The following is a 55,951-nucleotide window of genomic DNA, read 5'->3' as shown; positions in this document are numbered from 1 at the left end:
CTTTTCCTGATCAGACATTGCTCACTCCATTATTTTTGTTTAATGATTCCAGCGTGAAATTAAAAACCTGCTAACAATGGAGAAGAATGATACCTGGTTGGTGGTATACAAGTATTAATCCCGGTCAAAACAGGAGGTCATCCTGATAGGGTATTTGCGTGGCGGTGTTTGCCAGGTGAAGAGGTCATGTGCATAATTGTTTTACAACATAAAAACAGTTTTGTTACGGTCTGCGGGTTCCCGCAGGCTGATTTTCTTACCGCTAATCCGTTACTTATGGAACCTACCCATGCAGGATATTGATTCGTCCGTTATTCCGATGCCCGCGATTGAGACGGTCACGGTTCCCTACAAAGGGTTAAATTTTTTGCGCCCCGAAATTTTGCTCGATTTTATCAGCGTGACGGACGGCAAAGTCCTCGCCGTAACGCCGGTTGCCGTGCTCTATTCCACCATTGGGGTACTGAGATCCGCTGAGTTGCGCAAAATTCCGGTGCTGGTTTCCGGGCGCGTAGTGTATCCCATCAGTTCTCAGGCGCTGCCGTGCCTGCACTCGAAATTAACCATTAACACCACGTCGCAAAAGCTGCGTTTTCAGGGCGGGCTGGATGCGCTTTCTGACGATCATTCGCTGCGTGACGGCGTGCTGATTGGGCTTGCGCTGGAATTTATCGTGGAGAAGAAGGGCTAAACGACACCGCCTCTCAAGAGAGGCGGTAGCGCATTACTGTGCGTTATCGGTGCGGGTGTAGAGAATTTTAAAGGTGTCATTTGCGCAGTGTCCGACGACCTGTGCCCCTTGCTGATCGGCCTGATCGTTAGGCACGATATCAAGAGTAAAGGCGCTTTCAGCGACGCCGTTTTGCGTGATTTTCTGCTGAATGTCGCTCCTGACACGTTCACAGGAGTCAGGTACGGCGGCCAGCGCGGGCATCGCGCCTGCGAGCAGTAGTGCCAGTATCCAACGTGAAGACAGCATGATCGGCTCCTTTTCATAAGATTCGTGAAAAGTATAGCAGGGGGAGTGTAAGCGTTTGTCTTTGAATCTCATTTTCTGATGTTTCTTAGCAAGGGCGGTTAATTTTTGATTTCCGCCTGGCCAGACTATAAACAATTTTATATTGCTAATATAATTGAATAAATTCCCGAAACAGGATTGTGGCGTGAAGAAACTGATTTTACTGGCCTCGGCGCTTGCCGTGCTGAGTGGCTGCGATAACAAAAACGCGCCGGCCGCGTTCACCCCGGAAATGGCAAGTTTTTCTAACGAATTCGACTTCGACCCGCTGCGCGGTCCGGTGAAGGATTTCAGCCAGACGCTGCTTAACGAAAAAGGCGAGGTGGCAAAGCGGGTGAGCGCGCAACTGTCGCCGGAAGGCTGTTTCGACATGCTGGAGTTTCATGATATCGAGCAGGATTCTGGCGCACTGCTGGTATTGAACGCCAACTATTATCTTGACGGCGTTACCCACGAGAAACGCGTGCGGTTACAGGGAAAATGCCAGTTGGCTGAATTCCCTTCGGCGGGCGTGAAATGGGAAACCGACGACAACGGCTTTGTCGTCAAAGCGCTCGGTAAAGATAGCGAGGTGGATTACCGCTATGACAATGAAGGGTATCCGCTGGGCAAAGTGTCTACGTTAAAAGGGGTCACGCTGTCGGTTATCTCAACCCCATCGCAGGATTCGCGTAAAAAGCTCGACTACACCGCCGTGAGTATGCTCAATAAACAGCCTGCGGGTAACGTTACGCAAAGCTGTGATTACGATCGCCACGATAATCCGGTGAGCTGCGAGTTAGAGGTGGTGGACCAGAGCGTTAAGCCGTCGGTGACGCAGCGCTACACCATTAAAAACACCATTGAGTATTACTGATGTGAATAGATAAGTGGTAAAGAAAAGGGCGCTGAGAAGCGCCCTTTTTTGCTGTGATTAGCGAACAACGCGCCCGGTTGAGCGGTCAAGGCAGCGCAGGGTGTTGGGTTCCCAGTACGCGTTCACGTTGGTGCTTTTCAGGCAATTGTCGCGGGCATCAAAAGCAACGTCTGCTTTATCCCACTCTTTTTCAGCGCGTTTGTTCACTTTCTGGCGCAGCTGACGGGTGTCGTTCCATTGTTCTTTATCCATCGCCGCGTTCTGGCGACTCTGTGCGCTATCGCCAGATTCAATAACCAGTTTGTTGGTTTCAGCAGAAGCGGAGGCGGTGTACACAATGGCACCCAGCGTCAGCATAGCCGTCAGGCAAAGGCGTTTGCTAAGTGTAATTTTCATCGGTGAGTTCCTTTAACGTGGTGAATACGATGACTCCTGAAAGCAGTCTACTACAACTCTGGCGACGGGCATACCCGCGAAAATCCCGTGGTCGAATCCGGTTGATTTTTGCGTATCATAGGGAAATTCGTATTTTGATGAAGATAAACGATGTTAAAAACTTCGCTGCTCTTTTTTGCTACCGCGCTGTGTGAAATTATCGGCTGCTATTTACCGTGGTTATGGTTGAAGCGGGGGGCGACGCCGCTGTTGCTGTTGCCGGCAGGGTTAGCGCTGGCCCTGTTTGTCTGGCTGCTTACGCTGCATCCCGCTGCCAGCGGCCGCGTTTATGCCGCCTATGGTGGGGTGTATATCTTTACTGCTCTGCTATGGCTACGTGTCGTTGAAGGTGAAAAGCTGACGATGTATGACTGGCTCGGTGCAGCCGTTGCTCTTTGCGGTATGCTGATTATCGTCGCCGGTTGGGGACGCGCCTGACGTCTGGCCCGAAAGGGCCATACCCCTTCTTTTTTCTTCGTATTTCTCGTCTTTTGAACTGAGCTTGTCCCCTCATTTTTGTGATCTTATCCGGTAAATTTTGATCTTTATACTTGTATGGTAGTTTGGTCAGGCGTAATTTCGCCTCACTAACCGATGAGATGTAAAGCTAAGGATTGAAGATGAAAATTGTGGGCGCTGAGGTTTTTGTAACCTGTCCTGGACGTAACTTTGTCACGCTGAAAATTACCACCGATAGCGGCTTAGTCGGCTATGGTGACGCAACGTTAAATGGTCGCGAGCTCTCCGTTGCTTCTTACCTGAAGGATCATTTGTGCCCGCAACTGGTGGGGCGCGATGCGCACCGCATCGAAGATATCTGGCAGTTCTTCTATAAAGGCGCTTACTGGCGTCGCGGCCCGGTGACGATGTCCGCCATCTCTGCGGTTGATATGGCGCTGTGGGATATTAAAGCTAAAGCCGCCAATATGCCGCTGTACCAGTTGCTGGGCGGCGCGTCCCGTGAGGGCGTGATGGTGTACTGCCACACCACCGGCCATACCATTGATGAAGTGCTGGAAGATTACGCGCGTCATAAAGAGATGGGCTTTAAGGCCATTCGCGTTCAGTGCGGCGTGCCGGGCATGAAAACGACCTACGGTATGTCTAAAGGCAAAGGGCTGGCCTACGAACCGGCCACCAAAGGGCAGTGGCCAGATGAACAACTGTGGTCCACCGAGAAATACCTCGATTTCACCCCAAAACTGTTTGATGCGGTACGTAATCAGTTCGGCTTTGACGAACATCTGCTGCACGATATGCATCACCGCCTGACCCCAATTGAAGCGGCCCGCTTTGGTAAGAGCATTGAACAGTACCGCCTGTTCTGGATGGAAGATCCAACCCCTGCGGAGAACCAGGAGTGCTTCCGCCTGATTCGCCAGCATACCGTTACCCCGATTGCGGTTGGCGAAGTGTTCAATAGCATCTGGGATTGTAAACAGCTGATTGAAGAGCAGCTGATCGACTATATCCGTACCACCATTACCCACGCGGGCGGCATTACCGGCATGCGCCGAATTGCTGACTTTGCCTCTCTTTATCAGGTGCGTACCGGCTCTCACGGCCCGTCAGACCTCTCTCCGGTCTGCATGGCCGCCGCGCTGCACTTTGACCTGTGGGTACCAAACTTCGGCGTTCAGGAATACATGGGTTACTCCGAGCAGATGCTGGAAGTCTTCCCACATAACTGGACCTTCGATAATGGCTATATGCATCCAGGCGACAAACCGGGCTTAGGCATCGAGTTTGACGAAAAACTGGCGGCGAAATATCCGTACGACCCTGCCTATCTGCCGGTAGCTCGTCTGGAAGATGGCACGTTGTGGAACTGGTGATAAGGAACGCGAAATGAAAAGTATTGTGATTAAACAGCCTGAAGAACTGGTTATTGAAGAACGTCCATTGCCAGAACCTGGAGTGGGTGAAGTCCGCGTTAAAGTGAAAATAGCCGGTATCTGCGGCTCTGATAGCCATATTTATCGCGGCCATAACCCTTTTGCGCGCTATCCACGCGTTATCGGTCATGAGTTTTTTGGCGTGATTGATGCCGTTGGCGAAGGTGTCACCGATAAGCAGATGGGGGAGCGGGTTTGTGTTGATCCGGTGATCAGTTGCGGTCATTGCTACCCCTGTTCTGTAGGTAAACCTAACGTCTGCACTTCTCTGGTGGTACTCGGCGTCCATCGCGATGGCGGTTTCAGTGAATATGCCGTCGTCCCGGCGAAAAATGCCTGGAGCGTTGCGGATAATATTGCCGATCACCACGCCGTGATGGTTGAACCCTTTACAATTGCGGCAAACGTCACCGGCCAGGTGAATCCAACGGAAGCTGACGTAGCGTTGATTTATGGCGCGGGCCCGATGGGTTTAACCACCCTGCAGGCGTTGAAAGGCGTTTATCGTGTTAAGCAGGTCATCGTGGCTGACCGAATTAACGAACGACTGGCCATGGCAGAGCGCTGTGGTGCCGATTGGGTCATTAACAACGGTGAGAAACCGCTAGCGGAATGGCTCGATGAGAAGGGGATTAAACCGACGCTGATTGTCGATGCCGCATGTCATCCGACGATTTTGCAAGAAGCCATCACCCTGGCTTCGCCTGCAGCCCGTATTGTTCTGATGGGCTTCTCTAGCGATCCGTCGACCATTACTCAACAAGGTATCACCGGTAAGGAACTCTCCATTTATTCTTCGCGACTTAATGCGAATAAATTCCCGGTGGTTCTGGAGTGGTTAGAAAAAGGGTTAATTGATCCTGACAAACTGATTACGCATTACTTTGACTATCACCATGTCGTTGATGCAATCGAATTATTTGAAAAGGATCAGAAATCCTGCTGCAAGGTCTTACTCACGTTTAACTAATAATAACGAGATCATGCGATTAAGCCGTACGCATCTTACCCGGAGATGATTGCAATGACGCAATTAACACATGAAAGAACGACATCTGATTTAGTGAGGGCCGCCGTATCCGGTTGGTTGGGGACTGCATTAGAGTTTATGGATTTTCAGCTCTATTCATTAGGTGCAGCGCTCGTTTTCCATGAAATATTTTTCCCTGAACAGTCTGCTGCAATGGCATTAATTCTGGCGATGGGGACCTACGGTGCCGGCTATATTGCACGTATTGTTGGAGCATTTATTTTTGGCAAAATGGGTGACAGCGTCGGGCGTAAAAAGGTGCTCTTTATTACCATCACCATGATGGGGATCTGTACCACGTTAATTGGTGTGTTACCGACCTATGCACAGATTGGTATTTTTGCGCCAATACTGTTGGTAACGCTACGTATTATTCAGGGATTGGGGGCCGGCGCAGAGATCTCTGGTGCGGGTACCATGCTGGCTGAATATGCTCCTAAAGGCAAACGTGGCCTGATTTCCTCTCTGGTGGCGATGGGGACCAACTGCGGTACGCTGACGGCGACGGCTATCTGGGCGGTAATGTTCTTCCTGCTTGACCGCGAAGAACTGGTCGCCTGGGGCTGGCGTATTCCGTTCCTGGCAAGCGTTGTGGTGATGATCTTCGCTATCTGGCTGCGTATGAACCTGAAAGAGAGCCCAGTGTTTGAAAAAGTGAGTGAAGGCGATGTTGTTGTCAGTGAATCTCCGGCGAATGACAATACCATCGGCGCGATGTTCCGTAGCAAATCCTTCTGGTTAGCCACGGGTCTGCGCTTTGGTCAGGCGGGTAATTCCGGCTTGATCCAGACCTTCCTGGCGGGATATCTGGTACAGACATTGCTGTTTGATAAAGGGATCCCAACGGATGCGCTGATGATCAGTTCCGTTATCGGTTTCCTGACCATTCCGCTGCTTGGTTGGCTATCCGATAAATATGGTCGCCGTCTGCCTTATATTTTGCTCTGTATTTCCGCCATTATTCTGGCGTATCCAATGGTGTCCATCATTGTCGATAAAACCTACAGCGCCAGCGTGATAATGATGTCTATCATTATTATTCATAACTTTGCAGTGTTGGGCCTGTTTGCACTGGAAAATATTACGATGGCTGAGATGTTCGGCTCGCGTAACCGCTTTACTCGTATGGCTATCTCGAAAGAGGCGGGTGGTCTGGTTGCCGTTGGTTTTGGACCCGTTTTGGCAGGGATCTTCTGCAATATGACCGGGTCGTGGTATCCGATTGTGATTATGCTGATTTGTTATTCGGTGATTGGTCTTATTGCAGCGTTGTTGATGCCAGAAGTTTGTGACCGTGACCTCAGCCTTGCTGAAGATGCTGCCGATCTTTCGGTGGCGAAAGAAAAGAACGCTAACCAGCAGTTTGCTTGATAGCGGTTATAGCAAAGCAAAGTCGTCTGAAAATCAGGCGACTTTTTTTGTGATCCTGCTAGATAAATACATTATAGATACTTGTATGGTAGTTATTATGGCGGTAAGTTCATCGGGTAATCGTTAGCAATTAAGAAAGAAAATAACATCACGTTAAATGTTTTTTTAACTGATCGTTTTTTATTTTCACTGAAATGAGCGATTAGCAGTGAATAAGTTTGCTACAGACATACATCAGAAAAATATATTCATATTATTAATAACCTCCAGGTGAGTGACATGAGAAAATGGACTATTTCTTCATCCAGGTTGGCGAAATTATGCTGTGCGATTCCCCTTTTAAGCGCTAGCGCGTGCTGGGGAGCTGAGTCACTGAATGTCAGTACTTCATTATCCCCTGACGACCCTATATATAAAGGTCTAAAGGATTTTAAAAAATCAGTAGAAGAGCGCAGCAAAGGTGACATTAAAATAAAATTATTTTCCAGCGGTCAACTCGGTGCAGATAATGAATTGCTACAGCATGCGCAGGCGGGTAGCAATGTTGGGGTAGTCGTGGATGGCGCCAGACTCGCCCAATTTGTTCCTGAAATGGCGATTATACCTGCACCGTTTGTTTTTAAAGACTATGCCACGCTAAAGACATTTATTAATAGTCCTGTTTTTGCGCAGTGGAATAATAAAATGGCCAGCGAGTCCGGGCTGACGGCGCTCTCGTTCAACTGGTATCAGGGGGCGCGTATGCTGGTAACGCAGAAACCTGTTGTGACGCCTGCCGATCTGAACGGCATACGCGTACGGGCGTTAGAAGCTCCAGTCACCATAGAAACGATTAAATGTATGGGGGGATCGCCAACGCCGCTTTCATGGTCAGAGATTTATTCCTCTATTCAGACTGGCGTTGTCGATGCGGCGGAAGCGCAACCAACGGCAGTATATGGATCTAAGCTTTATGAAATAACGAAAAATATCACTAAAACGAACCATATTCATCTGATGACCGGCATTGTGGTGTCACAAAAATGGTTATCAACGCTGAGCCCGGAAAACCAGGCCATTCTGAAAGAAGAGGCTGCAAAACATGGTGACCTGGCTTCCGAGAATACTATTGCGGCCGGAGAGACCATGTTGAAAGACATGGCAGATAAAGGTATGACCATCGCCACGGTGGATGTAAAACCTTTTATTGATAGTTGCCAGTACGTACCGGAAAAACTGGGTTTAAGCGAAGCGAAAAAACAGGTTGAAAGCGTAATCAACTAACCACGAACAGGCGGGGCAGTTGCCCTGCTTTTTTGTAGAGGTTTTTCTGTCGATGAAGATGCTAAGAGATTTTGAATTAGCCTGTGCAAGAATAGGCCTTGTCGCTATTGTTATCATTATTCTGATCGGAGGGTTAGGGCGCGCGATTGGCCACCCCGTTATTTGGTCATTGGAAATTGCGATGGTCATTTTTGCATGGATAAGCATGTTGGCAATAGATTATGCATTTCAGTTGCGTCGGCATATTGGTATTGATGCGTTAACCAATTTATTCCCCCCTAAAATGCAGAGGGCGTGTATTTGGTTTAATGAGATTCTGATACTGAGTTTCTTACTCTGTGGGGTCTGGTATGGTTTTAATTTTACCTGGGCTACGCACAACCAAATGCTCCCGGTAACAGAATTATCCCTTGCCTGGCTGAATAGTGCCGTTCCCACGGGATGTTTATTAATGGTTTTTTCTTCTTTAACTTTTTTGTTAAATGGTTGTTGCATTGAATTTCAACAGCATGATGATCAGGAGGAAATATGCTCTTAACAGTTATTCTGTTCGTCATACTGTTAGTTATTGGTATGCCGGTGGGGATGGTCATTGCTATTTCCAGCTTAAGCTTTTTCTTCACCGCCGATTTCCTCCCGATTGGCATCGCCTTTCAGAAATTTTCTGCACCGACGCAATCTTTTCCTATTCTGGCGACGCCGCTTTTTTTGCTGGTGGGTAACCTGCTCAATAAGTCTGGAGTTACAACACGCCTGTTAGATTTTGCCCGAATAAGCTCAGGGTGGATGGTGGGGGGCCTTGCGCAAATTAACGTCCTATTAGCTTGCCTGCTGGGCGGTGTTTCCGGTTCAGCGACCGCCGATGCCGCGATGCAGGCGCGAGTGCTGGGGTTACCGATGATTGCCCGGGGTTATCCAAAAGCGTTTAGCGCCGTGGTTATTGCTTTTAGCTCGCTGATTACGGCAACAATACCGCCGAGCATTTTACTGATCCTGTATGGTTTTGTTGGCAACGTCTCTATCGGAAAACTGTTCATGGCTGGGATATTTCCGGGGTTACTGTTGACGGCTATTCTGATGGGTACCAATTATCTTTTAGCCAGAAAGATGAATATCAAGCCCGAAGTGGAAAGACTCCCTAATCGGCATGAAGTATGGTGTAGTTTCAAAGAGAGTTTTTGGGCGTTAATGTTCCCGGTGGTATTGATTGTCGTGATCCGTCTTGGCATTTTTACCACCACAGAAGCTGGCGCATTTATCGTGCTTTATTCGTTTATTATCGGTCGCTATGTCTATAAAGCGCTGGACAATGCCGTGCTTTGGGATGTTCTGAAGCAAACTATCAGCGATATTGGCGTTGTCATGTTGCTTATTATGTCTGCGGCTATCCTGGGACATATCACCATCCTGGATCAGATCCCTCAGCAACTCGCTGAAACTATCCTGCAGTTGACAGAGAATAGGTACGGCATCCTGTTCTTATTATTGGCGCTGATTGCCGTTGCAGGGATGTTGTTTGATGGTAGCGTGATCATTTTGCTGCTCACGCCAATTCTGTTGCCGATCGCCCTTGAAGCAGGTTTTGACCCCATTCACTTTGGTTTAATTTTTGTGGTACTGACGCTGCTGGGCGCAAACACGCCGCCGGTCGGAATCTGTATGTATACCGTCTGCGGTATCCTGAACTGCAGTTCGATTGCGTTTGTGAAGGCCTCGATTCCTTATCTGATCGCCTTCCTCCTGTTCATTTTTATGCTGGTTATCTTCCCCAGCATCACACTTTTTTTACCGACAGTCCTGATGTAAGGCGCCGTGTGACGACGTTGGACTGATCAACCTGTTCAAGCATCGATGTTGTCACACAGCTTAAAAATCATGTCATACCAATCGCCAATATATTAACGCAAATCAAAATCTCGCGTGATGGTCTCGTTAAACTAGTATGGCAATCAACATTCTCTACAGTGAGTCAAAAAGATGCAGAATAAGCTATTAACCGCTAAGGCAACTCTCCCAACCTACGATCGCAGCAAACTGGTGCCGCGCATTGTACACCTCGGTTTTGGTGCGTTTCACCGCGCCCATCAGGCTGTCTATGCCGATATTCTCGCCGCAGAACACGGCAGCGATTGGGGTTATACCGAAGTTAACCTGATCGGCGGTGAGCAGCAGATTGCCGACCTGAACAATCAGGACAATTTATACACCGTGGCAGAAATGTCCGCGGATGCATGGACTGCCCGCGTGGTGGGCGTCGTCAAAGAAGCGCTGCACGCGCAGGTTGATGGTCTGGAAACCGTTCTGGCGAAAATGTGCGAACCGCAGGTCGCTATCGTTTCTCTGACCATCACCGAGAAGGGCTACTGCCACTCTCCGGCAACCGGCCAACTGATGCTCGATCACCCATTTATCGTGGCTGACCTGCAGAACCCACATCAGCCAAAATCTGCGTCGGGCGTTATCGTCGAAGCGCTGGCTCGCCGTAAAGCCGCAGGCCTGCCGCCATTCAGCGTGATGTCCTGCGACAACATGCCGGAAAACGGTCATGTGATGCGTAATGTAGTATGTGCGTATGCACGTGCGGTTGATGCAGGTCTGGCTGACTGGATCGAATCTCACGTGACGTTCCCATCCACCATGGTTGACCGTATCGTTCCTGCCGTGACGCCAGAAACGCTGGATAAAATCGAACAGCTGACCGGCGTGCGCGATCCAGCAGGCGTTGCCTGTGAACCGTTCCGTCAGTGGGTTATCGAAGATAACTTCGTCGCTGGCCGTCCGGAATGGGAAAAAGCGGGCGCTGAACTGGTAAGCGACGTCATCCCGTTTGAAGAGATGAAACTGCGCATGCTGAACGGCAGCCACTCCTTCCTGGCCTACCTGGGCTATCTGGCAGGCTATCAGCACATCAACGATTGCATGGGTGATGATTACTACCGCCGCGCTGCACACGCGTTGATGCTTAAAGAGCAGGCACCAACCCTGAAGGTGCAAAACGTCGATCTGGCGCGCTATGCCGATCTGCTGATTGAGCGTTACACCAACCCGGCGCTGCGCCACCGTACCTGGCAGATTGCCATGGACGGTAGCCAGAAACTGCCTCAGCGTATGCTCGATTCTGTACGTTGGCATCTGGCAGATAACAGCAGCTTTACCCTGCTAGCACTGGGCGTTGCGGGCTGGATGCGCTACGTTGGCGGCGTGGATGAGCAGGGCAACGCGATTGAAGTTTGCGATCCGCTGCTGCCGGTTATCCAGAGCGTTGTACAGCAGAGCGAAGAGGGTGAAGCTCGCGTGAAAGCGCTGCTGGGCATTGAAGCTATCTTCGGTAAAGACCTGCCGCAGGAAGCGAAATTCGTTGAGCAGGTGACCGCAGCCTATCTGTCACTGCTGAGCAAAGGTGCAAAAGCGACCGTTGCCGAATTTGCCGCCTGATTTTATTGCATGACCATTAATGCCGCCGCTACGGGCGGCATTTTCTTTTATATCTGCCTTCATTACACTTCTTTAAAGTAATTCAAGCCCCTTGAAATAATGGACGATTATTTGCACGCCGGAACTATCAATTTGGTGAATTAATGCTATCTGCATAGTCACAAATATGTCATGGTTATAGCGAAAGAATAATGGACACTCTGGAATAAGGAGCTCGGGCTATGTACAAAAAAATTCTGATGCCTGTAGATATTTTTGAAATGGACTTAAGTGATAAAGCGATTCGCCATGCCGTTTATCTGGCCGGTGGGACGGGTGAAATTACGCTATTAAATGTATTACCTAACAGCAATCGCTCTATTTTACGCGGCTTCGCAGCGGATATTAAAAAGTTCGAAGATTTCATGCAGGCAGAATCAGTCAAGAAAATGAAAAACCTGCAGCGCCTCTTTGATATGCCTGCCGAGCGACTGCATACCGACGTCCGGTTTGGCAATATCCGCGATGAAGTGATCGCGCTGAGCAAAACCGGGGAGTACGATGCGATAGTTATCGGCTCGCGCCAGCGAGGGATTACCACGCACCTTCTGGGCTCAAACGCCGAATCTATTCTGCGTTACGCCAATATACCGACAATGGTTATTCGATAAAAATAAGGCCTTCAGTAATGAAGGCCTTATTTCTTACTCTTCGCTAAACCAGTCGCTGTTTTCCTGACGAATTAACAACACTGATTCACCAATCTCCTGCAGGTGCAGGGTCATCGCTTTTTCCACCGCATCGGCATCGCGTTTTTCCAGCGCAGCGAATATTTCATGGTGCTGTTTTAATAACATCTCCGGCGAGGAGACATGATCAAGACTCATATAACGCACGCGGTCGATAGCGGCTTTAATATTCTCGATGGTATCCCAGGCCAACTGGCAATCTGCAATATTTGACAGCAACTGGTGGAATTCGTCGTCGAGCAGGAAAAAATCGTTCAGCTGCTGGCGGTCGATGGCAATACGCTGCTGGTGCAGATTTTGCTCAAGCTGATAGCTTTGCGCATCGGTTATCATGGTGGCGGCCCGACGCGCTACCGCGCATTCGATAGCCTGACGAACAAAACACCCGTTACGAACCTGGGACAGTGAGATTTTATTCACGTAGCTGCCGCGCTGCGGGCGGATCTGGATCAGACCATTTTCGGCGAGTTTGATAAACGCTTCACGCACCGGCTGGCGAGAAACGTCAAACCGCAGCGACACCTCTTTTTCCGAAAGCGGGGTACCAGGCGGAATAAGGCAGTGCACGATATCGCGACGCAGAATGCGATAAATTTGCTGGTTGACGGGCTGTGTTGGGTTCAGTTGGGTTTCGGCGGCCATTGAGTCGTTCTTATCAGCTGATTAAGCTGCTATTTTACGCTTTTTTTGCCGCCGAGCCCAGACCCGACCGTGGGGCGGGTTGAGTTTAAATGCTAACTTTGGCGATGGACGCTCAGGCCAGCATAGGTCTGGCTGACCGGCATCATCTCGACGGTGTTAATATTGACGTGTTTTGGCAACGTCGCCACCCACCATACCGCTTCGGTCACGTCTTCCGGCGTCAGCGCGTTGGCATTCTCGTAGGTTTTACCGGCTTTGTTGTCATCACCTTTAAAGCGCACGTTGGAGAACTCTGTGCCACCAACCAGACCCGGTTCGATATCGGTCACGCGAACGGCGGTGCCGTGCAGATCGGTACGCAGGTTCAGGCTGAACTGACGCACGAATGCTTTGGTTGCGCCGTAAACGTTGCCGCCCGCATAAGGCCAGCTGCCAGCAGTGGAGCCGATATTAATCACGTGACCGCGGTTGCGCTCCACCATGCCAGGCAGTACCGCACGGGTCATATACACCAGACCTTTGTTGTTGGTGTCAATCATGTCTTCCCAATCCTCAACGCTTGCGCGGTGAGCCGGTTCCAGCCCCAGCGCCAAACCGGCGTTGTTGACCAGAATATCGATGTCACGCCATTCCGCGGGCAGATTAGCGATAGTCTCTTCAATTACTGCGCGATTACGCACGTCCAACTGGACGGTCAGAATGCTGTCGCCTAACTCATCTTTCAGCGCTTTTAAGCGCTCATTGCGACGGCCAGTGGCAATGACTTTGTGCCCGTTAGCAATAAAACGGCGCGTAATGCTTTCGCCAAAACCTGCTGTCGCTCCGGTAACCAGTACGATCATCTCTCTGTTCCTTCAATGCGTTAGTGTTACCTTACGATAGCAGAACATCCGGTTATCAATCATCTGTTATGTGACGATGATGCCCTGATCTGGCATGCGCAGTATCAGAACTGGATAACCACTTTCCCAAAGTGCTGGCCGCCTTTCAGCGTTTGATAGGCGAGTTCGGCTTCTTCAAAGGTGAACACCTGGTCGATATAAGGCTTAATGCCGGAGCGAGCGACTTTTTCCAGTGTGGATACCGGCCCAACGTAGATACCCTGCAGCGTAATGCGCTTTTCCAGAATGCCGATATCAATCGTGCCATTGAAGCCGGAAAGCACGCCAATCAGCGAGATGCGGCCGCCAAAGCGTGTGGCCCTGGTGGTTAAATTCAGCGTGGCGGGCCCGGTCACGTCAACCGCAAGGTCTACGCCCTGGCCGTTAGTCAGTTTCAGCACCTCATCGGCCCATTCTGGCGTCTTTCTGTAGTTGATGGTTTCGTCGGCACCTAACTCGCGGGCACGGGCCAGTTTTTCATCAGAACTGGAGGTAATAATCATCCGGCAGCCTGCCAGTTTTGCCATTTGCAGGGCAAAGATGGATACGCCGCCGGTACCTTGAAGCAGTACCGTACTTCCTGGGGCAAGCGCACCGTGCTCAAACAGCGCAGACCAGGCGGTTACCGCAGCACAGGGTAGGGTAGCCGCTTCTTCAAAGGAGAGGCTGTCGGGAATGCGACAAATCCCGCTGGCAGAGACAATAAAATGTTCGGTTAATACGCCATCAACACCGGGACCACCTAATGAGGAGGCTTTCTTCGCCTCTGAATAGCTGCCGTCAATCCAGTCTGGCATAAAGCCAATGACGACGCGGTCACCCACCTTATAATCCGTCACGCCTTCGCCCACTTCGACAATCACACCGGCACCGTCAGAAACGGGAACGCTATCTTTAGCGTACTCGGTGACGATCAGGTCGCGGTAATTTAAGGAGACAGCTTTAATGGCAATGGCGACTTGTCCTGCGCCTGGTGCGCGGGCCGCGACGGTTTCAAGTTTCAGGGCTGGATTGGCATGACCGGTTAATTTATAACATTTCATATAGTGACCTTAATTAATTTGAGATTTATAAAACGACGCTAGAGTGTTAAAAGCCCTCAAGAACTATTTTTCCGATCATTCTTCCCGTTTCAATTTTTCTATGCGCCTTACGCAAGTTATCAGCGGTAATATTGCCATAGTGATCGCCTTGTGTAGTCTGAATAATCCCACCATCCACTAATTCACTAACACGCTTAAGTAATAAATGTTGGTTGATCATGTCTTTTGTTTCAAACATTGAACGGGCAAACATTGCTTCCCAGTGCAAGGATATACATTTGCCTTTCAATGGTACCGCATTAATACACTCGGGGTCGTCGACGATACCTAATTTCCCCTGAGGTGCGATGATCTTGATATATTCAGAATAGTGTTCGTCGGTATTCGTCAAGCTGGCTACATGGGTGACTTCGCTGATGCCGATACGGGCTAACTCTTCATCGAGCGGTTTCCTATGGTCGATGACCTCATGCGCGCCGGCCTTTCTTACCCATTCCTGACTTTCTGGCCGGGAAGCCGTGCCAATAACGGTCATTTTTGTTAATTGACGAGCCAGTTGCGTCAGCATGGAGCCCACGCCGCCTGCCGCGCCGACAACCAGCAAGGTATCCCCCTCGTTGCCGCCTTCAATAATGCCAAAACGGTCAAACAGCAGCTCCCATGCGGTAATGCTGGTTAACGGCATGGCAGCGGCAGCTGCGCGACTGATTGACATCGGCCGGTGAGCGACAATACGTTCATCGACCAACTGATATTCACTGTTGCTGCCCGGACGCGTTAATGCACCGGCGTACCAGATCTCATCACCGGGTTTAAACAACGTCACGTTTTCGCCGATAGATTTAACGATACCGACCGCATCCCAGCCTAATACGCGAGGCGTATCGGTATTATGCCAGGCGCGGACTTTAACATCGGCAGGATTAACAGCAATGGCCTTAACGTCAATTAAAAGATCGCGACCCGTAGCAATGGGTACGGGGATATCAATTTCAAGGAGATAATCAAGATTATCGCCTTTCGCGTTTGAACGCGTAATTGCTATTGATTTCATAAAACCTCGATGTTGATGTTATGGCTAATAACTGGCAACGTGCAAGTAATAAGTTAATAATGATTTCGCGACGAATGCGAAATAATGAAAATTATGATTGGCAAAATGGAAATATTATCCATTTCATAAATTGATAAATCTATTATACTGCCAGGTATTAACCTGACAAGTACGCACAATTTTGAGACTAAGTTACATGAATGATACCGATGAACTTTCGGACAGCAAAATGCCCCGGCAGCACAACACCCAGCGGACCGGATGTGCTGTTGAAATCACGCTGGGCGTTATTGGCGGGTTGTGGAAACCGATAATCCTTTTTCATCTGCTGGATGGGAAGCAGCGTTTTAATCAGCTGTGTAAGCTTATCGATACCGCCACACGTCGTATGATCACGCTACAGCTGCGTGAACTCGAGGCTGATGGCATCGTCAGCCGCACGGTATACGCGGAGGTTCCGCCGAGAGTGGAGTACGAACTCACCCCGCTGGGCGCTTCGCTAAAGCCCGTTTTACTGGCGATGCGCGATTGGGGGGATAATTTTCAATGTGAGCGGACGCAGCCTAAATGATTCGTTGTGAGCTGGCTAAGTGTTTTAGATAAGGGACAGGCGGAACAAAATATATTCTATACTATCAGTAACGGCGTTCGCTGGAGGCTCAACATGTACACTCCAATGGTTGCAGTCATGTTCGTCTTACTGGTAGCTCAGGCACTTATCGAGATTGGTTTTTTGAAACCATAAGCTATTTTCCGCAATAAACGGCTGATAGCGATACGGTTGCATCAATCTCATGCGTACTTGCCAATATGCTTCTTGTCTCTGGGAGCAACCGGTGTCTGCGTCATTTTTATCGGCCTAGCGCCTCCCATCAAAGAAAAATCGCTCCTGCCGGGTAAAACCATTGCGGTCTATCAAGAGCTTGCTACTCTGGAACCCTGTTATTTTCAGGAACCCAGGATGTCGGCCATGAATCCATTTTTTGCCAGCAGTACGTTACCTTACCAGGCACCGCCGTTTGATGCGATTAACGATAGCCACTATCGCCCGGCCTTTGACGAAGCGCTAAAGCGCAAGCGTCAGGAGATTGCCGACATTGCCAATAACCCGGCTCCGGCAACCTTTGATAACACCGTCGTGGCGCTGGAAAAAAGCGGGGAGATGCTTTCTCGGGTCAACGCCGTTTTCTTTGCCATGGCGGCCTCCCACAGCAACGACACTATCCAGCAACTGGACGAAGCGTTCTCTGCTGAGCTGGCCGGGCTTGCCAACGATATTTATCTCAACGATGGGCTGTTTAGCCGTATCGAACACGTGTGGCAACAGCGTGATGACCTCGGTCTGGAAGCAGAGGATCGCCGGCTGGTTGAGGTCATCTATCAGCGTTTCATTCAGGCCGGTGCAAGGCTGGGCGACGCGGAAAAGGCGGAGCTGAAAACCCTCAATACCGAAGCGGCAACCCTGAGCAGCCAATTCCACCAGTGTCTGCTGGGGGCGGCGAAAAGCGGCGGGCTGGTGGTAGAGAGCGTGGAAGAACTGGCTGGGTTTAGCGAAGATGAAATCGCCGTTGCCGCCGCCGCGGCGAACGATCGCGGTCTGGCGGGGCGCTGGCTTATTCCGCTGGTGAACACCACCCAGCAACCGGCGCTGGCTCAACTTCGTCAGCGTCAAACTCGTGAAAAGCTGTTTAAAGCCGCCTGGGCCCGCAACCAGATGGGCGATGCTAACGACACGCGGGAGAAATTGCTAAAGCTGGTGGCGATCCGCGCGCGTCAGGCAACGCTGCTGGGCTATAGCGACTACGCCAGCTGGAGTATGGCCGATCAAATGGCGAAAACGCCGAAAGCGGCCTTCGATTTTATGCGCGAGATTACTCCGGCGGCGCGGGCGCGGGCAGAAAGCGAGTTGGCGGATATTCAGACGCTTATCGATAGCGGATCGGCCTCATTTAAAGCCGAAGCCTGGGACTGGTTGTTCTATTCAGAACAGGTTCGCCGTGAAAAATATGCCATCGATGAAGCACAGATTAAGCCCTGGTTCGCCCTGGAACGCGTGCTGGTTGACGGCGTTTTCTGGTCTGCCAGCCAGCTGTTTGGGGTCACGTTTGTTGAACGTTTCGATCTGCCGGTTTATCACCCTGACGTGCGCGTCTGGGAGATTTTTGATGCTGATGGAGAAGGGATGGCGCTGTTTTACGGCGACTTCTTCGCCCGCGACAGCAAAAGCGGCGGGGCGTGGATGGACAACTTTGTGCCGCAATCTACCCTCAACGGTACGCGTCCGGTTATCTATAACGTCTGCAATTACCAGAAGCCGACCGCAGGTAAACGTGCGCTTATCTCCTGGGATGATGTGATTACCCTGTTCCACGAATTTGGCCACGCGTTGCACGGGCTGTTTGCTAGCCAGCGCTATGTCACGTTATCGGGGACCAATACGCCGCGCGATTTTGTTGAATTCCCGTCGCAAATCAATGAGCACTGGGCCAGCCATCCTGACGTCTTTGCCCACTATGCGCGTCACCATGAAACCGGTGAACCGATGCCGGAAGCGCTGCGGGAAAGTCTGTTCCGCGCCGCCAACTTCAACAAAGGCTACGACATGACGGAGTTGCTAAGCGCTGCGCTGCTGGACATGAACTGGCACAGCCTGAGCGCTGAATCGCTGCCGCAGGACGTGGAACAGTTTGAAACGGCGACGCTGGCGCGGGAAAAGTTGGATCTCTGCGCCGTGCCGCCGCGTTATCGCAGCAGCTATTTCTCGCATATTTTCGGCGGGGGCTATGCGGCCGGGTACTACGCCTATCTATGGACGCAAATGCTGGCAGATGATGGTTATCAATGGTTTGTTGAACAGGGCGGTTTGAATAGGGAAAACGGCCAGCGTTTCCGCGAGGCTATTTTGTCGCGCGGCAACAGCAGCGATTTAGAACCACTTTATCGCGCCTGGCGAGGACACGATCCGCTTATTACCCCAATGCTGAAAAACCGTGGGCTAAGTGAATAACCCGCTTAGTTAACGCATTTCTGGCGTGGTCTATTCACGCCAGAAACCACAAAAAATATAAAAAAAACCCGCACACAGGGCTGGCGGGTTAAGTACATCAATAAATAGAGCATTCTTGCTATCATTCCTGGAGGGAAGACAACGTTGCTAGTTTTACGTAATTGTAACAATTTAACAACCTGACATATTCGGTAGGGGATAAATCGCTGAAATACGCAGCAATGCGTCAGGTTCTCTCTTTACAAATGCGTTCACTTATTGAAGAAACTCGCCATTCGGGCTGCTATTATCACCGTGTAAATCGTTGAGTTAATGGATTTAATTTCGACAATCTGCCCGGAGGCAACCATGAAAGTATCCCAGCGTAAAGCGCGTCGCGAGTCCATCTGGTCTAATCGTCCTGAGCATCAGGACCTGCAGGAATCTCGTTCAGGCAGATTGTGGGCAGGCCGTCAGGCCAGCTGTCGGAGTAAAAAGGCGTGGAAAAATTATGCTTTGAATAATGCACTCGCCGTTTAGCTTTAGTTGAATATTGCGGTGGTAGGGTAGTGGTTAGCAACGATGGTCCAATCAGGAAGAGCGGACGATTGTAGAAACAAAAAATCTATCCATGCAAGCATTTATGCCGCCAGTTAACCTGGCGGTTTTTTTTATCCGTTAATCATTCCATCTTCCGCTAAAATAGGCAGTCAGGAAACCGGAAAACAGAATGAGCCCCACGGCAACCAGAAACACTTGCATATTATCCAGCATGATGACCTCCTCTTTTACGATTCTCACAATGAGCACCTAATTAGCCTACTGATTTAAACTTAGACTAACGCCGTAATTTGTGAATTAATTATTTGTTGCAGTAAATTTTTTTCTGTACGCCAGCGGACTTATTGCCAGATGTTGCTGAAAGCGTAAACGCAGATTTTTCGCATTGCCAAAACCGCTCAACTCCGCCACTTTTTCGACGCTGTCCCGACTGCTGGTCAGGCGATGTTGCGCCTGCTGCAAACGTTCATCGAGCAGCCAGCGGGCAGGCGTTTTTCCGGTGGCATCCTGAAAGCGGCGTAAAAAGGTCCGCTCGCTCATTCCCACCCGCTGCGCCAGTGAACTGACGCTATGGCTTTCCGCCAGATGTTGATAAAGAAAATCAAACAGCATGCCGAGACGCTGGCTTTCCCGCGCCCGGGCGACAGGTTGCGCAACCTGTTGTTTCTGCGCACCGTCGCGGTGGGGTTGGATGACCAGACGTCGAGCGACCAGGTTTGCCGCCTCGAGGCCGAAATCCGTTCGCACCACGTGCAGGCAGAGGTCGATCCCAGCCGCGCTTCCGGCTGAGGTGAATACGTGCTCCTGCGCGATATACAGCACATCTTCCACAACCTCGATCGCCGGGTAACGCTGCTGGAGCGTATCGACATAACGCCAGTGGGTCGTGGCGCGCTTACCGTCGAGCAGGCCCGCGGCAGCCAGCACGAAAACGCCGGAGCAGATGGAAATCACCCGGCAGCCGCGCTGATGCGCTTGTCTGAGCGCCTGACACAGCGCTGGCGGAACGTCGGCGTCGATACCGCGCCAGCCTGGCACCACGATAGTATCGGCGAGCTCCAGCAAGCTTAAATCCCCGTCCGCCATGACCCGTACGCCGCCGGTGGCCCGTAGCTCACCTTCGTCGACGGCGGCGACCGCAAAGCGATACCAGCCTTCGCCCATTTCGGGCCGGTGGAGGCCGAAAATCTCCACCGCGACGCCAAATTCAAAAGTGCAGAGACCGTCATAGGCTAACGCCACCACCAGCGGGGCGCACTTTGTCATGTTCTGGCTGTTTTCTGTCATTTCTGCGGGCGGTTGTTGCATGGGGTGCCTGTTTATACTCATCCGGTCGTTACCATAGTGGTAACACAGAACCGGAGAATTAACGATGAGTTACGTGACTGACATTCCCACTGCAAGCGCCGCTGATGCAGTAGCCCATTTTCGCCAGCGCCTGAGCGTTGAAACCGACTGCGCGGATGTCCATGCCTCGCAGCAGCATCACGACGTTGATTTTGTACTGCTTCACGTAGTGGGAAGTGCCGAAACCTTCGCCCGTCGTCATATACCTGGCGCGCTTCATCTGCGGCATGCTGATATCTCCGCCGAAAGAATGAAGGACTGGCCTGCGGAGACGTTGTTTGTGGTCTATTGTGCGGGGCCTCACTGTAACGGTGCCGATCAGGCGGCGCTCAAGCTGGCGTTACTGGGGCGCCCGGTCAAAATAATGATTGGTGGGATGACCGGCTGGCAGGATGAGGGATTCGCCTTTCAGTCGGGATCATGAAAATCTTTCAACAGTGATGAATTATTCTCGTTTGCCTGGGGCGCTGTCCAGTGACACTATCCAGACATATAGCCATCCAGAAGTCTAAATGGTTCAAATAATAAATTATCACTCAGGGCAACGAGTTTGCCTGATGGAGTAAGGAGATCGCATGACACACCAACACGCCCCTTATCGCGCCGACATCGTTGGCAGTTTTTTACGCCCGCTGGCAATTAAAGAAGCCCGCCAGCAGCTCGCTAACGGTGAAATCAGCGCGCAGCAGCTGCGCGCCGTAGAGGATGCCGAGATTCGGCGTGTGGTGCAGCATCAGTGCGACTGCGGCCTGCACGTGGTGACCGATGGTGAGTTCCGTCGTGCCTGGTGGCATTTCGACTTCTTCGACGGCCTGCAGGGTGTTGAGCGTTATGATTCCGAAAACGGTATTCAGTTTAACGGCGTGCAAACCCGCGCCCACGGTATTCGCGTCACCGGCAAGCTCGGCTTTGGTGAGCATCCAATGCTGGAAGATTTCCGCTTCCTGAAAAGCATCAGCGGCGAAGCGACGCCGAAGATGACGATTCCAAGTCCAAGCGTGCTGTATTTCCGTGGTGGACGTAAAGATATCGATGCGACGGTTTACCCGGATTTGACCGACTATTTTAACGATCTGGCCGATACCTGGCGTGACGCTATCCGCGCGTTTTATGACGCCGGTTGTCGCTATCTGCAGCTCGACGATACCGTTTGGGCCTATCTGTGCTCTGACGACCAACGCCGCCAGGTTCGTGAACGCGGGGACGATCCGGATAAGCTGGCGGCTATCTATGCCGACGTGTTGAATCGCGCGCTGGAAGGTAAGCCGGATGACCTGATTGTCGGGCTGCATGTGTGTCGCGGTAACTTCCGCTCCACCTGGATTTCAGAGGGCGGCTATGAGCCGGTGGCAGAGATCCTGTTTGGCCGCGTAAACGTGGATGCCTTCTTCCTCGAGTACGACAACGATCGTTCCGGTGACTTCGCGCCGCTGCGCTTTATCCGCCTAGGGCAGCAGAAAGCGGTGCTCGGGCTGATTACTACCAAAAACGGCGAGCTGGAAAACCCGCAGGGGGTGAAGGCGCGCGTAGAAGAAGCGTCGCAGTATGTCGCGTTGGATCAGATTTGCCTCAGCCCGCAGTGTGGTTTTGCTTCTACGGAAGAGGGAAACAGCCTGAGCGAGCAGCAGCAGTGGGATAAAGTGCGTCTGGTGACGGGGATTGCGGCGGATATCTGGTAATTCCCCCGGGGTCGGCGTTCCGCCTCGCCCGGGCTACCTATTCTGTAGCCCGGCCAAGCGTAGCGCCGCCGGGGAATCCGTCACGCCACACTCACCGTCGCACCCCAGGTGCTGGCCTTAATACCGCGAATAATCAGCCACCACGCCAGCACGATAACTACCATCATGATCGGGAACAGCGCGTAAGGCGCAAAATGGGTCAGGATCTGCCCGGTTAACAGCGGGTTCAGCGCCGCACCGAGCCAGCCCAACGCCTGAGCGGAGAAGTAGCTGGCTTTCATGCCCGGTGGGGCAATGTTATCAATCAGCATGTATTCACCTGGTGCGTAGATGACCTCGCCCAGCGTAAAGACCGCCGCCGCCAGTCCCCAGAACAGCAAATTATTGCCTGACATCATAAATCCAGCCAGACCCAGCACATAACAGAAGGTACCAAAGGTCATCAGCGGCTTCAGATTGGTCGCCGTTAACCGACGGCCAATGGCGTACTGTAAGGTCACCACCACCGCGGCATTCACCGGCAGGATCACTGCCACCACCTTTTCGGCAAAGGTGCTATCGCCAATCGTCAGCACGTACTGCGACATACAGGAGGCGAATGAACCGCCAACGAATGAAGCAAGCAGGCCGGAAAGGGTAAACCACAGCAGCGCCCGGTCATGCAACAGCACGGACGGCGACCAGGCCACGGGCGTTTCCGCCATGTCGGCAGCGCTAACGCGCGCCACGTAGCGCTGGATAAACAGCAGCGGGAACGCAGCGCAAATCGCTGCCAGCCAGAACGGCAGGTTAATGCTGTGCATCACCAGCAGCGTGCCAATCGGCGGGCCAATGGTCCAGCCAATGTTCAGGAAGGTGTAGTTAAGCGAAAAAATACGCGCTTTGGTCGTGGCCGTTAGCGTGTCGGAGAAATAGGCCTTCAGCACGGTCGAGAAGACCGAATAGGAACAGTTGATCAGCGAGAAAAAGAACACCACCAGCGGCACGCTGTGCACCAGTGGAATAGCGACAAAACCGGCGATAAAAAACGTTACGGCGATCAGCATATAGCGTTTCTTATCGAACTTGTCCGCCAGAATGCCAAAACCGAGGCTGAAGATAACGCCGGCCACCAGCGCGATGGACAGCGCATAGCCGATGGTGTCTACCGTCAACGCGTACTTACGCGTGAGGTAAATGGTCATAAACGGAAGGGTGGCGCCGCGCCCGATGGTTAACAGTAACGACGATGCCAGCAGCGCAATCGTGGATCGTCTGGTCGTTGGTTTCATTTTCCTGCCCGAGAGATGTCGTTGTGCGTTTTTTTGTTATCGCTTTCACAAATATCACGCCATAAGCGGCTTGTATACCTGAGCGCGTGTCGGGAAGTGCGATTTCAGCCCGCCAGAAATAATGATCTATTCCTGGGCTGAATTTTTCGTTACTTTGAATGTGTTTACATAAATTTAATAAACGGTGGGGCGTGTATGACGCGTAAAGATGGGCTGCTGGCGCTGCTGGTGGTCGTAGTATGGGGACTGAATTTTGTGGTTATTAAGGTGGGGCTGCACGGCATGCCGCCGCTGCTTCTGGCGGGATTACGCTTCCTGTTCGTTGCCTTCCCGGCGCTGTTCTTTGTCCCACGACCTCGCGTACCACTGCCGCTGCTACTGGGCTATGCGCTGACCATCAGCTTCGGTCAGTTTGCCTTCCTGTTCTGTGCGATTAACTTCGGTATGCCAGCCGGGCTGGCGTCGTTGGTGCTGCAGGCGCAGGCCTTCTTTACCATTATTCTTGGCGCGTTTGTCTTTGGCGAGCGCCTGCAGCGCAAGCAGCTGGTAGGGATTTCGCTGGCGGTATTCGGTGTGCTGGTGCTGATTGAAACCAGTATGACCGGGCAACATGTGCAACTGCTGGGCTTTATGCTGACGCTGGGTGCGGCGCTGTGCTGGGCATGCGGCAATATTTTCAACAAAAAGATCATGCTGCATCCATCAAAAACCGGCGTGATGTCGCTGGTGGTCTGGAGCGCGCTGATTCCGATTGTGCCGTTTATGCTGAGCTCGTGGATTTTCGAAGGCCCACAGTTGATGGCGCAGAGCCTGATTCATATTGATCTCACTACTGTGCTGTCGCTGGCCTATCTCTCCTTTATTGCCAGTATTGTGGGTTACGGGATTTGGGGTTCGCTGCTTGGACGTTATGAAACCTGGCGCGTGGCGCCGCTGTCGCTTCTGGTGCCGGTGGTGGGGCTCGCCAGCGCGTCGCTGCTGCTCGGTGAGACACTGTCGCTGATGCAATTGGCAGGGGCGTTGCTGATTATGGCCGGGTTGCTGATCAACGTCTTTGGCCTGCGTATTCCGGGGTTGCGTCGGGCGGTGAAGGGATAACGGGATAAAAAAAGCCCCGCCGAAGCGGGGCAATAACGTTTAGCGATTTTTATCGTTGTAGTACGGTACGCCCAGTTCATCTGATTTATCGCTACCAGCGGCCATATGATTAAAATCAAACGGCGACTGGTTGCTGGCAGATGGCATCAGCATGTCCTGATGGGCGTGATTTTGTGCCGGTAGTTGTTCCGCATAGCTTGCGCTTGCGGCCATCGTCAGGGCGACGAAAGCAACGGCAGCGAACAGTTTCATTATTTCCTCGATACGTCTTTTTGCAGGCGATTAACAGACACAGTGATTAATAGGGAACAGGTAGCGAGAATCCTCGCGCATATTGGTCACGCGGTACTTGTGCGGTGGCACATCAAAGTAGTTTTTAAACGTCCGCGTCAGCGTCTGCTGCGATTCAAAACCGTAACGTTCGGCCAGATAGAGAATCGGCTCATTGCCTTCTTTTAACTTCTGGGCGATTTCCGTCAGTTTACGGGTGCGAATGTACTGACCTAATGAATGACCGGTCTCTTTTTTGAACATCCGCTGCAGGTGCCATTTTGAGTAACCGGAACGCTCAGACACTTTCTCAAGTGACAGAGGGGATTCCAGGTTATCTTCGATCCAGTCCAAAATGCTATGAATAGTAATAGCGTCAGTGTTACGTCTGGACATCGTCTTACCTCTTCTTCTGTTTACGGCAATATTTTTTTAAGGAGAAGTTCGAGCGTCGCAACTTCATTTGCCGTTAAGTTTTTTGTTAATTCCTGGTGCAGGTTTTGCCCAACGAGCAGGTGGCATTGTTCACAAATGGCTGCGCCTTCTGGCGTCAGCTGAATCAATACCCCACGTTTGTCATTTGGATTGGGTAACCGGGCTATCCAACCCCGACACAACAAACGATCAAGCATGCGAGTGAGCGCGCCCAGATCCACCGAAAGGGTCTTTTTCAACTCCACGGGGGTGATACTGCCCTGGCAACGGATAGAGCAAAGCACTCTGAACTGCGAGGCGGTAATCTCTTCTGGCGATAAATGCTCGTTGAGTAAGCGATCTTTTTTCTGGTTAACCATGTGAATCAGGTGCCCAAGTGGAATCATTTCATTGAAGAGATTGCTTGTGCTGTTCACAATGGTTGCCCTGGCAAGTACTTTAGTTGCGGTGGATATTATTTCTCACGCAATCATAAGTCAACTGAATGGATTGAGTGATGCCACGAATTGCTAAAACGGTTCAGACAGCCATAAATAGGATATCCTGTACTTAGCCTGCCCGAAGCCAGATATGCTGCGCTGGTGGGGAATGGCCTTGTGTACAGCATGTTATTTTTCGTTAAACAGACAGGATTTTGGGACGCTTATGAAGGAACTTATTCAGGCAATAGGGCTTGGGCTGGTGGTATTGCTGCCGCTGGCTAACCCTTTAACGACCGTGGCGCTGTTCCTTGGGCTCTCCGGCAATATGAACAACGCAGAGCGCAACCGGCAGTCGCTGATGGCCTCGGTGTACGTCTTCGCTATCATGATGGTGGCCTATTATGCGGGCCAGGTGGTGATGAATACATTCGGTATATCAATACCTGGGCTGCGAATTGCCGGTGGGCTGATCGTGGCCTTTATCGGTTTCCGCATGCTGTTCCCGCAGCAGAAGGCGCATGACTCGCCGGAAGCGCGCAGCAAATCAGAAGAACTGGAAGACGAACCGACGGCGAACATCGCCTTTGTCCCGCTTGCCATGCCTAGCACCGCAGGCCCAGGGACGATTGCGATGATCATCAGTTCTGCATCGACGGTTAAGCACGGGGCAAATTTCCCGGACTGGGTGATACTGGTCGCGCCGCCGATTATCTTTGCGATGGTGGGCATTATCCTGTGGGGATGCTTACGTAGTTCAGGGGCGATTATGCGTCTGGTCGGGAAAGGGGGGATTGAAGCGATTTCCCGTCTGATGGGCTTCCTGCTGGTGTGTATGGGCGTGCAGTTTATTATCAACGGCGTACTGGAAATTATTACGACCTATCACGCGTAAGGTTCCCCGGCGTCGCTGCGCTCGGCCGGGCTACCAATCTGAACGTAGCCCGGCCAAGCGCAGCGACGCCGGGAAGCACATCAATGCTGATGCGCCTGTTCCTCTAACGATGCCGATGGCCAGCGGCGGAAAATCATCACCGACCAGACAAGCGCCGCCAGCGCCGGTGCCGCACCCACATAGCCGATAGATGACATCGACAGATGGGTGCTTATCTGGCTACCCAGCAGCGCACCGGCACCAATCCCGATATTGAAAATCCCTGAGAACAGCGACATTGCAACGTCGGTGGCATCCGGCGCCAGCGCCAGCACTTTCACCTGCATTCCCAGACCGATCACCATAATGGCAATACCCCAAAAGATGCTGAGCACGGCTAGGTGAGTGGCATCCTGCGCGGCGGGAAGCAGCAACAGCAGGCAGACTAGCAGCAGGCCAATGGCACCGTTGATCAACCCTGACGAATGTTTATTGCCGAGCTTACTGAAGATAATGCTACCGATAATCCCCGCGCCGCCCAGCACCAGCAGCAGAATCGTGGCAAAATTACCGCTCAGCCCGGCCACCGTCTGCACAAACGGTTCAATATAGCTGTAGGCGGTGTAATGGGCGGTCACCACCACCACGGTCAGCAGATAAATGCTCATCAGCGCCGGACGACGGAACAGCACCGGCAGGCTTTTCAGCGAACCGGAATGTTCACTCGGCAGCTTAGGCAGCAGCTTAATCAGCGCCAGCATGGTGATGAGCGCACCCACGCCGATGGCGAAGAAGGTGGTTCGCCAGCCAAAATATTGCCCCACGATACGACCGATCGGAATGCCGAAGACCATTGCCAACGCCGTGCCGGTCGCTATCAGGCTCAGAGCCTGTGCGCGTTTACCGGCAGGTGCCATACGAATCGCCAGAGAGGCGGTAATTGACCAGAACACCGCATGGGCAAACGCAATTCCGATTCGGCTTATCACCAGTACGGTGAAGTTCCACGCGAGGAACGACAGCACGTGGCTGGCAATGAACAGAATAAAAAGCCCGATCAGCAATTTACGCCGTTCCATCTGGCTGGTCAGCAGCATAAATGGCAGCGACATCAGTGCGACCACCCAGGCGTAGATGGTCAGCATGATCCCGACCTGCGCCGTCTGCATGCCAAAACTGCTGGCGATGTCGGAGAGCAGTCCAACCGGAACGAATTCAGTGGTATTGAAGATAAAAGCAGCGATAGCCAGCGTGACTACCCGAAGCCACGCGATCCGACGAGAGACCGTGTTTGTTGTCATAAAAATGCACCGGGAGCGTTAAAGAAAGGAACAGATAAGCGATCTTAAAGCGATTTTTGCGACAAATACAATTATTTTGTGATTAACCTCTCATTTTTGTAGTTGTGTGACGGTGTCACTTTTTAGCGCCAGAAAGCGAGTTGCCGGTATTCATTTTTTATGTCAGTTTGCTATCTCGCACATATGATTCAGGGGATACGCATGCACGAGATTGATTTTTATATGGTTGATGCCTTTAGCGACCATGCTTTCGGTGGTAACGCGGCGGCGGTTTGTCTGCTTGACGACTGGCTGCCCGATGAGACGTTGTTGAAAATGGCCCGTCAGCATAATCAATCGGAAACGGCGTTTATTGTTAAGCAGCACGGCGGTTTTGCCCTGCGCTGGTTTACCACCCAAAATGAAGTTAACCTCTGCGGCCACGCGACGCTTGCCAGCGCTCACGTGGTGTTTCAGCACCTTCATTACCCTGATGAACGCGTCCATTTCGACACCTTGTCCGGCCGCTTAACCGTCTCGCGCCGCGACGAATGGCTCACGCTGGACTTCCCGGCTGGTGCCACCCACGACGCCACGCCTCCGGCGGACATGCTGCATGCACTGGGCGTTACCCACTACCTGAATGCCCGTAAAGGCCGTGCATGGGTGATTGAGCTGGAAAACCGGCAGCAGGTTGAAGCGCTGAAACCCAATATCAGCGCCATGATCCCCGGTGAACATAAAGTGTCCGTCACCGCTGCGGGCGACGGTGATTATGATTTTGTTAGCCGCTTCTTCTCACCGGGCGAAGCGGTGTGGGAAGACCCGGTTACCGGCTCCGCACACACCATGTTAATTCCGTACTGGGGCGAAAAGCTCGGTAAAACCCGGATGCTGGCGCGTCAGGTATCCGCGCGCGGTGGCGATGTGCGCTGTGAATGGGTGGGTGAGAGGGTATTGATGAGCGGGGTGGCGAGAACCTATTTACAAGGGAAAGTGCTGCTGGATTAACGTGTTGTTACCCGTAGCCCGGTCGAACGAGGTGACGCCGGGAATCAGCACTGAACTAACCCCGGCGTCGGCAACGCCTCGGCCGGACTACAAAAGGCCTTACGGCAGCAGCGTAATATTCGACTTAATAATCGCCACCGAGCGGGCAAACTTCTCCTGCTCCTCGGCGGCGAGCTGCAGTTCAATAATCTGCTGTACGCCGCTTTGCGCCAGCACGGCGGGAACGCCGATGGCGACGCCTTCAACGCCGTATTCCCCGTCCAGAATGCAGGAAATCGCCAGCGCGCGGTGGCTGCCGGTAAAGATATTACGGCAGATTTCGGCAATGGTTCCGGCAATACCGTACTCGGTGCAGCCTTTCCCGGCGTAAATCTCAAAGCCTGACTTACGAACTCTCTCTGCCATCGACTCACGATCCAGTGCTTTACCGGTACGTTGCAGGTAGACGTTCTCGATAGGTGAACCGTACACCGACGAGTGCGACCATACTGGGAACTGGCTGTCGCCGTGCTCGCCGAGAATGAACGCGTCGATGCTTTGCGCGCCAATATCCAGATCCTGAGCCAGCTTGCGGCGCAGACGCGTGGTATCGAGCCACACTCCGGTACCGATAACCTGGCTGCGCGGCAGACCAGAAAGCTGCCACACCTGCCAGGTGATAATGTCGCAGGGGTTGGTGGCAATCAGGAAAATACCGTTAAAGCCACCGGCCATCATCTGCGGCACGATGCTATGTACAATTTTGGCCGTGCTTTTCAGCTCATCAAGACGTGTCTGGCCGGGCTTCAGCGCGCCGCCGGAGACGGTAATAACCGCAATATCCACATCGGCGCAGTCGCTGGCATCGCGGCAGGAGATGGTCATCATACCGGGCATATAAGCCGCGGCATCGCTGAGGTCCTGTGCGTGCGCTTCGGCACGGGTCTTATTCAGGTCGACCAGGATCAATTCTTCGCAAATATTCTGATTCAGCAGCGCATAGGCGGCTGACGCGCCGACGTTACCGGCGCCGATGATCATGACTTTACGGGCTTTCGTGTTCATGGTTATTCCAGTACAGGGACAAATAACAGTGGATAAAACTACTCGTTAACAACCGGTTAGCGCAAGAGCCGGGGCAAATTATAAGTTAATGCTATGAGACTAAACGATGGCGAATGATAGAGTAGAAAAACAACAATAAAACAGGACCCTGCACCCATGTACACGATCGCAATAACTCCATCCGCCGACCCCGCCGTCAATGCCCTTATCGCCGAGCTTGACCGTTATCAAAGTGCGCTCTATCCCGAGGAGAGTAATCATCTGCTGGATCTCGCGTCGCTGCCGCAAAATCAGCTGATCGTGATGGTTATCCGTAAAGGGGAAGAAGCCGTCGGCTGCGGGGCAATTGTGCTGGATGACGCGGGGCGCGGTGAGATGAAGCGGGTTTTTATCAATCCGACGCACCGCGGTCAGCGCCTGGGCGAAAAACTGCTGGCAGAGCTTGAAACTGCCGCATTGCAGCGCGGTTGCCGCACGCTGCAGCTGGAGACGGGGATTCACCAGCATGCGGCAATCTGTCTGTATCAACGCTGCGGCTATGAAGTGTGTGACGCTTTTGCGCCGTATCAGCCGGATCCGCTCAGCGTCTTTATGGTGAAACCGCTGGCTCATCCAGTAGCGCTATAAAGGCTTCCAACTGGCGGCTCATGGCCCCGCGTCGCCAGACAAGCCAGGTCGTCAGCCAGCGCCACTTCTCTGCCAGCGGCCATGCCTCTACCTGATGATGCCCCGGCATGCTTTCCAGCATGCTGCGCGGCATTAATGCCAGCCCGGCTCCGGCAATCACGCAGGCCAGCATTCCGTGATAGGACTCCATCTCATGTATACGCCCCGGCGTCGCCTGGTCGGCATGGAACCAGCTTTCGAAATGCCGACGGTAAGAGCAGTTGGCGCGAAACGCATAGATACTGGCGCCGTTGACCTCACTGGCGCGGGTAATCGGCGGATGCCCGTGGGCGGCGACAATCATCATCTCCTCTGGGTAGACGGGCATACCGTCCAATCCCGGATGCATCACTGGCCCATCGACGAACGCGGCGCTGAGCGTGCCTTCCAGCACACCGTCGGTCATGGTGCCCGATGGACCGGTGGCTAAATCAAACTGAATGCGCGGGTAGCGCTGGTTATAGCGGGCCAGCGTTTCGGGAATGCGTACGGCGGCAGTGCTCTCCAGCGCGCCGAGAGAAAACAGCCCCTGCGGCTCATCGCCAGCCACCACCATGCGGGCTTCGTCAACCAGCGAGAGGATCTGCTGGCTATAGCGTAGAAAGCTATGGCCGGCGGGCGACAGACGCAGCCGCTGATTCTCACGAATGAACAGCTCAACGCCAAGATCCGCTTCCAGCTGGCGAATGCGGGTCGTCAGGTTAGAGGGCACGCGATGCACTCGCTGGGCGGCCTGGGTAATACTGCCGGTCTCGGCAACGGCGTTAAACATCTCAAGCTGGGTTAAATCCATGGCATTCTCGTATCGTGAATGGTTCGGTTAATATTATTCATTTTTCATAAATGGCAGGATAGGCGAAACTGTCATCACTACGCAATTTATTGAGAGAGAAATAAGATGACTTCACCTGCAACGCACGCTGTCTCTATTAACCCGGCTAACGGCGAAACCATCGCTTCGCTGCCGTGGGCAACCGGTCCGGAAGTGGATATCGCCATTACGCTGGCGGATACCGCGTTTCGTCAATGGCGTAAGACGGCAATTGAGCAACGCGCTGACGCACTGCGTGCGATTGGCCGCGTTCTGCGTGAACGTGGTGAAGAGATGGGGCAATGCATCACCCGTGAAATGGGTAAACCGATTAAACAGGCGCGTGGCGAAGTGGCGAAATCTGCCCATCTGTGCGACTGGTATGCCGAACATGGCCCGGCGATGCTGGCCACCGAATCGACTCAGGTTGAGAATAACCAGGCGGTGATTGAATACCGTCCGCTTGGCCCGGTGCTGGCGATTATGCCGTGGAACTTCCCGCTGTGGCAGGTGCTGCGCGGTGCGGTGCCTATTTTACTCGCGGGGAATAGCTATATTCTGAAGCACGCGCCTAACGTGATGGGCTGTGCGGCGCTGATTGGCGATATCGTAGGGCAGGCTGGCGTTCCGGCGGGTGTGTTTAGCTGGGTTAACGCGACTAACGACGGCGTGACGCAGATGATCAACGACCCGCGCATTGCGGCAGTTACCGTGACCGGTAGCGTGCGTGCAGGTAAAGCGATTGGTGCTCAGGCCGGTGCGGCGCTGAAAAAATGCGTGCTGGAGCTGGGGGGTTCCGATCCGTTTATCGTCCTGAACGATGCTGATATCGACATGGCGGTGCAGGCGGCAGTCATTGGTCGCTATCAGAATACCGGACAGGTTTGCGCGGCGGCGAAACGCTTTATCGTCGAAGCGGGTATTGCCGAACAGTTTACCGAGAAGTTTGTTGCGGCAGCGGCGGCGCTCAAAATGGGTGAGCCGACTGACGAAGAGAACTATCTGGGGCCAATGGCGCGTTTTGACCTGCGCGATGAACTGCATAACCAGGTGATGGCAACCGTCAATGAGGGCGCATCGCTGTTGCTTGGCGGCGAACTGCTGAGTAGCGAGGGTAACTACTATCCGGCAACCGTACTGGCGAATGTGGCGCCGACCATGACCGCTTTCCGTCAGGAGATGTTTGGCCCGGTGGCGGCAATTACCGTTGCCCGTGACGCTGACCACGCGCTGGCGCTGGCAAATGATAGCGAGTTTGGTCTGTCGGCGACCGTCTTTACCAGTGATACGGCCCAGGCCCAGCGCTTTGCGGATGAGCTGGAGTGCGGCGGGGTATTTATCAATGGCTATAGCGCCAGCGATGCCCGTGTCGCTTTCGGCGGCGTGAAGAAAAGTGGCTTTGGTCGTGAACTGTCGCACTTCGGTCTGCGCGAGTTCTGTAATGTGCAGACGGTATGGAAAGATCGTCGCTAACCCAAACGACGTAGCCCTTAGGCTCTGCTATACTCCCAGGCCGAAAATAGCCTGTGGGCAAGGAGTGTAAGTGGCTACGGTTATCAATAATGCCATGCTGACATCCATACTTGATGATGTCAGGCCGCTGATTGGGCAGGGGAAGGTGGCGGATTATATTCCGGCACTGGCCTGCGTCAGCGGCAATAAACTGGGGATTGCTATCAGCACCGTCGACGGGCAGCACTATAGCGCGGGCGATGCGACTGAACGTTTTTCCATCCAGTCGATTTCGAAAGTCCTGAGTCTGGTAGTGGCGATGAACCACTATCAGGCTGAGGAGATCTGGTCTCGCGTCGGAAAAGATCCTTCCGGGCAACCCTTCAATTCCCTTTTGCAGCTTGAAATCGAGCAGGGCATTCCGCGCAACCCGTTTATTAACGCCGGTGCGCTGGTGGTCTGCGATATGCTGCAGGGGCGACTCAGCGCCCCGCGTCAGCGGATGCTCGAAATTGTGCGCAAGCTAAGCGGCGTCTCCAGTATTGGTTACGATGCGCAGGTGGCGCGCTCTGAGTTTGAACATTCGGCGCGTAATGCGGCGATTGCCTGGCTGATGAAATCCTTCGGTAACTTCCATCACGATGTCACGACGGTACTGCAGAACTATTTCCATTACTGTGCGCTGGAGATGAACTGTATTGAGCTGGCCCATACCTTTCTGTTCCTGGCCAATCAGGGGAAGGCGATTCATCTCGACACGCCGGTTATCTCCCCGATGCAGGCGCGTCAGGTGAATGCGCTGATGGCAACCAGTGGCATGTATCAAAACGCCGGGGAATTTGCCTGGCGCGTGGGTCTGCCGGCGAAATCTGGCGTTGGCGGCGGCGTGGTGGCGATTGTGCCGCACGAGATGGCGATCGCCGTCTGGAGCCCGGAGCTGGATGAGACGGGTAACTCGCTGGCGGGTGTCGCCGTGCTGGAAAAACTGACTCAACAAATAGGACGCTCGGTTTACTGATGGACGCGTTAGAAAGCCTGTTTGTGCGACTGCAACGTTCACCGTTTCGCAGCCGCTTTCATCTGGGCGTAAAAGAACGGCAGTACTGTTATGACAAAGGTGCGCCGACGATTGACCAGCATGCCGCTGATTTTGTTGCGGGCAGGCTGGCTCCGGCATGGCCGAAGAATGACGGTAAGCAGACGCCGATGCGAGGGCACCCGGTGTTTATCGCTCAGCACGCGACGGCGACCTGTTGTCGCGGCTGCCTGGAGAAATGGCATCATATTCCTCAGGGCCAGGCGCTAAGTATTGAACAGCAAAACTACATTGTCCGCGTTATCCACCACTGGCTGGTACTGCAAATGAACGCGCCAGGCGGCTAACACCTATCAGTTTATTCTGAAAAGCTATCGATTTTGATAGGTTGATGTGACTTCGTACGTCCAATATGATAGGCCGGGCGACGTATCGGAATAAATTGCGTTATGAACGGATTTGACAAACTAATTACGAATAAAGGGGTAACGGGAACCCGGTTTGTCAGACGTATGTATCTGATGCGGATGCTCGGTACCTTTCTTTGCTTCCTGCCGATTGTGTCAGTGCTTATTGAACGTCATCAGCCGGTCTATTTTGAACTGCTGCTGGCGTGCAATGCGTTTATCTGGCCAACGGTTGCCTATCTGCGCGCCGTCCGTGCGCCTATACCCCGCGATGCTGAATACCAGAACCTGCTATTTGATGCCGGGGCCGGGGGATTCTGGATTGCCTTAATGGCACTGAACCCGCTGCCTTCGGTGACGATTGCCACGATCCTGCTGGCGGATCGTCTCTCTGCCGGGGGGATCCCGTTGATGCGTAAAGCGGCGGTGATGATGCTCTCCGTTTTCGCTGGCACCTGGGTGCTGACAGGGATGCCGTTTTATGGCGAGGTGACGCAGCAGACTATGCTGGCAACGTTGCCGCTGATTTCTCTCTACGTGCTGGCCCTGAGTCTGTTGACCGACAGTATTGCGGTGAAGCTGCGGCTGAAAAGCCAGGAGCTGGAACGTATCGCAATGCTCGATCCGCTGCTTGATATTGCTAACCGTCGTCTGCTTGAACAGCGTATCGCCTGGGAGCTTGTCCGGTTGAAGCAGAACTATGGCCACTCGCTGCTGATGTTTATCGATCTCGACAACTTCAAAGAAATAAACGATCGTCACGGGCATAAGGTCGGGGACGTGATGCTGAAAACCGTCTCGCAGATATTGCAGATGGCGACGCGCGGTACCGATACGCCAGCAAGGCTTGGAGGCGACGAGTTTGTGATCCTGCTGCCGGATACCACATTAGAAGAGGGGCGCGGTATTGCCCAGCGTATTATGGATGCCACGGCGGTGGTTACGGACCGACCGGATCATCATCAGACGCTAACCCTGAGCATTGGTATTGCCGATGCCTTACCGGACATGCATGAAGTTTCCGACTGGCTGCAGGCGGCGGATAGCGCCCTCTACGAAGCGAAACGTCGCGGAAAAAATCAGATCTTCGCCCATTAGCGGCATAAGAAAATCCAATGATTAAGCCTGTTGTGTTATCAAATTGTTAGCGTGATAGTGTGTAGCACACTAACAAGGAGAATCAACATGAACGCACCTTTTACTCTGCATACCTTTTCTGAGGCTGACATTCTTGCGCACCTCGAACCGCTTTCCGATGTGCTTAGCAACTGCGTTAACGGTGGCGCGTCGGTGAGCTTTATGCTGCCTTTTAACGTTGAAAAGGCGCGGGCGTTCTGGCAGAAAACGGCGGCGAGTGTTGCTCGTGCGGAACGCGTGGTGCTGGTGGCGAAAGATAGCGACCACAAGATTGTCGGGACGGTACAATTAGTTATCGACCAGCCGGAGAACCAGCCGCATCGCGCCGATGTCTCGAAGCTGCTGGTGCATGAGTGCGCGCGTCGTGGCGGTATTGCTCGTGCGCTGATGCAGCGTCTGGAAGAGATTGCCGTTGATGCACAGAAAAGCGTGCTGGTGCTGGATACCGCCACCGGTAGTGGGGCGGAGACCTTCTATGCGCGCTGCGGTTGGCAGAAAGCGGGCGAACTGCCGCGCTATGCCTATATGCCAGATGGCGAACTGACGGCAACCTCCTTATTTTACAAATTTTTATAGATTCACTATTTATTCTCTCACTTTTGATCAAAACACGGTTTCATAAGCGGAAAATCTGATAAGTTATTAGACCAATTGAGCAGGTTGTATGACTAATCCAGAAAGGAACCCATTGTGAAAACACTGAACCGCCATGATTTCCCCGGTGCCCACTACCCTGAACGCATTATCCAGTTCGGTGAAGGCAACTTCCTGCGTGCCTTCGTTGACTGGCAGATTGACCTGCTGAACGAACATACCGACCTGAATTCCGGTGTGGTCATCGTTCGTCCTATTGCGAGCGATTTCCCGCCGTCCCTGAGCACTCAGGATGGCCTCTATACTACAATTATTCGTGGTCTGAATGAGAAGGGCGAAGCCGTCAGTGACGCACGCTTGATCCGCTCCGTTAACCGTGAAATCAGCGCCTACGCCGACTACGCGGAATACCTGAAGCTGGCTCACAACCCGGACATGCGCTTCGTGTTCTCCAACACCACCGAAGCGGGCATCAGCTACCATGCGGGTGACAAATTTGATGATGCGCCAGCGGTAAGCTACCCGGCTAAGCTGACGCGTCTGCTGTTCGAACGCTTCACTCATTTCAACGGTGCGGCGGATAAAGGCTGGGTGATCATTCCTTGTGAACTGATCGACTACAACGGTGAAGCGCTGCACGAGCTGGTGGTTCGCTACGCACAGGAGTGGGCGCTGCCGGCTGAATTTATGACCTGGCTGAATGAATCTAACGCCTTCTGCTCTACGCTGGTGGACCGTATCGTCACCGGTTACCCGCGTGATGAAGCCGCTAAGCTGGAAGCGGAACTGGGCTATAAAGACGGTTTCCTTGATACCGCAGAGCACTTCTATCTGTTTGTTATTCAGGGGCCAAAATCACTGGCCAGCGAACTGCGTCTGGACAAACTGGCGCTGAACGTGCTGATCGTTGACGACATCAAACCGTATAAAGAACGTAAAGTCGCTATCCTGAACGGCGCACACACGGCGCTGGTTCCAGTGGCATTCCAGGCGGGGATTGATACCGTGGGCGAAGCGATGAACGATGCAGAAATCTGCGCGTTCGTTGAAAAAGCTATCTATGAAGAGATCATTCCGGTACTGGATCTGCCAAAAGACGAGCTGGAATCCTTCGCCAGCGCGGTGACCGGTCGTTTCCGTAACCCGTACATCAAACACCAGCTGCTTTCCATCGCGCTGAACGGCATGACCAAGTTCCGCACCCGTATCCTGCCGCAGCTGCTGGCAGGGCAGAAGGCGAGCGGTAAACTGCCTGCACGTCTGACTTTTGCGCTGGCCGCGCTGATTGCCTTCTACCGCGCAGAGCGTAACGGCGAAGCGTACCCGGTGCAGGACGACGCGCACTGGATTGACCGCTACCAGCAGCTGTGGGCTCAGCATCGCGACCAGCAGATTAGCACCACCGATCTGGTGAAAGCCGTACTGTCCGTGAGCGAACACTGGGAACAAGATCTTACACAAGTTGATGGATTGGTCGAACAGGTTGCCGCAGATCTCGACGCCATTCTGGCTAAAGGCATGCGTAAAGCGGTACAACCGCTCTGCTAATTGCCCCCATGCAGGCATCTAACTAACCCGGCTCCGGCCGGGTTTTTTACAAATGTAGCCCGGACGAGGTAAAGCCGACTCCGGAGTCGCACCGTATTTTCACTCAAACACCTAATTAGTTACAACATACATTAAATGCCTTTTATATATCCCCACCTGAACCCCGTGCCAACAAGGCTAAACAGCACAAAATGGGGCCCGTAAGCATACCATCTCAGTGTCAGTACCGCTTGAATACATGACCGAGATCACGTTTAATACACAACTTATTAACCTGATTGAAAAACTCATGATTGTTCGTCCACACCAGCACTGGCTGGCACGCATTTTCGTCTGGCACGGCTCTGTACTGCCGAAGATCTACTCTCGCTTACTGCTCAATTTCCTGCTCTCGATAGTGGTGATCCTCATCCTGCCGTGGTATTCCTCGTTAGGCTTTAAGCTCACCGTCGCACCGTTCAGCATTCTGGGCGTGGCCATCGCGATATTCCTCGGTTTTCGCAATAATGCCTGCTATGCCCGCTACGTCGAAGCGCGACAGCTCTGGGGCCAGTTGATGATTGCCTCACGTTCGCTGCTACGCGAAGTGAAAAATACGCTGCATGACGACCCACATGTAGGGGAGTTTGTCCGCCTACAGATTGCTTTTGCACACTGTCTGCGCCTGACGTTACGCCGCCAGCCGACGCGCGCGGTGCTGGCTAAGTACCTCTGCGAAGCGCACCTGACGCAGGTATTAGCCGCGCAGTCACCGGCAAACCGTATTCTTCTTATAATGGGAGATTGGCTCGCGGAGCGCCGCCGTTCAGGCGCGCTGTCCGATATTCTATTCCACAGCCTGAATATTCGTCTGAATGACATGTCTATCGTACTGGCCGGTTGCGAGCGTATCGCCAATACCCCGGTGCCGTTTGCCTATTCGCTGATTTTGCACCGTACTGTCTACCTGTTCTGCATCATGTTGCCGTTTGCGCTGGTCGTTGACCTGCACTACATGACGCCGTTTATTTCGGTGCTGATTTCGTACACCTTTATCTCACTGGATACCCTGGCAGAAGAGCTTGAAGAACCCTTCGGTATGGAAAATAATGATTTACCGCTGGACGCTATCTGTAACGCTATCGAAATAGATTTGCTGCAGATGAATGATGAGTCGCAGATACCCGCCCGGATCACCGTCGATAAGTACTATCAGCTGAGTTAAGAGCTGAGTTAAGAGAGGGGTCGGTGACGCGCTGTACAGGAAGACGATAGGAAGGGTACAACGGTTTCTACAGCAGCAATTTGTGCTAAACAAGGCGAAAGAGCAGGGATAGTCACGCTTCTACTGGCATACGCGTATTCATAATCCGGCCCGTAAGCTTTATGATGAGTTTGTCGCAGCCGACGATTTCGTCCGCTATTCTGTTACGCTTTAAGGTAAACGAGCAGAATAAATCATTAAGGTTTTCCATGTTTAATGGTTGCACCGACATAAGGAGAATCAAAATGGAAAAAAGAATCGAAACTGCCGTGAACATCATTGTGTTCATTTCACTCTTCGCAACCGCCTGGGATTTATCGCTGGTTCGCGCCTTCAACTGGTAGGCCGCTAATCCCTCGATGATGCACTCCTGTTCGGGCGCAGACCACTGCTGCGCCCTTAAGCAGCGGATGAATCTTCAGATAATCAACGGCTTTTAGGCTAATTACCCACAAGGTTGTGCACCGTTTCTGTGGATAACATTTTCGCTAGCGCTCGCTCGCCATCCCCTGAAAGGTTTTGCGCCACTCTACCGGGCTGACGCCCAGTTTCTCGCGGAACGTCTGCCGAAAGGTGATGGATGATTGAAAACCGGAACGTTCCGCCACCTGTTCAATCGAAAGCGTGCTGCTCTCCAGTAGCGTCTGACTGCGGCGCAGACGCTCAGTGGTTATCCATTCACCAATCGACATACCGGTCGCTTTCTGAAAATGGCGGGTCAGGGTTCGACGACTCATGGCAGCCCGTTCTGCCAGCACATCAATTTGATGCGCCTGATGGAGATTATCCTGCAAATACGTCAGCAGCTGATTAATCCGCGTATCGCCGGTACGGTGCGGCACCACCTGCTCAATGAACTGCGCCTGGCCGCCTTCACGGTAGGGCGGCGTGACCATTCGGCGGGCGATTTGGTTAGCGACGCGCGCGCCAAATCGCTGGCGAATCACATAAAGGCAACAGTCCAGCGCGGCGGCGGTACCGGCAGAGGTGATGATACCGTCGTCATCGGTATAGAGGACGTTAACATCAAGTCGGGCACGGGGAAAAAGTCGTTCAAACGCTTTCTCAAATTCCCAGTGCGTGACGGCACGGCGATTATCGAGTAAACCCGCATAAGCGAGCGCAAAGGTGCCGAGACACAATCCCACCAGGGTTGCGCCGTTTTGGCTAGCGCGAATCAGCGCTTCAAGCAGCGCTGGTGATGGTTTTTCATCCACGTGTCGCCAGAAAGGGACGATGACAATATCGCACCCGGCGAGCACGGAAAAATCGCTATCAGCCTGCACGGCGGTGCCTTCCTTTGACCACACCAGCCCCGGCGTTTCGGCACAAATATAACGCGTGAAACGCGGTGTTTCGCTCACGCTATTACCGAACAGGATCAGCGGTACGGAAAAGTGAAAGGTGCTGAATCCTTCGCTGGCCACAATCGCAACCGAGGTGGTGGACATAGGGCTATTCTCCGTTAAAACGTGACAGTGTCACCATCTTTAGGTGCATTAACATAGTCGAGTATCTGGTTATCTTCAGCATAGGCCAGCAGTGCACTGCGGGTGACTAAGCAGTGATTGATAGCTTCCATATGGGTGCCCACGATCTGTGCCTCAGGCACAATCTGATGCGCTTTCAACACATCTTCCAGACCAAAGATAATCGGACCGAAGCCCAGCACGTGCGCCCAGCCGGTGTTCATAATCACCACGCCTGGCTGGTAATGGCGCAGGTTATTCGCCACGCCGTCAATCCAGATGGAGTCACCGATCAGGTAGAGCGTTTTCTCCGCCGGATGCTGGAAAATGACGCCACAGGCTTCACCCAGTCGTTCGGCCAGTTCTGGAATCGCATAGAGTTCATCAGAGCCGTGCTGCCCATCGGTTTTGATCAACGTGATATCGCCGAAGCGGCTGGTTGCGGACAACTGCTGTAGCTGCGTAAATCCCTGGGAGCGGAGCAGCGCTTCATCGCTAGCGTTCTGCGCATAAATCAGCATTGATTTGGGAATAATTTTCGCCGCCGTTTCATCCCAATGGTCTGGGTGGGTATGGGTGACGATAATCGCATCGACATCCAGCAGCTCTTCAGGGCGGCACGGCAGGTCGACCATCGGGTTACGCACCTCTGCGCGCGCCGTGCCGGGGAAGCCAGGATAAGCATCTTTTGGCGCCAGCATCGGGTCGATTAAAAAGCGTTTTCCGGCGTAGGTAATCAGCTGGGTGGCGTTGCGAATCTGGGTAATGTTCATGGTGGCATCCTCGTGCTCTGTTTCGATAATCACAGTATGCGCGTTGTGATATTCCCACGCCGCTGGCTAAAAGCCAACTTTCGATGTGATTGGGCCAATTTAAAGCGCATTAATGCCATCCGGGCATAGTTATCATGAAAAATGAGTATGAAATTCGGCCGGTAAAGGCGTAGACAGGGTGTGGATAATGTATTTATCATACAAATGAATTAAGCCACAGCGCACTCGCGTTCCACTCATTCACTTGTGGGTTTTTGATTATGACCGCAGAAGTCAACGCTCTCATTATGCTTGCTCAATGCAACGAATCTAAGGGTTTTTATCGCCGCGCTCTGCGCATCTGGCAGGAGATATCGACGCATTTTGATGCTACGAAGGAGCAGTGTCGTTTGGCGTGGGACAAAATAAGCGCCTGCCATCTACAGCTGCAAATTAATACGCCGGTAGCGGTCAGTCGGGATAGCCGAAAGCAGGATGTAGAGCGCGATAAAGTTAAGATTCAACAACTGTTGGCGCAGGGCCATAGCATTAAAGAAATACAGCATCTGACCGGCCGTTCGATTGCCTTTATCTATAAATATAACCCCAGGAATAAGACCATCCATTAATAGCTGGATGGGGGCACGCCGAATGCCTGGCGGAAAGCGTAGCTAAAGGCGGCTGTGCTGGAATAGCCCACCTCCAGCGCAACGGCCGTTACATTCTTATTTTGCTTCAGATGAATGACCGACTCCAGAATACGCATTTTCTGTTTCCATGCGCTAAACGGCATGCCGGTCTCTTTCTTAAAATGGCGGGAAAAGGTGCGGGCCGACATCCCGAGATGGTGAGCCCAATCTTCCATCGCGTGTTCAAGGCCCGGCGACTCCTGAATCGTCCTGCAAACTTTGATCAGCGCCGCGTCGTGCGGCCACGGCAGCATTAACTCTACTTCCGGCAGTTTCAGAATCACATCCAGCAGCACGCTGACTAACTGGCCTTCTTTGCCTGCAATATCATAACGTTCTGGCGTGGTGGTGGTGGCGTAGTGGATAAACTCTCGCACAAAATCGCTGATGGCGACCACTTTACAATCACTGATGGGCGCAGGTAAAAAGTCGGGGTCAATATCCAGGTTTTCCAGATGTACGTCATCCAGCGCCCACACCGCATGCACGGTGTTATGTGGGATCCAGATACCATAATGCGCGGGGATGACCCAACATTTACCCGCAACATCAATCCGCATACTGCCTTTGCGCGCAAAATGAAACTGGGCAAAGGCGTGGCTATGTTCGGCAACATGGTTGCTGGCTTCCAGCACATACGAACGAAAATAGACCGACTGCGGCAGCTCTTTCATCGAGTCATCTTGCGATGAAAACCACTGTTTAGCCTGCTGAAGCGTGAAAGGGGTGCGATCGTCCATCATTATGGCATCTGTTCGATAAATATTGTCCTCACATCATAATACATACCATCAGCTTATCCATAATAATCTTCTGCACAGCATATTGACTCATTTATGGATAAGAAACATGGCCACGGTTTGCTCAGACGTAATTAGCATTGATGAATTGAACGATAATTGGTCGCGGATGGGGAATGACCTGCTCAGTCAGGCCGATATTAAAATCAATGGTGCCCGGCCATGGGATATTCAGGTTCATCACGCTGACTTTTTTAAGCGTGTATTTCAGCAGGGTTCGCTGGGTCTGGGCGAAAGCTATATGGAAGGGTGGTGGGACTGCGAACGCCTGGATATTCTGTTCTGCAAAATCCTGAAAGCAAAGCTGGATAAAGAGGTGCCCGGCAACCTGAGGGATATTTTACGCGTTGTCAGCGCGCGTCTGTTTAATCTTCAGTCACGCAGCCGTTCATGGATTGTTGGCAAAGAACACTACGATATTGGCAACGATCTCTTTGCACTGATGCTCGACCCACATATGCAGTACTCCTGCGGCTACTGGCGTGACGCACAGACGCTGGATGAGGCGCAAAACGCCAAGCTGAAAATGATCTGCGAAAAACTGCAGCTTAAACCTGGTATGCGCCTGCTGGATATCGGCTGCGGCTGGGGCGGGTTAGCGGCTTATGCTGCGCGGAACTACGGTGTCAGCGTGGACGGCGTTACCATTTCTCGCGAACAGCAAAAGTTGGCGCAGCAGCGCTGCGAAGGGCTGGATGTGAACATCCTGCTGCAGGACTATCGTGACCTTAACACTGGCTACGACCGGATTGTGTCGGTCGGGATGTTTGAGCACGTTGGGCCGAAAAACTATGATACCTACTTCAGCGTCGTTGATCGCTGTCTTAAACCCGACGGGCTGTTTTTACTGCACACCATCGGCAGTAATCAGACCGGGCTCAGCGTCGACCCGTGGATCAACAAATATATCTTCCCGAACGGCTGCCTGCCGTCGATTCGCCAGATTGCCAGCGTCAGCGAGTCACGCCTGATTATGGAAGACTGGCATAACTTTGGCAGCGATTACGATAAAACCCTGATGGCGTGGCACCAGCGTTTTAACCAGGCATGGCCGGGACTGTCGTCCAACTACACGCCGCGTTTCCGCCGCATGTTCAACTACTATCTGTGCGCCTGCGCCGGGGCGTTCCGCGCACGTGATATCGAGCTCTGGCAGGTGTTATTCAGCCGTGGTGCCGAAGGTGGTATGTACGTCTATCGCTAATGGCTCTGGCACGTCGCCTTCTGGCGGCGTGTCTTTAAGCTAATTCCATTATATTGTCTCTTATCTCGCTATTCATTCGTTAAATCCCATATTTTGTGTGTTACACAACCTTTCTATTTTTACTGCTTAATTCTATAATATTGGGTATTAACCTGAATTATTCTGGATAAGCCACACTATGATGGATTTATCACTTAGCAAACCAGCAGAAATTGTCAAACTGCTCTGCGGCCGACTGCGCCAGGAGCGGCTTTCACAGCAAATGACCCAGGCTGACCTCGCAGCGCGCGCCGGTGTTGGCGTTAACACGGTCTCTAACCTGGAAGCAGGGCGTAACGTCAATTTTGATAGCCTGGTCAGGGTGGCGATGGTACTGGGCTTCGCGGGCGAACTGGAAACGCTGTTTAAGCCAAAGATTGAGAGCCTGGACGATATCCTGCGCTATGAAAAAAGCGCCACGCGCCACCGGGTAAAGAGGAAGCACGACGATGCCTAATCAGGTCGACATCTATTACGAAGGTTGGGGAGAGCGTTGGCTATGGGGCCGGCTGGTTTCCTCAACTGCGCTGACCGGGCGGCCAATGATTGCCTTTGAATACAGCGAAGACGCCGTACGCAAAGGGCTGGAGCTAGCGCGCCTGACGCTGCCGCTTAATGGCCCGCGCTTGCGTCGGGATTTCCCTGCCCACCAGCTTGGCCTGCCGGGGCCGGTTTACGACGCGCTACCCGACGGTTGGGGGATGCTGCTGATGGATCGCCTGTTCAAACGCCGGGGACTCAACGCCGCGCGTATTGGGCCGCTGGAACGTCTGACCTATATTGGCAACGCCGCGATGGGGGCGATGACCTTTCATCCTCTCCAGACTGAGGACCCGCTAGCCGCGAAAGATAATGTGCCGCTTGCACAGCTGGCACAGGAAGTTCAGGCGGTGCTGAGCGGTGAAGGCGGTCAGTTCCTGCAAAAGCTGCTACAAATGGGCGGCTCGCCTCAGGGCGCAAGGCCGAAGGTGCTGCTGTATCGCCACCCACAAACGGGGCAGTTCACGACGGTCGCCGAACCCGAACTTGAAAGCTGGCTGGTGAAATTCCCGGCGCAGCAAGAGCACCCTGAAGTGTGTGCCATTGAAGCCGTCTACGGCGAGTGCCTTCGTCAGTGCGGTATCGCCGCGCCGGACACCGCTTATTTCGCGCTGCCAGGTGGGCAGGCCGCTTTTGCCAGCAAGCGCTTTGACCGCCAGGACGGTATGCGTGTGCCAATGCAAAGCCTTGCCGCTTTTACCGGCGCAAACTATCAGGTTGCCGGGTCGCTGGACTACGTGAACTTCCTGCGCGCCACTCATCTGTGCACCAACGATGTCCGGGAGAAGGCTCGAGCCTTTGAACGCGTATTGTTTAACGTCATCTTTAATAACCGCGACGATCACCCAAAAAACTTTGCCTATCTAATGGCGGCAAACGGCCAATGGTCGCTGGCTCCCGCTTTTGACGTCACCTACAACGATGGGCCGGGTGGCTATCATCAGATGGACGTGATGGGGGAAGCGTTGGATATTGAACGCCAGCATATGGTGGCGCTGGGTGAACAGGAAGCCGAGCTTACGCTGGCACAGATTGACGAAAAAATAGAAGCGTTTAGCACGGTGGGTAACGCGTTTGCCGATACCGCAAGGTCGCTATATCCAGGCCGGATTACCGAAGAGACGCTGGGTCAGATTCAGCGGCAGATTCGCGATAATATCAGTCGATTAAAAAGGCCACTCTGACCATCCGCACCAATTCATTCCTTCGCCCCTTTGGGGAGAGGGAATGAGTGAAGGGCAGTTTGCACCGCCCCTCACTTATCTCAATCAAAACATTGCATACAGCAGCGCCGAAACGGTTAATACGCCGCTCGCCATCACCATCACGGCGATAAATCCGCGCATGGCTTTCAGTGCAGGACGGGTGAAAATCAGCCAGGTTGGTATCACGAACAGGAAGATCGCAATTAACGGCCCGCAGAGGGTTTCAATCATATTAATGACGTCAGGGTTAATATAAACCACCGCCGATGTCACAATAAACATCACCACCGACGTGATTAATTTAATCCGCTTAATATGGCTGGTTCGTTTAACCTTAAACAGATCGGTCGCCAGGACGTTAAAGGTTTCGGCCACCGGCATCGAAATACCTAAAAAGGATTTCGTCATCCCCAGAATCGCAATAAACGGCGCCAGATAGAGCAGTGCGCTCATGCCGCCGTTGCCGCCAATCACCGACAGCACGTTCAGGTTCTGATCTTTCGCCATCTCAAAGGTTTCGCGTGGCGTGCTTAAAATGCAGCTCAGTACGAAGAAGATAATACTGAAGAAAATCAGCCCGTAAGCGCGACGGATAACCCGTACCGACTGCTCCTCGCCGCCGTTACCCGGTTCACGATACCAGGAGGCCAGCGCAGGAATCAGCGGAGCAGAGCAGAGGGAAAAGGCGATAAGCGGCAGCGTCAGCCACAAATCTTTCAGCGAACTGCCAACCGTTGAGGCGTGGGTCTGCTGCCAGGCGTGCGTCACGTTGTTGATGTCCCATGCCGGGATCTGCGAGGCGGCGATAACGATAATGGCAATCGCAAACGGCAGCGCCAGCGCGCTCATGGTACTGACAACCCGGTCGCGGCCCTTGCTCAGCACCAGATGGAGGATCAACAGCACCACCAGCGTCAGCGTGGCGCGGTTAATACCGGCAATGTGCAAGCGCTCGGTCAGGAAGTGGCTGAGGGCGTTCACCAGCGACACGGCGTACACCAGCGTCACCGGATAGTGCGCCACGCAGAAAAACAGCTTCATCGCCTGACGGCCCTTTGGCCCAAAGAACGATCCAAACAGCGGCAGCGTCCGATCCTCGCCGTCATGCCCCTGCTGGTCGCGCATAAAGACGCGGCAAATCAGCACGTGCGGCACTAACGATAGCGGGAATCCAAGAAGGAGTAGCAGAATAAAGACGAGCGGGCCGCGAGTACCAATTTCCACTGGTAGGAAAAGCGTGCCTGCACCAACAGTTGCGCCATAAACACCCATCATCCAGATGGTATCTTTTTTCGTCCATTGGGGACGAGATATAGCTGTTTCTTTAGTCATAGTACTCATATATTTCGAGAATAACGCGAACGTTAATGGGGAGTTATTGGGGTAACCTAAGCGGAAAGAATAAACGAGGTGGAATTGATTTATTATTATTTGAGGCGATGCTAATGCCTTTTGTTCGATACTACTGGCAGCCGGATAAACCTCGCAACTGTTTTTTGGTGTTTTCAGGAAACTACAAGATGGTTAATAACACCCATTCACACCATCTTAACTTATTACCATTAATATTAAAGGAACCGGCGATCGCCCGCCGGTTCCTGCTGATGATTAATTACCCCAGCGGCTTTTTAAATAATCAACCGCCTGCTGAGTTTGCGGCTGTTCGAGGTAGCCTTCGCGGAACAAGATTGTGCCATCGATATTTGCCGCGGACTCGTTCATATCAATCTGCTTTTTAAGCTCCGGCACGCCGCCCTGAACCGTCCAGTCTGGCTCATTCTTCGACGGTTCGCCCACTTTATACAGCGCGATGCCGATATAAAGGCGGGTATTGGTTGGTTTCACCACGTCGGCCCACCATTTTGCCAGCACATCGTAGCGCGCGGCATCACGGGCAAACGGCCAGTAAAGCTGCGGGGCAATATAGTCGAGCAGACCCTGCTGCACCCACTGGCGAGTATCGGCATAAGATTCATCGTACGCCGCCGCGCCGCGCGTATCGGAACCGGCCGGATCGTGTGAACGGTTACGCCAGACGCCCGCCGGGCTCACGCCAAACTCGACCTTTGGATTGAGCTGTTTAATGGTGTGAGAAACCTGGGCAATCAGCTGCTGCGTGTTGTTGCGACGCCAGTCGGCTTTTGATGCAAAGCCCTGGCCGTACTGGCGGTAGGTCGCGTTGTCATTGAGCGCTGAAGCGGGAGTTTCGGTATAGAAATAGTCGTCAAACTGCACGCCGTCAACCGGATAGCGGGAGACCACTTCAGCCACGATGCTCGTTATCCAGTCGCGAACTTCCGGGATGCCCGGGTCGAGTACGAAGCGGTCGTTCGCGGTGCGGATCCAGTCGCGATGCAGAACGTAAACGCTCGGCGGTGTCATGGACAGCGTATTATTTAATGCCGTCACGGTGGATGGTTTGATGTTAGTAGAAACACGATACGGGTTAAACCACGCGTGTACCTTCATGCCGCGCTTGTGCGCTTCATCCAGCATAAACTGCAGCGGGTCGTAGCCTGGATATTGGCCGATAGTGCCGGTCAGCGTTTCAGACCACGGCAAAATGTTGGACTGCCAGAGTGCCGTACCATCAGGCTTAACCTGGAAGAAGACGGTATTAATACCAAGGCTTTTCAGCTTATCGAGCTTCTCGCGCAGTGCAGCCTGCTGCTGAATCACGCGCTGCATGCTACTGCTGGCATTGATGGAGCTAATCGGTGGCCAGTCGAGGCGAGATACCGTAGTGAGCCAGACACCACGCATCGGTTCATTACTCTGCTGGGTTTTGCCAGTATTGACGTTAGAAGGCGACTTAACGGGAGTCTTTGAGTCACAGCTGACCAGAAATAACGCAGCGGCAATCAGCGCGGCGGCTTTTTTTGTTTTCGACATACGGAATAAACTAAAAGAACTGAGAATCATAGGTGCCGTTATTCGGGTTAAATCGAGTGAGAACATTCTCGTACTATTTAAGATGAAGTCAATCAATTAGCAGCGCTGATATCACACGAAATGATAACGATCATCCTGATATGTCATTTGCCTTATTTCTACGAATTTCTTATCGTTGATGGATATTCATCCCGAAAAAAGTAAGGAAGCCCTATGTCTGAACATTCACATCTTGCCTGGACCTGGCAAGGCAGCGCCGAACCGGACGCGCTTGAGCTGAAACGTATCGCCGTTCCGTCATTGGCTACCGGCGAAGTGCTGGTACGAAATGCGGTTATCGGACTGAACCCGGTTGACTGGAAAGTGCTGGGACCGGGGTTAATTGACTGGGAGAAGGACCATGTCCCAGGCGTTGATGGTGCGGGCACGGTGGTCGCGCTAGGGGAAGGGGTTGATAGCAGCTGGCTCGGCCAGCGGGTGGCGTATCATCAAAGCCTGGCGAAACCTGGTAGCTACGCGGAACACACGCCGGTTGCCGCCCGCGCCCTGATGCGCGTTCCGGATGCGGTGAGCTTTGACACTGCGGCAAGTATCCCATGCCCGGCGCTGACCGCCTGGCTGGCTATCGAAAAGCTGCCCGTCATCCCTAATGCGCCGCTGCTGATTAGCGGCGCCGGCGGCGCGGTGGGGCATTATCTTGTTCAGTTTGCGGCGGCGAGAGGATTTGCGGTGACCGCGATGTGTAACCAGCGCCACTGGCAGCGTTTGCAGGCAATGGGCGCGCAGCGCTGTATTGCCGGGCCATTAGCCGCAGGGCAATCCTGGCCAGAGGCGGATGCCGCGTCGTTCTATGCGGTGATTGACAGCGTGAATGAAGATCACGCCGCTCGCTTGACGCCAGCGCTGAAGGCCAACGGCCATATCATTGCGATTCAGGGGCGGTTAAGCGAGTGGCCCTGCGCGCCGTTCGGTAGAACCCTGTCGATGCATGAAGTGGCGCTCGGCGCGCTGCACTGGTATGGCGATGATGAAGCCTGGCAGCAGCTCACCGCTGCGGGTGAGAAGATAATGGCCGATCTCGCCGCTGGTCGTCTGGTGGCAGAAGAGACGGTGGCTACCGGGTTCGATAAGCTGCCGGAGCTACTGGACCAGCTCCGTCACCGTCAGTTCAGCGGCAAACCGCTGGTGCGAGTTAACCCTTAGAACGACCGGTTCCCCACGGGTTGAACGCCGGTTCTTCCGGCGCGATATCCACATCACCTGACAGTGAGTCGAGGTAGAGGGCTTCTACTTCTGCGCGCGCCCACGGCGTACGGCGCAGAAACTTGAGGCTCGATTTTACGCTCGGCTCATTCTTAAAACAGTTGATGTTAATCAGCTTGCTCAATTGATCCCACCCATAACGCGCCACCAGCGCATTGACCTGCATTTCCAGAGTGACGCCGTGCAAAGGATCTTTTGAAATATGTGCTGTCATGCGGGGTCCGTTAAACATTGAGTGAAAAAGAGTGAGCGGGGGGAAGGTTACAAGAAAGCGGAACCTCCGGCAATGACTCGCGTTGAGCGGTTGAAATACTGCTCATTTTTCAGGCGGTTTTGCGTGGATTCTGACGCACAACGATACTGCTAAATTAGCAGAATTCACGTAGCGCACGATAAAACAACGAAATAGTTTAAAATCAAATAGTTAAATGTTTATCGGGGAACCACAGCCCGAAACAGGTGATACCACCCTCGCTTTCTACCCAGAATCGCCCCTGATGTAACTGCATTATCGAACGCACGATAGAGAGACCCAGACCGCTGGAGTGCGCCGAATCGTGGCGTGCAGGATCGGCCCGGTAAAAACGATCGAACAGTTTATCCTGATGAGCGCGCGAGATAGTTTCCCCTCGGTTTATCACCCGGATAGCCATGCCGTCTGCTTCGGCGGCGACCGCTATCGTAATCACGCTTTGCGGTTCGGCGTAACGCACTGCGTTAGACAGCAGGTTTGCCAGCGCGCGGCGCAGCAACTGGGCATCGGCGTACACCGTTCCGCTGCCCTGGGCGTGGAAGGAGATGCCACGATCGGCGGCCAGATCCTCAAAATAGTCACTCAGGCGCTGAATCTCTTCGGTGACGTTTATCTTGTGGCGCTGGATGGCCCGGTCAGGCTGCTCCGCCTGGGCGAGGAACAGCATATTGTCGATCATCCGCGACATGCGCTGTAGCTCTTCGAAGTTTGACCCCAGCAGCTGCTGGTAATAGTGATTATCGCGAGCCGCGCCTAGGCCCACTTCAGTCTGACCGAGTAGGGTGTTAATCGGTGTGCGCAGGTCGTGGGCCATATCCGCGCTGACCTGTTTAAGTTGCTGGAATCCACGCTCGAGTCTTTCAAGCATCGCATTTACCGAGTCGATCAGGGCATCCAGTTCGGTCGGTACGCCGTGTTTATCGAGGCGGGAAGAGAGCGTTTGTGTGCCGATTTTTGCGGTGTGTTCGGCAAGTTGATGCAACGGCAACATCCCGCGGCGAGCGAAAATAACCGCCAGTATGACGGAAATTGCCGCCATCATGGCGGTAAAAAGTATGATGTTGGTACGGTACGCCTCAAGAATATGGGTGCGCTCGCTCAGTACTCTGGCTGAGAGAATTTCCAGCGGCGGCTGGTCGTTGGCCGACGGACTGATTGCCGCCATATAGACCATCGGCGTGCCGTCCGCGCTGTTGGCATGATGTACGGCGGCGGGCGTCAGCCGCTGGTTGCCAGCAACGGCGGTAACGGCCGGAATATCGCGCCGCATCGGATTGACTTCCAGCAGCGTGGGCCCGCCAACGTAGCGGATAATCAACAACGACTCCGTGTTGCCCAGCATATTGGCAAACAGATGGGGCTTTTCGTGGATCAACTGGCGGGCATCAAGATCCCGCAGCAGCGTGCTGATCTGGTCGACGCGAGAGACCAGTGCCGCATCGTCGCGTATTGTGAGCTGCTGGCGCAGCCCATAGTAGAGTGCGCTGCCCATCACGGTTAAGGCCGCAAAGGAGAACGCCGCCAGCAGAACGGCTAATCGAAAAGTCAGGGACCTGCGCTTCATGGCGCTTTCTCGCAGCGATATCCAACACCGTGCACGGTATGAATCAACCGTTCGCTAAAGGGATCGTCCACTTTTTGCCGCAGCCTACGTACCGCGACGTCCACCACGTTGGTGTCGCTGTCAAAATTCATATCCCAGACGCGGGAAGCGAGAAACGTTCGTGAGAGCACCTGGCCGGGATGCTGTAGAAAGCAGACCAGCAGCTTAAACTCTTTGTTGGTGAGCGTGATGAGTTTGCCGTCCCGTTCGCAGCGAAATTTTTCGATATCCACCACCAAATCCGCCAGCGAGAGACGTGCTTCTGGTTCTGGCTGACGCTGGCCGCGGCGCAAAATAATACGAATACGTGCCAGCAGCTCGGCGAAGGAAAATGGCTTCACCAGATATTCGTCGGCGCCCAGGCCCAGCCCGCGTAGGCGATCCTCCAGCGCCCCGCGTGCGCTCAGAAACAGCACCGGAATCTGGCTATGGGTACGTAAGCGTTCCATGACCGTCCAGCCGTTCATTTCCGGCAGCATGACATCCAGCAATATCAGGTCATAACGTTCTTCCCGCGCGAGATGCAGCCCGTCGATACCGTTGGCAGCCCAGTCCACGGTATAACCCGCTTCATTTAGCCCGTTCACCAGATAGGCGGCGGTTTTCGCTTCGTCTTCAATAATGAGGATTTTCACCCAGCGGGTCCTGTAAAAAGGAGAGAAAAGGGCGCGGAAAGCGCCCCAATTTTGTCAGTATAACCTTAGTATCCCGGCACGTGGGCCGCTTTCATTATCAGGTTAGCCACCGCTTCTGGCTGCGAGAGTAGCGAGACGTGGCTGGATTTCAGCTCAATGGTCTGCGCATGCATTCGTTTCGCCATAAAACGCTCCAGATCCGGGTTGATAGTGCGATCCTCCGTGGATACTGCATACCAGGTTGGCTTGTGCTGCCAGGCGGCAACGGTAGTTTTAGCCTGGGTAATCGCTTTACCGATTGGTTGCTGCACGGCGTAATAGGCCTTGGCTTCGCGTTCCGGCAGGTCACCGGCAAAATCATGAATAAACGCCGATTCGCTCAGTGCGCCGTAGCCATCGTCGCTCCATTTCAGGCCCGCCGACGCTGGCGCCGCAGGGTATCGTTTGGTTAATGCCGGATAATCTTCCCCGGCCTCCGGTGCGCGGGCCGCAATATAGACCAGCCCTTTCACTTCCGGCTCATCTCCCGCCTGACTTATCACCATACCGCCGTACGAGTGCGCTACCAGAATCACCGGGCCATTTTGCTGTGCCAGCGCGCGTTTCACCACCGCCACGTCATTATCCAGAGAGGTCGTTGGGTTCTGCACTGCCGTGACGTGCAGGCCTTTTGCCTGTAGCAATGGGATCACTTTTCCCCAACTGGAGCCGTCGGCGAACAGGCCGTGCACCAGCACGATATTTTTAACTTCCTGCGGTGTGTCCGCCTGTGCGGCGAGCGGGCTTAATGCGCCCAGTATCAGGGAACTCAGAACGGTAAGATGGCGTAATTTCATGGTTAATCCTCAGATTCAGCAATGGGGTCATGGCTACTGTAGTGGCCTGGGACCCACAAAGTGCTGACGCTGAAATGACAAAAAAATGACAACGGAAAGTCGTAGGTCTAAAAATCAGGGAGGTGGCAAGCGGTTGATGATGTGGTAAACAGGGAGATAAAAATGATCAACCGGGATGGTTAACATGCTGAAATACCTCTCACTGCTGGCTGTTCTGCTGCTGGCTGGATGCGCCAATACGCCAAACTTGCCGCCAACGGATACCATTGTGGCGATAAAACCGGATGATACCGGCATTATCGCCAGTTCAAAAAAATACAGCTATCGTTTCGGGCGCGCGGGCATGCCTCAGGAGTATCAGCGCTATAAAACATTCTACGATCGCTTTCATCAACAGGCTTCCGGTGTACGAGTTAACTTTGTGGCCGAGAACCACGAGCTAACGGCGGAGTACCTGGTGGTGATTGATAAGCGCAAAGTGGATGCTGAGCAACAAACCGTGCTGGTGAATCAGTATAAGGCGAAGCCGATTGATAACGATCATCTTGGGGTGATGTTTAAAGCCAGCGGCTTCTGGGTGTTATCTGATGAATCTGATGACCTGTCTGCGCCGTATCGGCTGGAACAACCGATTGTGGTCTCCATCAGCGATAAGACCCAATCGATTACCACTCTGGGCACCATCGCGATGATCCCATTAATCCCGTTGTTCCCACTGTATATGATGTACGGATGCGCGACCGGGCCTTGCATATAGGGCCCGGCAACTTAGCGTCGGGGCGTGCTGCATCGCCAGGCGATCAGCGCGCAGACCGTCAGAACCAGCCCCAACTGCTGCACCATACCGGCGAGCCCGAGTAAGGTCCCCAGCAGCAGATAGTAGCTTAGCCCGAACAGCGCGCCAGCAACCCCGGCCTGCTCCCGGTAGCGATGCAACGCCTGGCTCAGCACGTTCGGTATTGCGATGCCGTAGGCAACCACCACGCCAGCAACCGGAATCAGTACCCACGCGGAATGTTGCAACCCCCATGCGACGACACCGGAGAGCAGCGCCAGAATGCAGGCGTAATACACCAATCGTTCTGGCGTCAGGCCGGAGGTGAGCAGTCTCCGGTTCAACAGGCTCCCCAGTAGTGAAGCGATCGCCAGCAGGAATCCCGTCCAGCCAAATGCCGTTGAACTCCAGCCCAATTGTGAGAAAAGAAAGGGACTCAGGCTGTAGTAACTGAACAGCATGGTATTCAGTAGAGCAACGAGCATAGCGTTTTTCCAGAGCGCGCCGTCCCGCACCATACGGAAGGCAAGCTCGGCAGCCCGTGGCCTGTTCACGTTTTTCGGTCGTGTTTCCGCAAGGGAGAAGAACGTGAGTATGAGTAACAATAACGCCAGCCATACCAGTGCAAAAAAGACGCCGGTATGACCATACAGACTGACCAGCCAACCACCGCTAACCAGCCCAAAAACCGGGCTCATCGCGAGCGCGGCTCCCATAACCGAAAACACACGGGCGAGGGCGGTTGATTCATAGCAATCGCGCAGCATCGTCTGCACCACAACGGAGCCGGAAGCGGCTCCTATTGCCGCCACCATACGCGCCAGTAGCAACAGGGTAAAATCGTTGGCGACAACGGCCATTGTGGCGCCCACGCCATAACAGACCAGCCCGGCCATCATGGCTGGCCGACGTCCGATGTGGTCGCATAGCCAGCCCCACAGCGCTACCCCGACCGCAAAAGCGATAAAGTATACGGAAAGCGTTTGAGCGGCGCGCTCGTGGCTAACCTCAAATGCGCGGGCGATGTCCGGCAGCGCCGGGCTATATAGGGTTTCCACCAGTTGCGGAAACATAATTAGCAGCGTCAGCAGCCATAAGGGCGGACGGGTGGTGATATTCATGATGAGATCCAGTGCGTCAGAAAATTGAGGCGTATTATTGCGAACGCACGGGTGTCTTATTACCATATTAAAGACATTATCTATCAAATATCGGACAATTCATGAAGATTAGCCCCAGCGATATATTCGACCCGGATCGTTTTAATGAACCGGTTGTCGGCATCGCGTCCGATATGGGTGTGCATGATTCCGGGCGGCACAGCCATCAGCGCCATCAACTCCTCTTTTCGGCGGCAGGAAGCATCACCATTGAACTCGATCAAACCCTGTGCCTGCTGCCGCCGGGCCGGGCTGCCTGGATCCCCGCAGGCATCGTTCACCGCGCCATTATGCGCGGCGTGCTGGCCTATCGCTCTCTCTATTTTTCAACGACATTACCGCTATCGACGCTGCCGCTGCAGATAGTCGAAGTGAACCCGCTCTTTTTTGAGGTTATTGAACGAATGGCGTTCTGGCCCTGGGGTATGGAAGCCGCGCAACAGGCCAGCCTGATTACCGTTTTTAGTGAGGAAATGCAGCGCGCACGTCAGGAAAACTGGACGCTAAAATTCCCCTCAGACCCACGCCTGAACGACTGGTTGGATAGGGTGCATAAGGGAGATTTACCGCCGAGATTGGGTCAGTTAGCCCAGCAGGCAGGTGCCTCTGAGCGCACGATAAGCCGTATTTTTGTCAAAGATACCGGCATGAATTATCAAAGCTGGCGGCAGCAGTGGCGGCTACTGAAGGCCATGGAAATGCTGTCCGATGGACTCTCGTTAAGCGATGTCGCGCAAGGGCTTGAGTTTGTTAGTGACAGCGCATTCATCGCTTTTTTCCGGCAGCATACTGGCACCACGCCGACACGCTACTCGCCGAGATAGCGGAGCCTCGCGCCAGATGACAAGATTGTCATCTGGCTAACCCCTTTCTGTAGGGTTCCCCCGAGTAGACTGGCCTCATCGTAGCCCGGCCGAGCGCAGGTACAAACCGGAAACATAGGTAACACTTTAGACCGGATACATGGGTAACAGTTATAACAGGCATAGAAGAGGAGACTCGCTATGCCCTGGACT

General features: G+C 53.2%; 58 protein-coding genes and 2 pseudogenes (1 of these 60 cut by a window edge). 34 read left to right on the top strand and 26 right to left on the bottom strand.

The genetic code is table 11. The features are described 5' to 3' along the window. Positions 1-18 (bottom strand): annotated as a pseudogene (gene ynfE, locus HII27_RS17525) (selenate/tellurate reductase subunit YnfE); it reaches 2,418 nt to the left of the window's first position. A gap of 271 nt (positions 19-289) precedes the next feature. On the opposite strand from ynfE, the gene HII27_RS17520 reads away from it, so the two are divergent. Then, a complete protein-coding gene (locus tag HII27_RS17520) occupies positions 290-691 on the top strand; it encodes a dTDP-glucose pyrophosphorylase (protein WP_185669060.1) in 402 nt (133 codons plus the stop codon). 33 nt (positions 692-724) lie between these two features. Here the strand turns inward: HII27_RS17520 and HII27_RS17515 are convergent, their stop codons facing one another. Beyond that, positions 725-979 (bottom strand): DUF1161 domain-containing protein, encoded by a 255-nt coding sequence (locus HII27_RS17515; RefSeq protein WP_185669059.1) that lies wholly within the window; start codon positions 977-979, stop codon positions 725-727. Between the two features lie 184 nt (positions 980-1,163). On the opposite strand from HII27_RS17515, the gene HII27_RS17510 reads away from it, so the two are divergent. After that, positions 1,164-1,874, top strand: a complete 711-nt coding sequence (locus HII27_RS17510) for a YnfC family lipoprotein (RefSeq protein WP_185669058.1) — start codon at positions 1,164-1,166, stop codon at positions 1,872-1,874. Positions 1,875-1,931: 57 nt separating this feature from the next. Here HII27_RS17510 and HII27_RS17505 read toward each other — a convergent pair whose 3' ends face one another. Further along, entirely contained in the window at positions 1,932-2,270 is a 339-nt protein-coding gene (locus tag HII27_RS17505) for a DUF1283 family protein (RefSeq protein WP_185669057.1), read from the bottom strand. Positions 2,271-2,420: 150 nt separating this feature from the next. Between HII27_RS17505 and HII27_RS17500 the strand changes: the two genes are divergently transcribed. The 9 genes from HII27_RS17500 (at position 2,421) to HII27_RS17460 (ending at position 11,953) form a co-directional block, all read left to right on the top strand. Continuing rightward, on the top strand, positions 2,421-2,747 hold the full coding sequence (locus tag HII27_RS17500; protein WP_185669056.1) for a YnfA family protein: 327 nt from the start codon (positions 2,421-2,423) through the stop codon (positions 2,745-2,747). Positions 2,748-2,929: 182 nt separating this feature from the next. Then, the gene (gene rspA, locus HII27_RS17495) at positions 2,930-4,144 is read left to right on the top strand and encodes a starvation-sensing protein RspA (protein ID WP_185669055.1); all 1,215 of its coding nucleotides are present in this window, start codon (positions 2,930-2,932) and stop codon (positions 4,142-4,144) included. A gap of 13 nt (positions 4,145-4,157) precedes the next feature. Further along, positions 4,158-5,174, top strand: coding sequence for a Zn-dependent oxidoreductase (locus tag HII27_RS17490; RefSeq protein ID WP_185669054.1), 1,017 nt, complete (start codon positions 4,158-4,160; stop codon positions 5,172-5,174). 54 nt (positions 5,175-5,228) lie between these two features. Next, complete coding sequence (locus HII27_RS17485; protein ID WP_185669053.1) at positions 5,229-6,605, top strand: MFS transporter; 1,377 nt, start codon at positions 5,229-5,231, stop codon at positions 6,603-6,605. A gap of 279 nt (positions 6,606-6,884) precedes the next feature. Continuing rightward, on the top strand, positions 6,885-7,868 hold the full coding sequence (locus tag HII27_RS17480) for a C4-dicarboxylate TRAP transporter substrate-binding protein (protein WP_185669052.1): 984 nt from the start codon (positions 6,885-6,887) through the stop codon (positions 7,866-7,868). A 52-nt stretch (positions 7,869-7,920) separates the two neighbouring features. Beyond that, positions 7,921-8,406 (top strand): TRAP transporter small permease, encoded by a 486-nt coding sequence (locus HII27_RS17475; RefSeq protein ID WP_185669051.1) that lies wholly within the window; start codon positions 7,921-7,923, stop codon positions 8,404-8,406. Beyond that, positions 8,397-9,674 (top strand): TRAP transporter large permease, encoded by a 1,278-nt coding sequence (locus HII27_RS17470; RefSeq protein WP_185669050.1) that lies wholly within the window; start codon positions 8,397-8,399, stop codon positions 9,672-9,674. The genes HII27_RS17475 and HII27_RS17470 overlap by 10 nt, the downstream gene beginning before the upstream one ends. A 171-nt stretch (positions 9,675-9,845) precedes the next feature. Next, positions 9,846-11,303, top strand: a complete 1,458-nt coding sequence (locus HII27_RS17465) for a mannitol dehydrogenase family protein (RefSeq protein ID WP_185669049.1) — start codon at positions 9,846-9,848, stop codon at positions 11,301-11,303. 221 nt (positions 11,304-11,524) lie between these two features. Further along, entirely contained in the window at positions 11,525-11,953 is a 429-nt protein-coding gene (locus tag HII27_RS17460) for a universal stress protein (protein WP_185669048.1), read from the top strand. 33 nt (positions 11,954-11,986) lie between these two features. Here HII27_RS17460 and HII27_RS17455 read toward each other — a convergent pair whose 3' ends face one another. From HII27_RS17455 to HII27_RS17440, 4 genes are all read right to left on the bottom strand, one after another. Next, positions 11,987-12,673: a GntR family transcriptional regulator gene (locus HII27_RS17455; RefSeq protein WP_185669047.1), complete on the bottom strand. Its 687-nt coding sequence runs from the start codon at positions 12,671-12,673 to the stop codon at positions 11,987-11,989. Between the two features lie 92 nt (positions 12,674-12,765). Further along, positions 12,766-13,515, bottom strand: a complete 750-nt coding sequence (gene ydfG, locus HII27_RS17450; RefSeq protein WP_185669046.1) for a bifunctional NADP-dependent 3-hydroxy acid dehydrogenase/3-hydroxypropionate dehydrogenase YdfG — start codon at positions 13,513-13,515, stop codon at positions 12,766-12,768. Between the two features lie 104 nt (positions 13,516-13,619). Then, positions 13,620-14,597 carry a zinc-dependent alcohol dehydrogenase family protein gene (locus tag HII27_RS17445; protein ID WP_185669045.1) on the bottom strand — a complete coding sequence of 326 codons (978 nt, stop codon included), beginning with the start codon at positions 14,595-14,597 and terminating at the stop codon, positions 13,620-13,622. A gap of 46 nt (positions 14,598-14,643) precedes the next feature. Next, on the bottom strand, positions 14,644-15,651 hold the full coding sequence (locus HII27_RS17440) for a zinc-binding alcohol dehydrogenase family protein (RefSeq protein WP_185669044.1): 1,008 nt from the start codon (positions 15,649-15,651) through the stop codon (positions 14,644-14,646). 196 nt (positions 15,652-15,847) lie between these two features. Between HII27_RS17440 and HII27_RS17435 the strand changes: the two genes are divergently transcribed. Together HII27_RS17435 and dcp are read left to right on the top strand one after the other, a co-directional pair. Next, positions 15,848-16,222, top strand: a complete 375-nt coding sequence (locus HII27_RS17435) for a winged helix-turn-helix transcriptional regulator (RefSeq protein WP_370631767.1) — start codon at positions 15,848-15,850, stop codon at positions 16,220-16,222. Between the two features lie 390 nt (positions 16,223-16,612). Next, positions 16,613-18,658, top strand: coding sequence for a peptidyl-dipeptidase Dcp (gene dcp / locus HII27_RS17430; RefSeq protein WP_185669043.1), 2,046 nt, complete (start codon positions 16,613-16,615; stop codon positions 18,656-18,658). Between the two features lie 657 nt (positions 18,659-19,315). On the opposite strand, the gene mgtS is transcribed toward dcp, so the two are convergent. Together mgtS and ftrA are read right to left on the bottom strand one after the other, a co-directional pair. Next, a complete protein-coding gene (gene mgtS / locus HII27_RS17425; protein ID WP_185669042.1) occupies positions 19,316-19,411 on the bottom strand; it encodes a protein MgtS in 96 nt (31 codons plus the stop codon). A gap of 84 nt (positions 19,412-19,495) precedes the next feature. Beyond that, positions 19,496-20,485, bottom strand: a complete 990-nt coding sequence (ftrA, locus tag HII27_RS17420; protein WP_185669098.1) for a transcriptional regulator FtrA — start codon at positions 20,483-20,485, stop codon at positions 19,496-19,498. Between the two features lie 85 nt (positions 20,486-20,570). On the opposite strand from ftrA, the gene HII27_RS17415 reads away from it, so the two are divergent. Then, positions 20,571-20,969: a rhodanese-like domain-containing protein gene (locus tag HII27_RS17415; RefSeq protein WP_185669041.1), complete on the top strand. Its 399-nt coding sequence runs from the start codon at positions 20,571-20,573 to the stop codon at positions 20,967-20,969. A gap of 151 nt (positions 20,970-21,120) precedes the next feature. Next, entirely contained in the window at positions 21,121-22,224 is a 1,104-nt protein-coding gene (locus HII27_RS17410) for a cobalamin-independent methionine synthase II family protein (RefSeq protein ID WP_185669040.1), read from the top strand. Between the two features lie 80 nt (positions 22,225-22,304). Here HII27_RS17410 and ydeE read toward each other — a convergent pair whose 3' ends face one another. Further along, on the bottom strand, positions 22,305-23,495 hold the full coding sequence (gene ydeE / locus HII27_RS17405; RefSeq protein WP_185669039.1) for an efflux MFS transporter YdeE: 1,191 nt from the start codon (positions 23,493-23,495) through the stop codon (positions 22,305-22,307). Between the two features lie 195 nt (positions 23,496-23,690). Here ydeE and eamA point away from each other — a divergent pair, with 195 nt between their 5' ends. After that, entirely contained in the window at positions 23,691-24,593 is a 903-nt protein-coding gene (gene eamA, locus HII27_RS17400) for an O-acetylserine/cysteine exporter (protein WP_185669038.1), read from the top strand. Positions 24,594-24,632: 39 nt separating this feature from the next. Here the strand turns inward: eamA and marB are convergent, their stop codons facing one another. Genes marB through marR form a run of 3 tightly spaced genes read right to left on the bottom strand, consistent with a single transcriptional unit; the run spans position 24,633 to position 25,714 of the window. After that, a complete protein-coding gene (gene marB, locus HII27_RS17395) occupies positions 24,633-24,845 on the bottom strand; it encodes a multiple antibiotic resistance protein MarB (protein ID WP_185669037.1) in 213 nt (70 codons plus the stop codon). 30 nt (positions 24,846-24,875) lie between these two features. Continuing rightward, the gene (gene marA, locus HII27_RS17390; protein ID WP_035895737.1) at positions 24,876-25,259 is read right to left on the bottom strand and encodes an MDR efflux pump AcrAB transcriptional activator MarA; all 384 of its coding nucleotides are present in this window, start codon (positions 25,257-25,259) and stop codon (positions 24,876-24,878) included. 20 nt (positions 25,260-25,279) lie between these two features. Beyond that, positions 25,280-25,714, bottom strand: a complete 435-nt coding sequence (marR, locus tag HII27_RS17385) for a multiple antibiotic resistance transcriptional regulator MarR (protein WP_185669036.1) — start codon at positions 25,712-25,714, stop codon at positions 25,280-25,282. Positions 25,715-25,943: 229 nt separating this feature from the next. Between marR and HII27_RS17380 the strand changes: the two genes are divergently transcribed. After that, on the top strand, positions 25,944-26,612 hold the full coding sequence (locus HII27_RS17380) for a MarC family NAAT transporter (RefSeq protein ID WP_185669035.1): 669 nt from the start codon (positions 25,944-25,946) through the stop codon (positions 26,610-26,612). Between the two features lie 80 nt (positions 26,613-26,692). Here HII27_RS17380 and HII27_RS17375 read toward each other — a convergent pair whose 3' ends face one another. After that, positions 26,693-27,892: a sugar transporter gene (locus HII27_RS17375; protein WP_185669034.1), complete on the bottom strand. Its 1,200-nt coding sequence runs from the start codon at positions 27,890-27,892 to the stop codon at positions 26,693-26,695. 201 nt (positions 27,893-28,093) lie between these two features. Between HII27_RS17375 and HII27_RS17370 the strand changes: the two genes are divergently transcribed. After that, positions 28,094-28,882: a PhzF family phenazine biosynthesis protein gene (locus tag HII27_RS17370; RefSeq protein ID WP_185669033.1), complete on the top strand. Its 789-nt coding sequence runs from the start codon at positions 28,094-28,096 to the stop codon at positions 28,880-28,882. Between the two features lie 99 nt (positions 28,883-28,981). Here HII27_RS17370 and HII27_RS17365 read toward each other — a convergent pair whose 3' ends face one another. Then, complete coding sequence (locus HII27_RS17365; RefSeq protein ID WP_185669032.1) at positions 28,982-29,926, bottom strand: L-lactate dehydrogenase; 945 nt, start codon at positions 29,924-29,926, stop codon at positions 28,982-28,984. Positions 29,927-30,082: 156 nt separating this feature from the next. Here HII27_RS17365 and HII27_RS17360 point away from each other — a divergent pair, with 156 nt between their 5' ends. Then, positions 30,083-30,553 carry a GNAT family N-acetyltransferase gene (locus tag HII27_RS17360; RefSeq protein ID WP_185669031.1) on the top strand — a complete coding sequence of 157 codons (471 nt, stop codon included), beginning with the start codon at positions 30,083-30,085 and terminating at the stop codon, positions 30,551-30,553. Here HII27_RS17360 and ptrR read toward each other — a convergent pair. Beyond that, a complete protein-coding gene (gene ptrR / locus HII27_RS17355; protein WP_185669030.1) occupies positions 30,516-31,385 on the bottom strand; it encodes a putrescine utilization regulator PtrR in 870 nt (289 codons plus the stop codon). The genes HII27_RS17360 and ptrR overlap by 38 nt on opposite strands. A 105-nt stretch (positions 31,386-31,490) precedes the next feature. Between ptrR and sad the strand changes: the two genes are divergently transcribed. The 8 genes and pseudogenes from sad to HII27_RS27190 all read left to right on the top strand — a co-directional run. Further along, the gene (sad, locus tag HII27_RS17350; protein ID WP_185669029.1) at positions 31,491-32,876 is read left to right on the top strand and encodes a succinate-semialdehyde dehydrogenase; all 1,386 of its coding nucleotides are present in this window, start codon (positions 31,491-31,493) and stop codon (positions 32,874-32,876) included. A 70-nt stretch (positions 32,877-32,946) separates the two neighbouring features. Next, on the top strand, positions 32,947-33,873 hold the full coding sequence (gene glsB, locus HII27_RS17345; protein ID WP_185669028.1) for a glutaminase B: 927 nt from the start codon (positions 32,947-32,949) through the stop codon (positions 33,871-33,873). Next, positions 33,873-34,238 (top strand): DUF4186 domain-containing protein, encoded by a 366-nt coding sequence (locus tag HII27_RS17340; protein ID WP_185669027.1) that lies wholly within the window; start codon positions 33,873-33,875, stop codon positions 34,236-34,238. Before glsB ends, HII27_RS17340 begins: the two co-directional genes overlap by 1 nt. A gap of 165 nt (positions 34,239-34,403) precedes the next feature. Then, a complete protein-coding gene (locus tag HII27_RS17335) occupies positions 34,404-35,396 on the top strand; it encodes a sensor domain-containing diguanylate cyclase (RefSeq protein WP_185669026.1) in 993 nt (330 codons plus the stop codon). A gap of 87 nt (positions 35,397-35,483) precedes the next feature. Further along, positions 35,484-36,011 (top strand): GNAT family N-acetyltransferase, encoded by a 528-nt coding sequence (locus tag HII27_RS17330; RefSeq protein ID WP_185669025.1) that lies wholly within the window; start codon positions 35,484-35,486, stop codon positions 36,009-36,011. A gap of 114 nt (positions 36,012-36,125) precedes the next feature. Continuing rightward, the gene (locus HII27_RS17325; protein ID WP_185669024.1) at positions 36,126-37,577 is read left to right on the top strand and encodes a tagaturonate reductase; all 1,452 of its coding nucleotides are present in this window, start codon (positions 36,126-36,128) and stop codon (positions 37,575-37,577) included. Between the two features lie 289 nt (positions 37,578-37,866). Next, a complete protein-coding gene (locus tag HII27_RS17320; protein ID WP_185669097.1) occupies positions 37,867-38,781 on the top strand; it encodes a bestrophin family protein in 915 nt (304 codons plus the stop codon). Positions 38,782-38,893: 112 nt separating this feature from the next. Then, a pseudogene (locus tag HII27_RS27190) lies at positions 38,894-38,995 on the top strand (GNAT family N-acetyltransferase); the annotation flags it as partial. Between the two features lie 313 nt (positions 38,996-39,308). Here HII27_RS27190 and HII27_RS17315 read toward each other — a convergent pair. Continuing rightward, positions 39,309-40,271, bottom strand: coding sequence for a GlxA family transcriptional regulator (locus HII27_RS17315; RefSeq protein ID WP_185669023.1), 963 nt, complete (start codon positions 40,269-40,271; stop codon positions 39,309-39,311). A gap of 14 nt (positions 40,272-40,285) precedes the next feature. Further along, positions 40,286-41,062, bottom strand: coding sequence for an MBL fold metallo-hydrolase (locus HII27_RS17310; protein WP_185669022.1), 777 nt, complete (start codon positions 41,060-41,062; stop codon positions 40,286-40,288). Positions 41,063-41,322: 260 nt separating this feature from the next. Between HII27_RS17310 and HII27_RS17305 the strand changes: the two genes are divergently transcribed. Continuing rightward, entirely contained in the window at positions 41,323-41,670 is a 348-nt protein-coding gene (locus HII27_RS17305; protein ID WP_185669021.1) for a PerC family transcriptional regulator, read from the top strand. Here the strand turns inward: HII27_RS17305 and HII27_RS17300 are convergent. Next, positions 41,667-42,473, bottom strand: a complete 807-nt coding sequence (locus HII27_RS17300) for a helix-turn-helix domain-containing protein (protein WP_223883240.1) — start codon at positions 42,471-42,473, stop codon at positions 41,667-41,669. The two genes, HII27_RS17305 and HII27_RS17300, sit on opposite strands and share 4 nt — an antisense overlap. Positions 42,474-42,579: 106 nt before the next feature. Between HII27_RS17300 and cfa the strand changes: the two genes are divergently transcribed. From cfa to HII27_RS17285, 3 genes are all read left to right on the top strand, one after another. Continuing rightward, positions 42,580-43,734, top strand: coding sequence for a cyclopropane fatty acyl phospholipid synthase (gene cfa, locus HII27_RS17295; RefSeq protein ID WP_185669020.1), 1,155 nt, complete (start codon positions 42,580-42,582; stop codon positions 43,732-43,734). A 181-nt stretch (positions 43,735-43,915) separates the two neighbouring features. Next, positions 43,916-44,230 (top strand): helix-turn-helix domain-containing protein, encoded by a 315-nt coding sequence (locus HII27_RS17290; protein WP_185669095.1) that lies wholly within the window; start codon positions 43,916-43,918, stop codon positions 44,228-44,230. Next, positions 44,223-45,497 (top strand): type II toxin-antitoxin system HipA family toxin, encoded by a 1,275-nt coding sequence (locus HII27_RS17285; RefSeq protein WP_185669019.1) that lies wholly within the window; start codon positions 44,223-44,225, stop codon positions 45,495-45,497. The genes HII27_RS17290 and HII27_RS17285 overlap by 8 nt, the downstream gene beginning before the upstream one ends. Positions 45,498-45,581: 84 nt before the next feature. On the opposite strand, the gene HII27_RS17280 is transcribed toward HII27_RS17285, so the two are convergent. Both HII27_RS17280 and HII27_RS17275 read right to left on the bottom strand, forming a co-directional pair. Beyond that, the gene (locus tag HII27_RS17280; RefSeq protein ID WP_185669018.1) at positions 45,582-46,850 is read right to left on the bottom strand and encodes an amino acid permease; all 1,269 of its coding nucleotides are present in this window, start codon (positions 46,848-46,850) and stop codon (positions 45,582-45,584) included. A gap of 276 nt (positions 46,851-47,126) precedes the next feature. Further along, positions 47,127-48,410 (bottom strand): glycoside hydrolase family 10 protein, encoded by a 1,284-nt coding sequence (locus tag HII27_RS17275; protein WP_396401560.1) that lies wholly within the window; start codon positions 48,408-48,410, stop codon positions 47,127-47,129. Between the two features lie 213 nt (positions 48,411-48,623). Between HII27_RS17275 and HII27_RS17270 the strand changes: the two genes are divergently transcribed. After that, complete coding sequence (locus tag HII27_RS17270; RefSeq protein WP_185669016.1) at positions 48,624-49,613, top strand: zinc-binding dehydrogenase; 990 nt, start codon at positions 48,624-48,626, stop codon at positions 49,611-49,613. Here HII27_RS17270 and HII27_RS17265 read toward each other — a convergent pair. The 4 genes from HII27_RS17265 to HII27_RS17250 all read right to left on the bottom strand — a co-directional run bounded on the left by HII27_RS17265 (position 49,603) and on the right by HII27_RS17250 (position 53,000). Then, a complete protein-coding gene (locus HII27_RS17265; RefSeq protein WP_185669015.1) occupies positions 49,603-49,887 on the bottom strand; it encodes a VF530 family protein in 285 nt (94 codons plus the stop codon). The two genes, HII27_RS17270 and HII27_RS17265, sit on opposite strands and share 11 nt — an antisense overlap. A 202-nt stretch (positions 49,888-50,089) precedes the next feature. Further along, positions 50,090-51,490: a heavy metal sensor histidine kinase gene (locus HII27_RS17260; protein ID WP_185669014.1), complete on the bottom strand. Its 1,401-nt coding sequence runs from the start codon at positions 51,488-51,490 to the stop codon at positions 50,090-50,092. Beyond that, the gene (locus HII27_RS17255; RefSeq protein ID WP_185669013.1) at positions 51,487-52,164 is read right to left on the bottom strand and encodes a heavy metal response regulator transcription factor; all 678 of its coding nucleotides are present in this window, start codon (positions 52,162-52,164) and stop codon (positions 51,487-51,489) included. Before HII27_RS17255 ends, HII27_RS17260 begins: the two co-directional genes overlap by 4 nt. Before the next feature lie 65 nt (positions 52,165-52,229). Continuing rightward, positions 52,230-53,000 (bottom strand): alpha/beta fold hydrolase, encoded by a 771-nt coding sequence (locus tag HII27_RS17250; protein ID WP_185669012.1) that lies wholly within the window; start codon positions 52,998-53,000, stop codon positions 52,230-52,232. A 184-nt stretch (positions 53,001-53,184) separates the two neighbouring features. Here HII27_RS17250 and HII27_RS17245 point away from each other — a divergent pair, with 184 nt between their 5' ends. Next, the gene (locus HII27_RS17245; RefSeq protein WP_185669011.1) at positions 53,185-53,757 is read left to right on the top strand and encodes a hypothetical protein; all 573 of its coding nucleotides are present in this window, start codon (positions 53,185-53,187) and stop codon (positions 53,755-53,757) included. Between the two features lie 11 nt (positions 53,758-53,768). Here the strand turns inward: HII27_RS17245 and HII27_RS17240 are convergent, their stop codons facing one another. Further along, on the bottom strand, positions 53,769-54,896 hold the full coding sequence (locus HII27_RS17240) for a multidrug effflux MFS transporter (protein ID WP_185669010.1): 1,128 nt from the start codon (positions 54,894-54,896) through the stop codon (positions 53,769-53,771). A gap of 101 nt (positions 54,897-54,997) precedes the next feature. Between HII27_RS17240 and HII27_RS17235 the strand changes: the two genes are divergently transcribed. Next, positions 54,998-55,759: an AraC family transcriptional regulator gene (locus HII27_RS17235; protein WP_185669009.1), complete on the top strand. Its 762-nt coding sequence runs from the start codon at positions 54,998-55,000 to the stop codon at positions 55,757-55,759. Positions 55,760-55,951: the final 192 nt, after the last annotated feature.

Source organism: Kluyvera sichuanensis (assembly GCF_014218705.1).
Lineage (GTDB): Bacteria > Pseudomonadota > Gammaproteobacteria > Enterobacterales > Enterobacteriaceae > Kluyvera > Kluyvera sichuanensis.
This window is presented reverse-complemented; position numbering and strand designations above follow the sequence as displayed.

Bases quoted from the DNA above. Each gene is read 5' to 3' on its own strand.
- HII27_RS17290 (WP_185669095.1), top strand. From the start codon at position 43,916: ATGGATTTATCACTTAGCAAACCAGCAGAAATTGTCAAACTGCTCTGC.
- HII27_RS17305 (WP_185669021.1), top strand. From the start codon at position 41,323: ATGACCGCAGAAGTCAACGCTCTCATTATGCTTGCTCAATGCAACGAA.
- ydeE (WP_185669039.1), bottom strand. From the start codon at position 23,495: ATGAAACCAACGACCAGACGATCCACGATTGCGCTGCTGGCATCGTCG.
- HII27_RS17375 (WP_185669034.1), bottom strand. From the start codon at position 27,892: ATGACAACAAACACGGTCTCTCGTCGGATCGCGTGGCTTCGGGTAGTC.
- eamA (WP_185669038.1), top strand. From the start codon at position 23,691: ATGACGCGTAAAGATGGGCTGCTGGCGCTGCTGGTGGTCGTAGTATGG.
- HII27_RS17445 (WP_185669045.1), bottom strand. From the start codon at position 14,597: ATGAAATGTTATAAATTAACCGGTCATGCCAATCCAGCCCTGAAACTT.
- HII27_RS17340 (WP_185669027.1), top strand. From the start codon at position 33,873: ATGGACGCGTTAGAAAGCCTGTTTGTGCGACTGCAACGTTCACCGTTT.
- mgtS (WP_185669042.1), bottom strand. From the start codon at position 19,411: ATGCTGGATAATATGCAAGTGTTTCTGGTTGCCGTGGGGCTCATTCTG.
- HII27_RS17270 (WP_185669016.1), top strand. From the start codon at position 48,624: ATGTCTGAACATTCACATCTTGCCTGGACCTGGCAAGGCAGCGCCGAA.
- HII27_RS17380 (WP_185669035.1), top strand. From the start codon at position 25,944: ATGAAGGAACTTATTCAGGCAATAGGGCTTGGGCTGGTGGTATTGCTG.
- HII27_RS17365 (WP_185669032.1), bottom strand. From the start codon at position 29,926: ATGAACACGAAAGCCCGTAAAGTCATGATCATCGGCGCCGGTAACGTC.
- HII27_RS17470 (WP_185669050.1), top strand. From the start codon at position 8,397: ATGCTCTTAACAGTTATTCTGTTCGTCATACTGTTAGTTATTGGTATG.
- HII27_RS17245 (WP_185669011.1), top strand. From the start codon at position 53,185: ATGCTGAAATACCTCTCACTGCTGGCTGTTCTGCTGCTGGCTGGATGC.
- ftrA (WP_185669098.1), bottom strand. From the start codon at position 20,485: ATGACAGAAAACAGCCAGAACATGACAAAGTGCGCCCCGCTGGTGGTG.
- HII27_RS17315 (WP_185669023.1), bottom strand. From the start codon at position 40,271: ATGTCCACCACCTCGGTTGCGATTGTGGCCAGCGAAGGATTCAGCACC.
- HII27_RS17260 (WP_185669014.1), bottom strand. From the start codon at position 51,490: ATGAAGCGCAGGTCCCTGACTTTTCGATTAGCCGTTCTGCTGGCGGCG.
- HII27_RS17480 (WP_185669052.1), top strand. From the start codon at position 6,885: ATGAGAAAATGGACTATTTCTTCATCCAGGTTGGCGAAATTATGCTGT.
- HII27_RS17455 (WP_185669047.1), bottom strand. From the start codon at position 12,673: ATGGCCGCCGAAACCCAACTGAACCCAACACAGCCCGTCAACCAGCAA.
- HII27_RS17500 (WP_185669056.1), top strand. From the start codon at position 2,421: ATGTTAAAAACTTCGCTGCTCTTTTTTGCTACCGCGCTGTGTGAAATT.
- rspA (WP_185669055.1), top strand. From the start codon at position 2,930: ATGAAAATTGTGGGCGCTGAGGTTTTTGTAACCTGTCCTGGACGTAAC.
- HII27_RS17235 (WP_185669009.1), top strand. From the start codon at position 54,998: ATGAAGATTAGCCCCAGCGATATATTCGACCCGGATCGTTTTAATGAA.
- HII27_RS17410 (WP_185669040.1), top strand. From the start codon at position 21,121: ATGACACACCAACACGCCCCTTATCGCGCCGACATCGTTGGCAGTTTT.
- HII27_RS17280 (WP_185669018.1), bottom strand. From the start codon at position 46,850: ATGACTAAAGAAACAGCTATATCTCGTCCCCAATGGACGAAAAAAGAT.
- HII27_RS17515 (WP_185669059.1), bottom strand. From the start codon at position 979: ATGCTGTCTTCACGTTGGATACTGGCACTACTGCTCGCAGGCGCGATG.
- cfa (WP_185669020.1), top strand. From the start codon at position 42,580: ATGGCCACGGTTTGCTCAGACGTAATTAGCATTGATGAATTGAACGAT.
- HII27_RS17300 (WP_223883240.1), bottom strand. From the start codon at position 42,473: ATGATGGACGATCGCACCCCTTTCACGCTTCAGCAGGCTAAACAGTGG.
- HII27_RS17460 (WP_185669048.1), top strand. From the start codon at position 11,525: ATGTACAAAAAAATTCTGATGCCTGTAGATATTTTTGAAATGGACTTA.
- HII27_RS17370 (WP_185669033.1), top strand. From the start codon at position 28,094: ATGCACGAGATTGATTTTTATATGGTTGATGCCTTTAGCGACCATGCT.
- HII27_RS17475 (WP_185669051.1), top strand. From the start codon at position 7,921: ATGAAGATGCTAAGAGATTTTGAATTAGCCTGTGCAAGAATAGGCCTT.
- HII27_RS17505 (WP_185669057.1), bottom strand. From the start codon at position 2,270: ATGAAAATTACACTTAGCAAACGCCTTTGCCTGACGGCTATGCTGACG.
- ydfG (WP_185669046.1), bottom strand. From the start codon at position 13,515: ATGATCGTACTGGTTACCGGAGCGACAGCAGGTTTTGGCGAAAGCATT.
- HII27_RS17465 (WP_185669049.1), top strand. From the start codon at position 9,846: ATGCAGAATAAGCTATTAACCGCTAAGGCAACTCTCCCAACCTACGAT.
- HII27_RS17310 (WP_185669022.1), bottom strand. From the start codon at position 41,062: ATGAACATTACCCAGATTCGCAACGCCACCCAGCTGATTACCTACGCC.
- HII27_RS17275 (WP_396401560.1), bottom strand. From the start codon at position 48,410: ATGTCGAAAACAAAAAAAGCCGCCGCGCTGATTGCCGCTGCGTTATTT.
- HII27_RS17415 (WP_185669041.1), top strand. From the start codon at position 20,571: ATGAGTTACGTGACTGACATTCCCACTGCAAGCGCCGCTGATGCAGTA.
- HII27_RS17240 (WP_185669010.1), bottom strand. From the start codon at position 54,896: ATGAATATCACCACCCGTCCGCCCTTATGGCTGCTGACGCTGCTAATT.
- marB (WP_185669037.1), bottom strand. From the start codon at position 24,845: ATGAAACTGTTCGCTGCCGTTGCTTTCGTCGCCCTGACGATGGCCGCA.
- HII27_RS17520 (WP_185669060.1), top strand. From the start codon at position 290: ATGCAGGATATTGATTCGTCCGTTATTCCGATGCCCGCGATTGAGACG.
- HII27_RS17285 (WP_185669019.1), top strand. From the start codon at position 44,223: ATGCCTAATCAGGTCGACATCTATTACGAAGGTTGGGGAGAGCGTTGG.
- HII27_RS17485 (WP_185669053.1), top strand. From the start codon at position 5,229: ATGACGCAATTAACACATGAAAGAACGACATCTGATTTAGTGAGGGCC.
- HII27_RS17250 (WP_185669012.1), bottom strand. From the start codon at position 53,000: ATGAAATTACGCCATCTTACCGTTCTGAGTTCCCTGATACTGGGCGCA.
- HII27_RS17335 (WP_185669026.1), top strand. From the start codon at position 34,404: ATGTATCTGATGCGGATGCTCGGTACCTTTCTTTGCTTCCTGCCGATT.
- HII27_RS17440 (WP_185669044.1), bottom strand. From the start codon at position 15,651: ATGAAATCAATAGCAATTACGCGTTCAAACGCGAAAGGCGATAATCTT.
- dcp (WP_185669043.1), top strand. From the start codon at position 16,613: ATGTCGGCCATGAATCCATTTTTTGCCAGCAGTACGTTACCTTACCAG.
- HII27_RS17435 (WP_370631767.1), top strand. From the start codon at position 15,848: ATGAATGATACCGATGAACTTTCGGACAGCAAAATGCCCCGGCAGCAC.
- HII27_RS17330 (WP_185669025.1), top strand. From the start codon at position 35,484: ATGAACGCACCTTTTACTCTGCATACCTTTTCTGAGGCTGACATTCTT.
- HII27_RS17320 (WP_185669097.1), top strand. From the start codon at position 37,867: ATGATTGTTCGTCCACACCAGCACTGGCTGGCACGCATTTTCGTCTGG.
- HII27_RS17360 (WP_185669031.1), top strand. From the start codon at position 30,083: ATGTACACGATCGCAATAACTCCATCCGCCGACCCCGCCGTCAATGCC.
- HII27_RS17265 (WP_185669015.1), bottom strand. From the start codon at position 49,887: ATGACAGCACATATTTCAAAAGATCCTTTGCACGGCGTCACTCTGGAA.
- marA (WP_035895737.1), bottom strand. From the start codon at position 25,259: ATGTCCAGACGTAACACTGACGCTATTACTATTCATAGCATTTTGGAC.
- ptrR (WP_185669030.1), bottom strand. From the start codon at position 31,385: ATGGATTTAACCCAGCTTGAGATGTTTAACGCCGTTGCCGAGACCGGC.
- HII27_RS17490 (WP_185669054.1), top strand. From the start codon at position 4,158: ATGAAAAGTATTGTGATTAAACAGCCTGAAGAACTGGTTATTGAAGAA.
- sad (WP_185669029.1), top strand. From the start codon at position 31,491: ATGACTTCACCTGCAACGCACGCTGTCTCTATTAACCCGGCTAACGGC.